Genomic DNA, 56958 nt, shown 5'->3' on the forward strand with positions numbered 1-56958 from the left:
CCCCTAGGGGACTCGAACCCCTGTTACCGCCGTGAAAGGGCGGTGTCCTAGGCCACTAGACGAAGGGGACACACTACAACATTCACTCCCTGCCGCGTTTCGCTGTGTGCTTTACGCTGCAAGTGGCGCGCATTCTATGGATGGATCGAAGGGTCGTCAACCCCCAACTATAAATTTATTTAAATCAATGACTTCGCCCCGCTTTACGGCCCTTTCGGGGCTTTCGCCGCGTCCGACGATTGGCGCCTATATTCTGGCACTCGACAAGACGCTATAGTCCACCTGCGCAAATAGTGGCAATGTGCGTCTATCTATAGAGAAGCGCTCTGGCACCGTGCTACACGTCGTTCAACGCTATCAGCGACAACGCCAAGCCACTACACTCGCTCGCATTCCACCTTGAAGAGGTCTTAACGGTGACACCACTCATGATCGCCCTGCTGGTTGCAGCCGGGATCTTTCTCTTGATCGCCATTGGCTTCCTCAACCACATGGCCGAGAACAAAAAGCTGGAAAGGGCTCGCCTCAAGGTTGAACTCAATGATCGCCTGCGCCGTTGCGGCGAAATCACCGAGACCTTTCCCGGCCAGTACATGAGCCCGGCGCTCAAGTTGCTGTTGACCCGCCTGGAACTCAACGTCCATCAACGCTTGCTGAACATGAGCAAGACCGACGCCGTGCTCAAGTCGCGCATCGCCGAACTCAACGGTCTGGTCAACCAGGGCGAATCGATTCCGGTCAACAATCCGCCCAGCCCGATCCAGACCGAAGCCAAGGCCAAGGACGTGCGTTTCCTGCTCGAAGCCCTGCACGGCCAGATCACCCGCGCGGCCCAGGATGGTTTCCTGCAACCCACCGAAGCCAAGCACTGGATCCGCGAAGTGCGACACATCCTGGTCCTGCTGCATATCGAGTTCTTCAACAACCTCGGCCAGCATGCCTTGCAACAGAACCAGCCGGGGCAGGCACGCCTGGCATTCGAGCGCGGCGTGCAATACCTGCGCAAGCAACCGGAGCCGGCGGTCTATACCGAACAGCTGCTGTTCCTGGAAAAACTCCTGGCGCGCGCCAACGCCATGGTCCTGGCCACCACCCAGCCGGCCGAAGATGACGTCAACGAACTGACCCAGGGCCTCAAGGATGTGGAAGCCGACGCCGACTGGAAGAAGAAGGCGATCTACGACTGATCGGCAGCGGGCATGCCCCTGGGCCTTGCAGCGCTCCTGCCGGCGCCTTCGCCGGCAAGCCGGCTCCCACACAATTGCAGGGCATAAAAAAACGGACACGCCATGGCGTGTCCGTTTTTCGTTGTGCCTCGGGAAAGTCGCCTGGACGGCGCCTTGCCCGAACGACATCAGGCTACCGGATTGATCGGCTTTTCCGGGTACCAGACGTCCAGCAGCGGGCTGACTTCGGCCGAGGTCAGTTCGCTGCGAGCCTTGAGCCAGGCTTCAACGGCAGCGCGCTGCTCTTCGGAAACCGAACCACGCTTGATCAGGCAGACCAGACCGTAGTCGTCACCGCCGACATAACCCAGGCCATTGGCTTCCATTGCTTCTTTCAGGAAAGCCTCGAGGAAAGCGTCGATAGCCTCTTCACTCAGGTCTTCTTTGAAATCCAGGTTCAGCTCGAAACCCAACTCCTGAAATTCATCAACGCACAGTTTTTTGCGCAGACGCTGGGAACGGTTAGTCGCCATGAAACAATCCTCAAAAGTAATAACGGGCGGCACTTTAGCAGTTTAAGGCTGCAATTGCCCGAGTCTCTGGGCGCAGCCGGTCGATCGACCGGAAAAAATTGGCGCACCACTCCACCTGCAAGGCCCCAGTGACGCCTGCTTGGGGCATAATGCCGACACTTTCATGACCATTGAGGGATTTTTGTCGATATGCCCTCGTATTTTCCCCCTCGGCTGTAGGGTCCTATTTTATATGATCAAATCTTTGCGCCCTTTCGTACTCGCCAGTCTTCTTTTCCCCCTGGCACTGCCCGTCTCCGCCGCTCCGGTCAACACCACCCTCTCTCCCAAGGTCCAACAGGCGATCAAGGCCAGCAAGCTGCAGAACGATGCCCTGTCGCTGGTCATGCTGCCGCTCAACGGTCCGGGCACCCCGACGATGTTCAATGCCGATGTGTCGGTGAATCCGGCCTCGACCATGAAGCTCATCACCACCTTCGCCGCCCTGGAAATGCTCGGGCCGAATCACCAGTGGAAGACCGAGTTCTACACCGACGGCACCCTGAGCAACGGTATCCTGCAGGGTAACCTGTACCTCAAGGGCGGCGGCGACCCCAAGCTGAACATGGAAAAACTCTGGCTGCTGATGCGCGACCTGCGGGCCAATGGCGTGACCCAGGTGACCGGTGACCTTGTGCTCGATCGCAGCTTCTTCGTGCAACCGCAGTTGCCGGAGTTCAACGACGACGGCAACGACGAGAACAAGCCATTCCTGGTCAAGCCCGATGCGCTGCTGGTCAACCTCAAGGCCCTGCGTTTTGTCGCCCGCAACGACTCAGGCAAAGTGATGGTCTCGGTCGAGCCGCCCATCGCCAATATCCGCATCGACAACCAGATCAAGGTGGTCAACGCCAAGCAATGCGCCGGCGACGTGCGCTACAACCCGGTGACCCAGGCCGACGGTACGACCCTGGTCACGGTCAGTGGCCAACTGGCCGAGGGCTGCAGCTCCCAGACCTATCTTTCGCTGCTCGACCATCCGACCTACACCGCCGGTGCCGTACGCGCCATCTGGCAGGAACTGGGCGGCAGCATCCATGGCAAGGACCGCCAGGACGTGGTGCCCAAGGGCGCCAAGCTCCTGGCCCGGGCGTTCTCGCCGGACCTGACGGAAATCATCCGCGACATCAACAAGTACAGTAACAACACCATGGCCCAGCAGCTGTTCCTCAGCTTGGGGGCGAAGTTCCGCAATGACGCCGACGGCGACGATGCCAAGGCCGCGCAACGGGTCGTGCGCCAGTGGCTGGCACAGAAAGGCATCACCGCACCGCACCTGGTGATGGAGAACGGCTCCGGCCTGTCCCGCGCCGAACGGGTCAGCGCCCGGGAAATGGCGACCATGCTGCAGGCGGCCTGGAAGAGCCCCTACGCCGCCGAGTACATCAGTTCAATGCCGATCACCGGCATGGACGGCACCATGCGCAAGCGCCTGAAACATACGGCGATGTCGGGTGAGGCGCATATCAAGACCGGTACGTTGAACACCGTGCGGGCGATCGCCGGTTTCAGTCGCGACAGCAACGGTACGACCTGGGCGGTGGTGGCGATCCTCAACGATCCGAAGCCATGGGGCGCCTCGTCGGTGCTCGACCAGGTGTTGCTGGACCTGTACCGCCAGCCGCGGCCGGCCGATTCGGACGAGTAGGCCCGGAAGGATTCGATGAGCGTTCCCACGCTCTGCGTGGGAATGCATGTGGGAGCGGGCTTGCCCGCGAAGCTTTTGAGCGGCGCAGCGTAGGAACGATCAGCTCGACCCGCCTCAGTCGAGCTCCGCCATCACCCGGTCCCGGCCCTTCTGCTTGGCCGAGTAGACGCCCGAATCCGCCCGCAGCAATAACGCATCCGCGCCTTCATCGGCGCGCCAGCTGGCAATGCCGAAGCTGGCCGTGACCCGCCCGACCCCGTCGAACGGCATATTGCGCAGCCCATGCCACAGCTCCAGCGCCAGGTTGCAGGCCTGTTCGGCGTCGGTATCGGGGCACAGGACCATGAATTCCTCGCCGCCCAGCCGACAGAAGACGTCGGTGCGACGCAGGCGATGACTGACCCGCACACACAACTCCTTGAGCACCCGGTCCCCTTCGGCATGACCGTAGCGGTCGTTGATGCACTTGAAGTGATCGATATCGAGCATGATCACCGCCAGGCTGCCCGGCCCGCGCTGGGCCCGCGCCAGTTCGGTCTTGAGCCGCTCCTGGAAGTAACGCCGGTTGTAGATGCCGGTCAGCGAGTCGGTGACCGACAGGGCCCGCAGTTCCTCCTCGACCCGCTTGAGATCGGAGATATCCGAAAGATAACCATGCCAGAGGATCTCGCCGCCGGGCAGGCGCTCCGGCGTGGCCTCGCCGCGCAACCAGCGCAGGCCGCGCAGCGGCAGTATCACGCGGAACTCTTCACGCCAGGGACTGAGCCGCTCGGCCGAGACCTGGATCGAGGCCCGCAGCGGTCCCAGGTCGTCCGGATGAACCCGGTCGAATGCCGGCTCGGCGCTCTCCTGCAAGCGTTGGGTATCGACTTCGAAAATACCTCCCGTACCGGCACTGGCGTAGACGAAGTGCGCACCGCCATCGAGGTTGAGCTTGTACTGATAGATGCCGCCGGGAACGTTCGCCCCCAGTTTTTCCAGCAGGCGATCGCGCACCTGCAACTGCGAGGTGCGCTGTTCCACCAGCTTGAGGGCTCGCTGGCGCTGGCTGACGAGGTTGTACAGCAAGGCACTGAGCAGCACGCTGAGCAGAGCGCCGAGCACGGCCAGGCTGGCCTCCGAGGAATGGTTGGCCTGGATGAAGGCATCGCTGGGGCGGATATCCACCTGATAGTCATGATCGGCCAGGCGCAACAGGCGAATCGCGGCCAGTGAGTTTTCAACCGGCAGATTGAGGGACTGATACAACACCTCATGCTCGCCTTCCGTCGACAGATCGAGGATGCGCACCGAGAGGTTGTCGTGGTTCTGTTCCGGCAGGCCGTCGGCCACCAGCTGGCGCATGCTGATCACCGCCATCACATAGCCATAGGGTGGCGGCCGGGGTTGCCCGGCACTCGCCAGTGGGGCGACCGGCGCCACCAGCAGCACGCCCCGGGCGTAGGCCGGCTCGACCCCCACCAGGTTCAACGGTTGCGAGATCGCCAGGGCGCCCGAAGCACGGGCCCGCTCAAGGGTCGAGCGGCGCAAGGGTTGCGCCAGCAGGTCGTAGCCCAGGGGCGACCCCAGGGCACTCTGCGTCGCGCTGTACAACACCGGTACATATTCGTCACGCACCGCTGCCCGTTGCAGGTGACCTTCGGCGTCGAGCTCACGAATGGAAAAGCCGCTGGCGCCCTGGGTCCGGGCCTGCTGCTCGAATCGCTCGCGCTCGCTGCCCTTGACCCGTGGCGCCCAGGCATAGGCCTGGGTGCGCAGCAGCAACGGCCTGGCGTAACCCGCGAATTCCTGGGGAGTCACCGAATCGGAGTTGACGAAAAACCGCCGCAGACTGTCGAGCCGCTGCGCCTGGTCTTCGAAGCGCTCCTCGATACGGCTGAAGCGTTCACTGGCCAACAGTTCGAAACGCTGCTGCAACTGACGCTGGTTGAGGTCACGTGTCGCCACGGACAGCAGCAGCGTGAGCAACCCGCCTGCCACCAGGACCAGTACCGCAACCAGCCACGCAGAAACATCCTCACTGATAAAGCCAAGAATCTTGGGGCGTACGGCATGCGACGACATAGGCGACAACTCATCACGCCGGCGTGTTTTGCATCACATTGGCTTTGACTGAGTTATAGCCATTCGCTAGTAGATTAGCCAGTCCCAAAAGCCCCGGAGCCTATAAAAATCAAGACTCTGGGGCTTTGTCACGGCTTAGCGCGCGGTGATCTTCCAAGCACGATGGATCTTGCTGTTGCGGGCGAAGTCCGGGTCCAGGGTCTGGGTGGTGATTTCCTCGACGGCATAACGCGCCACCAGGTTGTCCTCCAGCTGGAACTTGCGGAAGTTGTTGGAGAAGTACAGCACGCCGCCGGGCGCCAGGCGCGCCATGGCCAGGTCGAGCAGTTGCACATGGTCACGCTGGACGTCGAACACGCCCTCCATGCGCTTGGAGTTGGAGAAGGTCGGCGGGTCGATGAAGATCAGGTCGAACTCATCGCGATTGCCTTCCAGCCAGGTCATCACATCGCCCTGCTCCAGGCGGTTCTTGTCGGAGAAACCGTTCAGCGACAGGTTGCGCCGGGCCCAGTCGAGGTAGGTCTTGGACAGGTCGACACTGGTGGTCGTGCGCGCCCCGCCCTTGGCCGCATGCACACTGGCGGTCGCGGTGTAGCAATACAGGTTGAGGAAACGCTTGCCGGCGGCCTCCTTCTGGATCCGCATGCGCATCGGCCGGTGGTCGAGGAACAGCCCGGTATCGAGGTAGTCGGTCAGGTTGACCAGCAGTTGCACCCCGCCTTCGCTGACTTCGGTGAACTTGCCCTGGGCACTCTGGCGTTCGTACTGCTTGGTCCCGCTCTGGCGCTCGCGGCGCTTGATGATCACCCGGCTCTTGTCGACGTTCAGCGCCTGGGGAATCGCGGCCAGCGCATCGAACAGGCGGGCCTGGGCCTTTTCCGGGTCGATGGACTTGGGCGCGGCATATTCCTGGACGTGTACCCAGTCGTGGTAGAGGTCGATGGCCAGGGAGTACTCCGGCATGTCGGCGTCATAGACCCGGTAGCAATCCACACCTTCGCGCTTGGCCCACTTGCCCAGTTGCTTGAGGTTTTTCTGCAGGCGGTTGGCGAACATCTGCCCACCTTCGCTCAGGCGTGCCTGCTCGACCACCGGTGCCGGTACTGGCGCGGGCTTGATCGGGTTGCCGTTCTTGTTGAACTTCGGCGCTTCGGCGGCGATCTGCGCCTGCTCTTCGGCCTGGGCCCGCTCGACCTGACGTTGCTCCGGAGTACGTCGCTCGCCGGTGACGAACTGATCCGGGACCACCTTGATCAGCAGCAGCTTGCACGGCAGCGCGCCGTTCCAGAACGAGTACTGCTTGTGGCTGCGAATGCCCATGCGCTTGCCCAGGTCCGGGGCACCGGTGAACACCGCCGCCTCCCAGTTCAGGCAGGCCTGGCGCAGGCGCTCGCCGAGGTTCTGGTAGAGGTAGAGCAGGCTCGCCTCGTCGCCCAGGCGCTCGCCGTAGGGCGGGTTGCAGATCACCAGGCCTTTCTGGTTCTGGTCCGGGCGCGGTTCGAAAGTGCCGACCTCACCCTGGTAGATCTTGATCCAGTCGCTCAGGCCGGCACGCTCGACGTTGTTGCGGCCCGGCTGGATCAGACGCGGATCGGCTTCATAACCGCGAATCCACAGCGGCGGCCTGGCCAGGCCGGCTTCGGCGCGGGCCGTGGCTTCTTCATGGAGTTTTTTCCACAGGGCCGGCACGTGGCCGAGCCAGGCATCGAAGCCCCAGTGGATGCGATTGAGGTTGGGGGCGATATCGGCGGCAATCATCGCCGCTTCCACCAAGAAGGTGCCCACGCCGCACATCGGGTCGGCCAGGGCACCGCCTTCGGCGGCGATGCGCGGCCAGCCGGAACGGATCAGGATCGCTGCCGCGAGGTTTTCCTTCAGCGGTGCCGCGCCCTGCTGCAGGCGATAGCCACGCTGGTGCAGGCTGTGGCCGGACAGGTCGAGGGAAAGAATCGCCTCGCCACGGTCCAGGCGCAGGTGAATGCGCAGGTCAGGGCTGATCTTGTCGATGGACGGACGTTCGCCCGACGGGGTGCGCAGCTTGTCGACGATGGCGTCCTTGACCTTCAGGGCGCCGAAGTGGGTGTTGTCGATGCCCGAGCCATGACCGCTGAATTCGACGGCCAGGGTGCCGTCGGCGACCATATGGTCCTGCCAGTCGATATCCAGCACACCGTGGTAGAGGTCCTCGGCGTCCTTCATCGGGAAACGCTTGAGCACCAGCAGTACCCGGTTGGCCAGGCGCGACCAGAGACACAGCCGATAGGCGGTCTCCATGTCGGCCACGCCGCGAATGGCCGAGGTGTGCTCGCGCGCCTCCTCAAGGCCAAGCCCGACGGCTTCCTCCAGAAGCAGGCCTTCGAGGCCTTTGGGACAAGTGAGGAAGAGTTCGTAACGATCCGACATGGGAATTCCAGGGCCTTGAGCAGTCAATGAACGGGCGACGCATCGCCCGCTCGGTTTCGATCGAGCACTTTTCTTGAAGAGTGCCCGTGTGGCGCACCATTGCGCCGTTCCATCCCGGCAGATGCTTTTGCCCCCTGAAATCGGGGGACAAAAGAACTTGGACGCCGGGACAGTTCATTCTTTCCGTAACAAAAAGTCACATCGTGACCCTTCGTCGAATAATACCTGAGTACGAAGGGTCAGTATTTTCAACAGAGAATTAAACGCATCATTCATGCAAGGGCTGATGATAGCTGGATTTTCTCCGGATAACCGAGCAAACGGCCGAGCTATCTTATGGCCTTAACACCTATATCGTTACGTCCTTATGACAAAACGATCATTCACACGCCCCTGCGCATTGGTTAGAACTCAACACAGGTTGACGTCGCAATGGCGTCAACATCCCCGCTCGCGAAGCTATTCGCGGTGCGGAGCTCGCCACGCCGGCAGCGAGCGCTTGCAGATGCATTCTGCCCGGCCTCGACAAGAGGTCGACGGGACATATAACAGTCAACCAGTGAGGGCAACACCCTATGAGAAGACTTAAGCGTGATCCGTTGGAAAGAGCATTTTTACGCGGATATCAATACGGCGTTCATGGCAAATCCCGTGAGCTTTGCCCCTTTACTCTACCGTCGGTACGCCAAGCCTGGATCAACGGCTGGCGAGAAGGACGTGGCGACAACTGGGACGGTATGACCGGCACTGCGGGAATCCACAGACTCAACGAACTTCACGCTGTCGGCTGATCAGGGCACATTCCGACACCACAATCTGAGCATCACCGAGACAGCAACGACTTAACCACGCACGCCCCATCCGGGCGGCGGGCTTCGGCCCAGGGGCTCCCCAGAGGAGCCCTTTTTAATGCGCCGCCTTTAATGGGTTCAGCGGCGCAAAGCGGCGATGGCATCCACCGACTGGCGAATCAGTGCCGGCCCCTTGTAGATAAAGCCCGAATACAACTGCACCAGGCTCGCGCCGGCCGCGATCTTCTCGGCCGCATGTTCGCCCTCGGTGATCCCGCCCGCGGCGATGATCGGCAAACGTCCGGCCAGTTCGGCCGCCAGGACCTTGACCGTGTGGGTGCTCTTCTCGCGTACCGGCGCGCCGGACAGGCCGCCGGCTTCATCGCCATGGGCAAGACCTTCGACGCCGACACGGCTGAGGGTGGTATTGGTGGCGATCACCGCATCCATGCCCGACTCCACCAGCGCCTGGGCCACCAGCACGGTTTCTTCATCGGTCATGTCCGGGGCGATCTTGATCGCCAGTGGCACGCGCTTGCCATGCTGCCCGGCCAGTTCCGCCTGACGCTGGCTCAGGGCTTCGAGCAACTGCTTGAGCGAGTCGCCGAACTGCAGGCTGCGCAGGCCCGGGGTGTTCGGCGAGCTGACGTTGACCGTGACATAGCTGGCGTGGGCGTAGACCTTGTCCAGGCAGATCAGGTAGTCGTCAACGGCACGCTCCACCGGGGTATCGAAGTTCTTGCCGATATTGATCCCGAGGATGCCGTCGTAGCGAGCGGCGCGAACCCGGGAAATCAGGTTATCCACACCCAGGTTGTTGAAGCCCATGCGATTGATGATCGCCTCGGCCTCGGGCAGGCGGAAGATCCGCGGCTTCGGGTTGCCCGGCTGTGGCCGTGGCGTCACCGTGCCGATCTCGACAAAGCCGAAGCCCAGCTGGGAAAAACCGTCGATGGCCGCGCCATTCTTGTCCAGGCCCGCGGCCAGCCCCACCGGGTTGGGAAACTCCAGCCCCATGACGGTCACCGGGTTCGACGCCGGCGTCTTGCACAACAGGCCGTTGAGCCCCAGGCGGCCGCCCGCACCGATCAGGTCCAGGGACAAATCGTGGGAGGTTTCCGGGGAAAGTTTGAACAACAGCTGGCGGGCCAGGTTATACATGGGCGGGCTTGACTCGGATGGCGGCGAATTGAAGGGGCGATTATAGCCGGGCAGTCACCAGACAAGCGAGTTTACCAATCGGCCTTTTCCCGACTGTCCTCGTCCAGCACCGGGTTGAAGATTTCCTGCAGGTACTGGCTGATGAACATACTGGTGCCGAACAGCCGCGCCATGACCCCGCGCAGTTCCCTGTCCTGCTCGGAGCCTTCCAGCCCCTCATCCTTGAGCCGCGACAAGGCCTGGCCGACGACCTTCACCTGCGCGCCGACGGTACGGTAGTCCCGTGGCCCCTCGTCACTGCTGCGATAGGTGCCGATAAACCGCAGGAGTTCTTTTTCGCCCGCCCCGAACAGCGCCGCCAGGCGCTGATAAAAAGCTTCGAACCCGGGATCGGCCGACTGGACAGCGTCATCCGGCCGGGTCAGGTGCCGCTCCAGGGCACGCGCCGGGAGATCTTCCGGCGCCGAAGTGGCAGCGACTGCCGTTGGCCTTTCAATGTACATCATCGACTCCTTGCGCCGGACCGTCGCCGGCCTCGACAAACCTGGACACCAGTTGCACCAGGGCCTGCCGCGCCTGCTGGTCGAGCTGGCGTACGCCATCGGGCAAGCCCGCCAATTGATTCAGCACCCGTGGCGCCAGTTGTTCCCGGGCCGACTCCAGGTCGAACTCGAAGAGCTGGTCGGCCAGCCGGACGACATAACGCTCCTGTGCCGCGAATTCGAACTTGACCGAGGACACGCCCAGGCGCCCGAGATGCTCGCGCAGAGCGCCGGCCCGGCCGCGGCAGCGCGCCGGCAGGAGGATCTGCAAGGTCAGCTGCGCGGTATCGGCCTGGCCCGCCAACCAATGTTCGAGCATCTCCTCGAACCAGCGCGCATCATCCAGCAGATGCCCGAGCAGTTGCCGCACCGCCGCGGCCATCTGTCCGTGCAACTGACCGGCCAGGCGCTGGGACTCGCACAACCCCCGGGCCAGGTCGACCGCCGCCTGGATCATGCCCTCGGAATACCCCTCGGCAAACGCCGTGGCCTGGATCGCCTCGACCTGCGCCTGGGCCTGGTCGATCAACTGCCGGGCCCGGCGTTGCGCCTGTCGCTCCAATGCCCGGCAGCGACGGGCGCTCGCCAATTCCTGGCGAGTGATATGCACCGCGTCGCTGCCCGGCAGCGGCAGCTCATCAATCCTGCGGATGGCGTCGAGCATGCTGTACCGCCAGGAAAAACAGCGCCGGGTCCGGCGAGAAGACAGGCAAGCGGGCCAGGCCATCGACCACCGCCTCGGGGAACTGCAACAACAGCCGTTCGCGCAAGGCCGTGGGCAGCGCGCCCTCGAACGTCAGCAACTGCGCCAGGCCGACACTGTCCACTTGTTGCAGCACGGGACTGTCGGGCAGCCATTCCACGACCAGTCGGGGCCCGATGGCACACCGCGCGAAGTCCCGTACGCTGGCGGACAACAAGCCCATGCGCGCACCTCGCGCCAGCTCCGGCCACAAGCGCTGGGCCCCGATCAGCCGGGCGATATACGGTAAACGCCGCCACTCCCGTACCCACAGTGCCGCGAGCGGGGACGACAGCGAACAGGAGGCTGGCCGCTTCAGGTCCTCCAGCAGCATGCGATTGAGCACCTCTCGCACCGTCGTGCCTGCAAGCGCCTCCGGCAGGGTCAGGCGCCGGGCATGCAGGTAGTCCAGCGGCTGCCAGAGAATCTGTCGCAGAGACTCTTCCGGGACACTCATGCCCGCTTGCCTGTCGCACGCATCTGATAGAACCAGCCAGCGGCGGCCAACAGTCCCACGAGCAGCACCAGGCCACCGACCGGAAGCCACCAGGCAGTGGTGTCCGGCTCGATCGGCAACGGCGCCGCATGCTGGGTGGGAGAACGCCGGGTGAGAATCACCGAGATGTTTTCGTACTCGACCGCCGTGAAACTGTTCTTCAGGAAGCGCTTGATATCGTTGACCAGCAGTCCCGGCTCGACATCGCGCTCATGCACGGCCAGCGCGGCCAGATGCACGGCCGGCGCCTTGCGCCCGCCCTCCCCGGCATCCACGTCATAGCTGACATGCACCCGTGCCGGGACGACGCCTTCCAGCACCCCCAGGGTCTGCTCCAGGCGCTGCTCCAACGCCGAATAGAGCCGGGCCTTTTCCGCCCGGGGCGAGGCGACCAGGGAGTCGGCGGGAAACATCTGGGCCACTTCCAGGCGCGGTTTCGACGGCAGCGCATAGAGATTCAGCAGGTCCACCGCCGCCGGGAAATCCACCCGCGCCACCTTGACGCTGTAGCCGGCCTTGCCGTTGTCCTGTTTTGCCGCACCGATATTGTTGCGCTGCAGCACCGACACCACTTCGTTGGCCTGCTGCTGGTCAAGCCCGTCGAGCAGCGTCGGTTGCCGACATCCCGCCAGGGCGAAACACAGGAAGATAAGCCAGAGGCCCGGCTTCATGATGAACGCAGCAGGGTTTCTGCCGTGCCCACGGCCTTGCGCACCAGGGTATTGAGCAGGTTGATATCGACGTTGTACTGCCCGAGCTGTTCCTGCAGCACCGCCAGCTTCTCGGGGTGGGTGATGTCCGGGCTGTCCAGCAAGCGCCGCACGCCATCGACCTGCCGGGCCGAGTCCACGGCGGAACCGGCAAAGGCCTCGATCAGGCGGGCTTCCAGCGACACCGCCGCGTTTTCGCCGGGGCTGCGCAACTCGACCATCGCCACCTGGTCGAGCAGGCTGACAGGATTGCTTTGATAGGGCATGGGCACAGCTCTCAGCGCGCGGACTGGATGATCGACATGTCGATATCCTTGAAGCCCTTGATGGTGTTGGTCTGGGCATTGCGGAACACGGTGTAGGAGGAAAAGGCCGACTGATAGCTGGCCAGCAGTCCCGGGTCGGAGACATCTTTCTTGAGGGCCTCCAGGGCAACGTCCAGTGCCGACTTCAGGCTCTTCGCCCCCTCTTCGAAAGCCGCCGCCTGCTTACCCAGGAAGTCATCGGAAAACTCAACGGATCTTGAGACATCTACCATGCGTCACCTCGTTTATTGCATCGTCGAAAAATGCCAGGAAGAACTGCTCATCTTGATGTAACCCTGCGGCCCTGCCTGGAACGAGCGGCCCTTGAACAGGTCATCGCGCAGATCGATGGTGAATCGCACATGGCGATTGCCCCAGCGCCGGTAAAACTCATCGACAAAACGCCGGGCGCCCTCGCGGTCCGCATCCTGAAGATCGCCGGCGACGTTGAACGTGACGCCGTCCGCGCGCTCGATCCGCTCGAACGGCAGGGCCAGGCGCTGCAATCCCTCCTGGGCCAGGCTGCCCAGCAGCTCGTCGTCCTGTTCCTCGAAGTCCACGTACTGCACATAGGCGGCCTCATCGAGCAGCAGTTGCAACACCTGCTGCTTCAGCCCGGCATCGGGCGAACCGCCGCGAGAGCCATGGAAAACCCGCACGCTGGAAGGCCGTGACAGATCGATACGGCGGACCTTCAACGCCGTTGCCCGCTCGTTCAACAACGACTCCAGCCGCCGCCGCTCCTCCATCACATCCAGCACCTGGCTGGGGATGCGATGGCGCATCAGCACCTGGCGACTCCAGCCCGCATCCCGCTCGGAACTGACAAAGACATAGACATGATCATCCCGTCCCTGGAGCACCTGGACGGGCTCGCGGGTGCCGGCGATCAGGCTCGATACATCCGGCCGGGAGGTCACCATCGGTCCCGACCAGCCCGCCGCGCACACCGCCAGCAAGGCGAAAACCAGCGCCATGACGACCAGCTTCTTCAGCCGTGGCCCCGGACGACGGAGCACTGGCGGCTCGACAACAGCCGAGTCCGCGAACACCTGCGGTGCCCAGGGTTCGTGCTCGGGTCGCAGGGCAATCAGCAACCCGGCGATCCGCTCGCAGCGCTGGAAGGCAACCTCGCGTTCCTCGATTTCGTCACCCAGTATCCGCAGGGTCGCCTGCTTCTGGTCGAGCAGGACTTCGAAGTTGCAGTTGCCCCGTTCCAGCGGGACGAAGACCGCGTCCTCCGGTATGGCGGCGACCAGACCATCGTCTCCCAGCACCTCGGGCGCACCGACAATGAACAGGGTCCGGCTGCTGCGCAGGTTGAACTCGCAGCCCTGCAACAGGCCGCTGCCAATTCTCAGGACACAGGGTAAAAAGGGGTTATCCGGCATCGTCACCCTCTTCGATCGGTAAAGCGTGCGGCGATACTAGCGGGGCCTGCGGAGACGATCCTGATCGCTGCCGGCACCAGGCCGGAAGATTTCAATCAGAATCCGCGGACCCGCCACGCTCACGGCACCAGTACCCGATAAAGGCGCCAGACCTTGCGCGCATACCGCTCGCGGGCGGCCTGGCGATCCTCGCCGCTGCCGGCGTTGTAGGCCCCCACGGCGGTCCAGCCGTAGCCATGACGTTCAATGAACTCCGCCAGGATCGTCGCGCCGACCTGCACACTAAGGCAGGGGTCCTCCAGCAACTGCTGCTCGGTGATCCCCCGTGCGGCCAGACGGGGCAGGTGCAGGCTGTTGATCTGCATCAGGCCGATATCCCGGCTGCCATTGCTGTTGTGGCCCACGGCCTGCGCACGCAGGCCGCTTTCCACCTGGGCAATGGCATACAACAGTTCCGGTTCGATGCCATGGCGCCGTCCGGCGGAGTCCCAGCAAAACGCCGGCAGCGGCCCGGCCCACAACAGCATCAGCCAGGCGCCACAGAGGTATCGCCTGCTCATGCCCGGCTTCGCTGCTCCTCGGCGATCCGCACGCGCATCCGCTGGGCCGCCATGAAAGACGGATCACGCCGCAGCGACGACTCCAGGTACTCCAGCGCGCGGTCATCACGCCCGCCGGACCAGTGATGCCAGGCATACAGATAGTGGATATCGGCCCGGTCGGAAGCCAGCAGGCAGCGCTGGAACAACACCTGGGCCGCATCGCCGCAACCTTGCAGGCTGGTGATCAAGGCCAGCCGCGCCAGCGCATCGGTATTGCCCGGTTCCAGCAGCAAGGCCTGGGCAATGGCCTCGCGGGCCTGCTCGACGGCCTGTTCGCGATCGGCCAGCCCGAGCATCGACAGGGCCAGGTGGGCGTCGGCCAGGCCGCACCAGGGCGGAACGTAGCTGGCATCCATGTGCAGGCACTGGCGAAAATACAGCAAGGCCTCCTGCACGCTTTGCGCGGTGTGCCGTTGCAAGCCATAGACGCCCTTCAGGAAAGCCAGCGCCAGGGGATAGGAGGAGCAACCGCGCACGCAGGGGCGCACATCGGGGAGATGCTGCGCCACCATCGACACCATCGACCGCAGCACTTCTTCGAGCGGGCCCTTGATGGCCACAGGGCCGCGCACCAGATAGTGGTCGTTGCCGCGGATCAGTTCGACCGACAGTTCCATCCGTTCGCCACGGGCATAAAAGCGTCCGCTGATGTAGTAGTCCGGCGCCAGCCGCTCCAGCAATTGCCGGGTATCGCCCGGACCGGGGCCAGGCACCATGAGCCCCGCCGGGAGGATCCTGAGCGTGCCGTCGAACGCCGCCTTGAGTTGCCGGATCGTCGCATCCTGCAGATCCAGCGCCGCCATGTCGTCGGCGTGGCGAAACGGCAATACCGCCAGCGAGGAGGCCGTCGGGCATTCGGCCAGCGACGCTTGCAGGGGCGCTACCGCCCCGACAAAGCGATAACCCTTGCCATAGACGGTGGCGATGTAGCCCCGCCCTTCCCCCAGCAATTTGCGCAGGGCATAGATACAGCGCGTCAACGATTCCTCGGCCGCATCACAACCGCGCCACACGCAATCGAGCAACGAGTCCTTGGTGACCAGGCGGCCGGCCGACCCCAGCAGCAACCGCAGGACCTGTAGCTCCTTGGGCGGCAGATGAACTCCTTTTCCGTTTCGCAACAGCGTTCCATCGCTTTGCAGTATCCACTCGCCAAAGGCGAATGATTGTTTCAAGACGTTATCAGTGGCTCGGTCCATAAATCAGCTTGAGACCTCTACAGAAATGTACTGACATTCAAGACAGGCCCTGGACAACCCCGGCCTATCAACGAGGAACGGCAGCGACTATAGAAACTTGGTCTCCAGCAGTCCGTAGGACTTTTCCCTCATGAAACAAGAAAAAAACTACGCACTCAGAGGAATATCAAACACCCCGGCAATGAGCGCCACGCAGCAATGGAAAGGGCCCTATGTTATGTCGGCCATTTCCCTGGTCAGTCTTTGCTGCCGGGTTATCCCTACAAGCCGACACACATCCGCCACCGTCCGCCATCGCGCCACGCCCGACTCGGGCAGCTCGATGTCGAAGGCCTCGTTGAGCAACACCGCCATCTCGACGATATTCATCGAGTCGACATACAGGTCCTCGACAAGCCGTAATTCGAACAGGATCCTGCGACGCGCCACCTGGAAGTAATCGGCCAGCAACACCATCACTTGCTGTTCGATAAAGTCATCGCAATAGCCCGGTGTCAGATAGGTCATCTGTTGTTTCTCCAGAGCAGGACGAAGCCCGGGAGGTGCCCCCCTGGGATCCGTCTTCGAAGGGTAGTGATACAAGACCGGCAGGCCACGGATCAGAAGTTGAGCATCGCCTTCAACATGTCCGTGAACTGGCTCAGGTGGGAAGACAAGGTCTTGATGAAGTTGTCGTGCGTGGAGTTGGCACTGGAATACTTCTGCGTGAGCTTCTGCAGTTCATTCTTGAATTGCTCGCCTTGGGCGTTGAAACCGGTTTGCCAGGCCTGGAACTGGGCACTGTTCCAGGTCACCCGGCCGTCCGTGATTTCGCCCGCCGGGATGTCGTCGAGCCGCTTGATCATCGAATCCAGCGCGGAGAGGTCGATCATCACGCTATAGGTGCCATCGCCATTGTCAACGAGACGCCCGGAGCCCATGGCATCGATCCAGCCCTGCGCCTCCTCCTGGCTGGCGGTGTTGGGCGGGGCGCCCGGTGCGGCCGGAACGGGAAACAGGACACCCGCGGGGGCCTGGCCGAATTGCTGTTTCAGGTCATCGAGGGCCTTTCTCAACTCATCCACATTGAGCTCGACGTCCTTGCCCTCGTTGGCGCCCTTTATCCACTCGTGCAGTTTCGAAGTGATCTGCTCGTTGAACGCTTTGAAAAACTCCGAATACGTCGCCACGATGTGTTCATAGACACTCAGGTAGCCGCTTCCGATCAAGCCGATCAGTTCGATCAGCTTGTCAAAGAAATCCGGGATGCCTTGCGTTCTTTGTGTCCCCTGCCCGCGGATTTCCGGCACGGCATCGAGCTGCTCGGTCAACTCGGTGAGGGTCTGCTCCTGCCACTGCTGCAGTTCCTCGCTCAGGGTCAAACCGGCGATCTGCTCCGACAGCTCATGCCACGCCCTGATCTGCCCCTGCTCCTTGCGCCTGGCCAGCTCGCCCAGGTCCTTCAGGGTCAGGTCGTACTTGTAGCGCCTGAACTCACGTTCCTCTTCGTCCCTGGCATTGATCAGCTCTTCGACCGCTGCTTCAAGCCTTCTGCGGCCATCCTCGGACAAGTCGGCGACCGTCTGCCGAGCCTGGCCCGTCGCCACCGGCTCACGCCGCGCGGGCGCCTGCGGACTCTCGACTTCCTCAAGGCTCGAGAAGGTCGAAACCACCGGGCCCCTGATACCCAAATCGTTCATCTGCTCACCTCACGCCCTGCTGCCCGTGGTTTCGATCACGCGGATACGCGATTCACTGACCTGCAGCATGATCTCCAGTATTTTCTGCAACAGCGCGGCGGTACTGGCATCGATCTGCGCCTCTTCCTCGCCCAGGCTCTTCTGCACACCCTGGTTGCTCTGCTGCTGGACCTCCCGCTCTTTTTGAGTGATCTCGGCGACCCGCACGGAGCTGCTCACCATGTTGCTGATGACCGTCGCCAGCCCGCTCACGCTGCCGCCCATGTTCAGCAGGCGATCCCACTTCACAGCGGCCAGCTCACTCTCTTTCACGGCCGATTTCCGGAGTTGCCGGGCATCCCTCATAATGTCCTTCACCACCTTGATCTCGCCCGGGGCCACCTGCTTCAGGTAGTTGTCGCGCATGTCCCTTTCCAGCTCCAGAGCCTCCATGGTCGTTTGCTTCTGGGTGGTCAGGCCGGCTTGCTTGTGCTTGTAGCCATCGAGGGTCATGACGGTACCGCCCAGGACCATGGCACCAGCGATCACCGCGCCACCGATGGCGCTGTACAACGCCGCGTTGCCGCCTTCGCGAATCGCCTTGCCCTGCTCCAGCGCGGCATTGCCGGTCATCACGCTGAAATGCCCGCGCAACTCGGCGGTGGCTATCCGGGCAACGTTCAGGGCGATGATCGCGGCGATCAGCACGCCGGTGTGTTTTTCCCAGGCTGCCGGATTGAAAGCCAGTTCCCTGAGGTCGTTGTCGCTGAGCAGCTTTTTCGCCTCGCCCAGCACTGCCGTCCATTCGGCCTCGCTGAAGTCACTGGGATCGGTCAGCTTTTCAAACTCATCCAGCGTGGGCGGACGCAGGTCCCAGGTCACCACGACCTGGTCCTCGACGATCCGGCTCAGGCTTTCCCCACTCAGCGGTCCCAGGCTTTGCCGGACGGCCTGGACAGCCTCCTGCTCCGCCAGGGACACGGGAATCGACAGGGGTGCTGCATGAAGAGAAATCTCGCGCATCGGTATCACCTTCTCTCAACGGTCAGATATGACGGGCGATATGCAGGCTGGCACCGTGACGGTGCTGCATATCGGCCATGAGTTGCTTGAGCTGGTTATCCTTCTGCTCGATCGCCTTGGCGAAAGTCTCCAGCGACTCCTTGAGGTAGTCGCCCAGCGAATCGACCACCGCCATGCTCACGCGGACATCGGCCAGGTGCTCGGCCCCCTTTTTCTGGTGCAGGCCGCTCTGGACCTGGAACCCCGACTGCGTCGCGACCCCGGTCGTCGAGAGCACCGCCAGGAACATCTCCAGGCGGTTCTTCAACTGGCTCATGGCGATATCGTCGCTCTTGGAGGCCACCAGCTCGCTCAGTTGCTTCATCAGGCCGGCCAGGGTCTTGCCTATCGCGCCCGCCATCTGCTTGAGCAGCGACGGCAGTATCTTGGAGAAAACCTCACCGAGCTTTTCCATGACCTTGTTCAGCACCGGGCCGAGCATCGGTCCTGCTGCCTGGACACCGACGACCGCCGCGGCGATGACCATCGCCACGGCAGCGATGGCACCGCTGACCGAACCGATGATTTTCGCGACGTCCTCGGAAACCTTCAGTACGTCCGTCAGGAACTGCGTGACCAGGTCACCCAGCAGCTTGACCAGTTTCTGGAACTCCTCCATCAGCGGCTTCATCGCGCTTTCCATGTACGAGGTTCCGGTCGCCTCCTTGACGATCATGTCCGTCATCGACGCCAGCACCCCGACGATGCCGACCGCCGCGGACACCAGTGCACCGGCGGCGGGCGCGGCGGCCCCCAGGGTCGCGACCGTGCCGACCACCGCCACCACCGCGCTGACGGCCATCACCAGCCAGCCGAAGATCTTGCCGACGCAGCCCATGGCCTTCTGGGCCGCCTCGGCCTTGCGGACTTCCTCCTGGTACTCTTCGGACTTGACCTTCATGAACTCCTGGCGCGCGACCTGCATCGAGCGGAACAACTCCTGATCGGCCTCCATCTGCTTGTCGGCCGCCTCCCCCAGCAAGGCGATCAATTGCGCCATCGCCAGCGCCAGGGCACCCGCGGCGTTCAAATGTTCCTGGCCGAGCTGATCGGCCACCTTGCCATCGACTCCGGCGGCCTGGGCCTGCACCGCCAGGGCCTCGGCCCTGATCGCCACGGACCTGGCCGTGGCCAGCAAGCCGGCATGTGCGTTCAACGCCGTGTCGAAGCCCTGTTGCAAGCCACCCAGGGCCGCCCTGGCGGCATCGCGCCGGGACAAGGCAGCGGCGTATCCGGGCGAAGACGGTTGCAGCGACGCCAGGTGCGACTCGGCGGCTTCGAGTTCGACCTGGGCCTGGTCGAGCCGGGCCTTCAGGCTTTCCAGCTGTTCCTGGCTGGTGTCCACCGCCCCCTGGGCCGCGACCAGCTCACCGAGGGCCAGGGTGTAATCGGCGGACAACCGATCCAGGCCCTGCTGGGACGATTGCGCCATGCTGCGCAGCATCGACAGGCGGTTCTTCAGGCTCTCCAGGCTGGCATTGCCCAACAGCTCGATCAGCGAGGCGATCAGCCGTACGAACTCACCCTCGGTGTTGGCCTGATCGCCATTGACCCGCGCGGGTGGCGGTTGCAGCCGGGGCCGGCCATCGTTCCTGGCACCCTCGGCGGACTCGTAGCCCACTGACTCGATACCGGCCAGCACCTCATGGCTGAGCCGCTGGAAATCGGCGCTCCTGACGGCTGTCCGGGCGGCCTCGGCATAGGGGCTGTCAGCGGCGGGAGCCATCACCCCGGCGCCCGGGACACTGTTGATCGTTGTCATTGCTGATCCTCCGGACCTTGGCTATCGATATGGCGCAAGGCGTCCAGGTACACCTGGGCCTGCTTGCGCAAATCGTCATGGGTGGCACGTTCGAGCACATACTCGAAACACAGCCTGGCCTTGCCGCCCTGCCCCAGGGCGAGCTGGCATTGGCCGGTGTAGAACATCGGACGGTAATCGTCCTTGCCCTGGGCAAAAGCCACGGCATACAGCTCGATAGCCTTCTGGTAGTTTTTCCTGAGCTGGTGCACCGCGGCCAGGCCCATCCAGTACTGGCTGTTGTAAAAATCGTAGATGCACAGGAAGTGGAAAAATTTCTCGGCGTCATCCAGTCGCCCCTGTTCGTAGAACTGGTAGGCGTAGGCATACAGGCCGTCCATCTGCTCATCGCTGATCCCGCGCACGTCCTTGAGCGGCATGCCTTCGAGGACGGCTTGCACCGCCTCGAACGCTATCTGTTCGTCCTCTTGCGTGTCTCTGCGACTCATCGGCCACACTCCTGAAGATGGCGCCAGACGGGCTGACGCGTTGCATTGAGCCAAAATCCCCGACGGCCCACCGCAAAAATGCGCTCATGCAGGCCCCCGGCGAATCGGGCGGGTTCAGGCCTGCTCGACCTGTTCGAGCCAGATCAGCAGGCGCAGGACGTCCTCGATCTCCTGCAGCTTGATGAAGCTGTAGCGCTGGTGCGTCTTGAAGATCCGCCGGGCCAGGCGGATATCGCTGACCACCGGCACCCCGACCTCACGGGCATAGGCGCGTACCGCGAGGGCGCGCTGGTTGGTCTCGATCACGCTGACCAGGGGGATGAAGCTGATGTCCGGCCTGAAGTAGATGCCGATGGCGATATGGGTCGGGTTGGCGATGATCACCCGCGAGCCGCGGATATCGGAGCGGACCTGCTCGGACAGCAGTTCCATGTGCAGGTCGCGGCGCTTCTGCTTGATATGCGGGTCGCCGTCCTGCTCCTTGTGCTCGCGCTTGACCGAGTGCAGGTCCATCTTCAGGTCCTTGATGTACAGCCAGTACTCGCACAAGGCATCGAGCACGACGATCAACAGGGCACAGGCCATGAAGGTCAGCAGCAGGGTCAGCAGCATCCGTCCCCAGGCCGGGAACAGGTCCAGGGGCTGGGCGAACAACTGCGCGAACAGCAACTGGCGCTCGGACTGCCAGACCATCCACAAGGCCACGGCAAAGCTGCCCAGGTAGAGCAACGCCTTCACGCTGTCCTTGACCGTGCGCAGGCTGAACAGCTTCTTGAACCCGTTGATCGGGTTCAACGCCCCCAGGTTCAGCTTCAACGCCTCGGTGGCCAGCGCGAAACCGCTCTGCAACAAGGCCGGCAGCGCGCTGCTCAACACGCAGACGAGGAACAGCGGCAGCACGCAGAGCAACCCCAGCTTCAGCAGGAGCGCGGAATACTGCTGGGTATTGCCGTCGAAGCCGGCGGCGATGATCCGCCGATAGACCTCCATCACGTCCACCAGCGAGACGGAGAATACGAGGAAGACGATCGCGCACAGGCTCATGCAACTGATGACCAGGTCCTTGGCCTTGAACGTCTGTCCCTTGCGCGCGGAGTCGCGCAGGCGCTTGGGGGTCGGGTCTTCGGTTTTCGAGGCACTGGAGGACATCTCAGGGCGCCCCCGCGGGCTGCATATGGACGGCCAGATCCGCCAGCCCCATGCGCAGGACTTCATCCGGAAGATGGACGCCGAAGTACAGCATCAGCACCACCAGGGCCACCAGGCTCTTGACCGTCAGCGAGACGGAGAACGCATTCATCTGCGGTGCGTATCGCGACAGCAGCCCCAGCAGGGCTTCGCTGATCAACAGGGCGGCCACCACCGGCGCGCTGATCACCAGGATCTTGCCGACCAGGCCGTCCAGCAGCGGGAAGAAGGTCGCCAGGCCGATCTCGCAGGTGGGTGTCGGCGGGCACAGCTGGTAGCTGCGGGCCACGGTTTCGACCATCAGCAGCATACCCCCGCCTTCGAGATACACCGCCGCGGCAAACAACTGGAGGAAGTTCGCCAGCTCCGAGGTATCCACGCCGTTGGCCGGATCGACCGTGTTGCTGAGCATCGCCCCGCGCTGGTTGTCGATCAGGTTGCCCATGCCGTGCAGGACCCAGAACGGCCAGCACAACAGGCTGCCCAGCAGCACGCCGATCCCCGCCTCGCGCAACAACAGGCCGAAGAACGCCAGGCTGTCCAGCGCCGGCAACGGCAAGCCCACGCCGGGCCAGAAACCCAGCGCGACCAGGATGATCACCGCCTGGCGTGGCGCCCCCGTCAACACGCCACCGTTGAGAAATGGCAGCATGAAAAAAATCGGCGCCAGCCGGGCGAACGCCAGGATCGCCGCCGCCAGCCAGCTGTGCAGTTCGAAAAACAGCGCTATCGACATCCGCCGCTCAATCCAGTGCCAGGCGCATGACTTCCCGGCTGAAATCGAGCAGCGTCTCGCCGTACCAACCCGACAGCAGGAACAGGCAGACGGACACCGCCAGCAGTTTGAAACCGAACGGCAGGGTCTGCTCCTGCAACTGGGTGACCGTCTGGATCAGGCCGACCAGCAGGCCGACCACGGTCGCGACGATGATCGGCCAGGCCACCATCAGCAGGATCAGGTACAGGGTCTTGTTGCCGGCATACACCAGGTCATTCATGCCATGGGCCTCATTCCAGCAGCGTCAGGTATTGCCTGACCAGCCCGGTGGACAGCAGCGCCCAGCCGTCCAGGGCGACGAACAGCACCAGCTTGATCGGCACGGAAATGATCACCGGGCTCATCATCATCATGCCCAGGGCCAGCAGGATGCTGGAGATCACCAGGTCGACGATGACAAAGGGCAGGTAGAGGTAGAAACCGATCTTGAAGGCGCTCTTGATTTCGCTCAGCGCGTAGGCCGGCAACAGCGCGAACAAGGACGGCTCGACGTCCTCCCGGGACGACGGCGGCGCTTCGTCCGGCCCGACCTGCTGGGCCCGCTCGAAGAAGAACGCCAACTCGGGATCGGTATAGCGGCGCAGGTAATCCTTGTAGCTGCCCAGGCCGTTTTCGCCGAACTCGACGACCGCCTCGACGCTGTCGAAACGCACCTGGTTGTCCTTGTAGTAGCCGTAGCCCTGCTTCACCACCGGGGTCATGACAAACAGCGCCAGCAACAGGGCGATCGCATTGAGGCTCATGTTCGACGGCACCTGCTGCAGGCCCAGAGCATTGCGCACGATCACGAAGACGATGGAGAACTTGATGTAGCAGGTGCCCGCCGCGACCAGGAACGGCAGCAACGAGGCGAACGCCAGCAAGGCGATCAGCGAGACGTCATTGTTCATCCAGAGCCCCTCGACCGACCTGGCGCAATTCCACGCCCAGTTCCTCGCCCAGGTGCACCAGTTCGCCCCGCGCAACCGCCCGACCGTTGGCCCGCACTTCGATATCGCCCAGCACCGCCGGATCGAGCGCCAGGACCTGCCCCTCGAGCAACGCCGCCAGCTCGGCCAGGCTAACGGCTTGCTCGGCCAGGACGAACTCCAGGCGCACGGGCAGCCGGCCGAGCGACGATGCAGGTTCGGTTTTCTGTTCTTCCGGCGTATCGGGTTCAGCGGGTGACAAGCTCATATGCAGGCCTTCTTCGGTAAAGGTGAATTCGCCGACCGGCTGGCCCGCGAGATGCAACAGCCGCGCAGGCCGGCTGATACGCAGGACATCGCCCGCGGCGAGAGTGGACAAGGCCGCGCCGGCCAGCTCGCTGCTGCCGAGGGTCGCCCGCACAGGGTGCGGCACCCTCGCCAACCAGGAACCCGACACGCATGGGCCGGGCAGCCAGGGTTCCGCTGCTGGCGGTGCCACGGGCAGACGGATCACCCACAGCGAGCCCCGCGCCGTGGCGATCCGGGGCAACAGGCGATGCTCCAGAGTTGCCAGGGTGACGGGCTCGACCATCGACAGGCGCTCGTAGCGCAGCTCGTCCAACGTGATATCCAGCGGCCGTGGCACGGCCTGGAACAATTCGGCGAGCAGCTCGATGGAACACGGGGCCTTCAGCAGCGAACGCAGTTGCGGGAGGATGCCGTCGAGCCATTCGCGGGCATCGACCAGCCCCTGCCAGCCAGGGCCCTGGCCTTCGGCGCAAAATCCCAGGTAATCGCCGGGGACGACCAGCGGGCTGAGTTCGGCCTGGTGTCCGCCGCGCCGCCAACGTTCGATCGCACACTGCCGTGCGTGAAGCAGCGGCTCGATCCGGCGCAGCCCCAGGGAGTGTCCCGTCGCGCGGGCCGCTGCACGGTTCAAGATCCTCGGCCGCCATCATCCGGTGCCGGCGATAGCGGTCCGTCGTCCAGCCACCAGTGCGGCTGCCGGTTCCTGTCGAAATTGACCTGCAACTGTTCGAACACCTGCCGGTCGCTCGCACGGATCAGCAGGCCAGTCGAGCCAGCGCCTTCACGGGTGATCAGCACCTCGCCCCGGGCCCGCTCATTGCTGAAAGGCACCTGCAGGAAATGCTGTCCGGTGCCATCGTCCTCCTGCTCGGCTGGCTCCGGTGGCGCACCGTCATGCCGCTCCGGTGTCGCGTCCTGTTCGCCGCTCGCCCCTTCGGCCAGGACCTGTCCGGCCAAGGCCTGGGGCTCCGACCTGACCAGCAGGCTACCGGGCAGCAGTTCGGAAGGACTTCCAGGCTCGGTTTCCGGGACCGGCGCCCCTGTCTCCGGGGGCATGGACGCAGCATTCGCCCCGGAACCTGTCAGCGGCCCTTCACCGTGGGCAGGCATCGCCTGTGTCCTGGCGTCCAGGCCATCGCCAGGTTGTCCATCGACTCCAGCCGTTCCCCGCGCCCAGCCGACCCGCTCTTCTGCGGCCGCGACGGTGGATATCCGCGCCCCCTCGACATCGCCCTGGTTCAGCGGCCCCTCTGCCGGCGCCAGACCCGGCCCCGCCCTGTCCCCGAACGGTTCCTGCGGCCTGTCGACCGAGCCGGTGCCGACCTCTGCCCTGCGCGAACCACCCGGACTCACGGCAGCCCTGCCGGGACCACTCGCCGGCAATTGCACTTGCTGCAACACCGCGAACAATGTCGCGGCCCCTGCGAGAATCACTTCCTCCTCAAGCCCCTCAAGACCCTGCCCGATGCCGTCCGGTGCTTCATCCGGAAAATCCGGCACAGGCTCAACGGTCGGCGATACCCGGGAAATGCCGTTCATCCTTTCATTCCAATCAGATCCTCGATTTCACCCTCGTCGCGACGCAGGTGCCCAAGCCGATGCTCCCGCCGCAGACGCTGGCGCAAGCCGACGTACTTGGCATGCTTGCGGCGCAACAGCAGCAGTTGCTGCTGCTCTCTGTGCACCGCCTGGTCCAGTTGTGTCCGTTGCTCATGCAGGGGGCCGCGCTCGAGCGCCAACAGCAGGATCTGCCGGCGAATCACCGCCTGGCGCCGCAGCGTCTCGAGCAACTGCCAGTGATCGAGCACAAGGTTCTCGGCGCGATGGCTGGCGAGCAACGTCCGCAACGAATCCTCATGCTCATCCAGTGCGCCCAGCTCGCGCTGCAACAGCGCCAGGCGCTGCCGGACCGCCTGCAGTTCGCGCTCGCCCTGGTGCTGGCGCCAGGCACTCAAGTCCAGCAGGCGCTCGATATCAGCCAATGAGCTCATGCAGGCTCCGCAAGGTTTCATCCGGTCGGCTCGGCTCGGTGGCATCCTGGCGCAGCCAGTGGTTCAGGCCGTCCCGGCAGGCCATGGCGCGATCATTGGCCGGATCGACACCCGGCGTGTACTCGCCGAGATCGAGGAACACCTGCAACGCCTCCAGCCGCGCCAGCACCTCGCGGGTCCTGGTCGCCAACTGCCGGGCCCGCGCATCGGTCACCTGGTGCGCCACCCGACTGGCGCTGCGCAACACGTCGATGGCCGGGAAATGCCCCTTGGCGGCCAGGTTGCGGCTCAGGTAGATATGCCCGTCGAGAATCGAACGAATCTCCTCGGCGATGGGGTCCGGTTCGTCATCGCTCTCGAGCAATACGGTGTAGCAGGCGGTGATACTGCCCAGCGCCGTGATACCGGGGCGCTCCAGCAGGCGCGGCAGCGCATCGAACACCGAGGCCGGATAACCCCTGCGCGCCGGCACCTCGCCGGCGGCCAGGGCCAGGTCGCGACGGGCGCGGGCGTAACGGGTCAGCGAGTCGAGCAGCAGCACCACGCACTGGCCCTGGTCGCGAAAATATTCGGCGATGGCCGTCGCTTGCAGCGCCGCGTTGCAGCGATCCACCGACGACACATCGGAGGTGGCATAGACCACCACGCAACTCGCACGCTTATGCGACTGGCGCAAATGATCGATGAACTCGGTCACCTCGCGCCCGCGCTCGCCGATCAGGCCGATGACAAAGACGTCGGCATCGGTATGGTTGATCAGCATGTTGAGCAGCGAGGTCTTGCCTGACCCGGCGCTGGCGAAGATGCCCAGGCGCTGGCCGATGCCGACGGTCAGCAGGCCGTCTATGGCACGGATACCGGTCATCAGCGGCTCGGCCACCGGACGTCGTTGCTGATAGGACGGCGGGTCGGCATCCACCGGATAATCGCGGCCGTTGAACGCCGGTGCCGGCGCCAGGCGCTCGACGATCGTACCGCGCGGGTCGACCACACTGCCGAGCATCTCGGCACTGCAATACAGGCGCAGCGACGAGCCGGTCGGCACGATCATCGACTCGCGCGACAGGCCGCGGGCTTCCCCCAGGAGACTGAGCACCACCGCATCGGGCTTGAAGCCGATCACCTGGGCCCTGGCCAGCAGCTCGACCGATGTCCAGTGCCGGCGGATCTCGCAGACCTCGCCAATCGACACCCCCTCCAGCGCCGCCTCGATCAGCGGCCCGCTCAAGCGTCGGGGATGGGCACCGCGCCGTTCGAGGCGCAGCGCACTCATTGGCGAATGAGGCCGCAGAGTTCCTCGATGGCCTCCATGAAGCCATCGAGCGCCTCGGCAAAGGCCCGGTCACTGTCCAGCGCCTGCTCGGCGAGCATCAACCGCACTTCCAGTTGCCCTTCGTTCTCGAACAACTGCAATTGGCCGGTGCGGGCGTGGGCATTGCCCTTGAGCAGGAACTGCATCAGGTTCTCGGCGCAGTAGGCGAACGTGGCGGGCGTCACCTGCGCGACCACACTCCATAGCCAGACATCTTCACCGATGACGTTGAGGCTGATGTTCGGTTGCTCGATCATCTCCATTTCGATCGTACTATGGCTGTCGAACTGCCCCAGTTGCGCCTCGCTGCAGCCGCTATAACGCAGTGCACCGCGCAAGCGTTCGGCAATGTCCATATCCCGCATGGGTATTTCTCCTTATAGAGTCTTGATGACATTCACTGAAATGGTCTCGCTGAGCTCACCGAAGGACATGACATCCAGTTCGCGAAAGCGCCCCTCGACCAGTTTTTTGATATAGCGCCGCACGTCCACCGAACACAGCAGCACCAGGTCCTTCTGCGGCACGTGCAGGCTTTCGAGGCCCAGGCTCAGGCGATCGATCAGGTCCTCGGACTGCGCCGGCTCCAGGTTGAGAAAGCTGCCACCGGAGGTCTGGCGGATGCCACCGCGCACCACCTCCTCGAACTCCGGCGACAGCAGCAGCACGCGCAGGTCGTTGCCATGGGCGAACTTGTTGCTGATGTAACGCCCCAGGCCGCCACGCACGTGCTCGACCAGGGCAATCGTGTCCTTCTCGCGGGAAGCCCAGTGGGCCAGGGACTCGAGAATCAGCTTCATGTTGCGCACCGAGATGCGCTCGCCGACCAGGCGCTGCAGGACTTCGGTGATCTTCTGCACGGTGACGTGGCGATAGACTTCCTTGAGCAGGTCCGGGTAGCGCCCTTCCATTTCGTCCAGCAGCGCCTTGGTTTCCTGCACGCCGAAGAACTCGTTGATATTGCGCGCCAGCAGACTCACCAGGCAGCGGTAGCATTCGTCGTAGGCCGCGCGCAGCTGGTAACCCAGGTTCGTTGCCGTGCCCTTGCCCTCGGCACCGATCCAGACGCTTTCGAGCTTGTTGCTGTCGCGCCCGCGCACCAGCGGCAAGCCCATGGCGGCCAGCTCCGGCGAATAGTCGAGGACCCGCCAGTGATCGAAATGGATATCGAACTGGTCGGCCCGCACCTCGTTGATCAGCACCGCCACCTGATGCCCCGGCAAGGACTCGGAACCGCGCAATTGCGGCAGCGGGATCTTCAGGCCGTAGTCGACGAAGAACTGGCTGCGAAAACGCTCGGCGAGCCTCGCCCCGCGCAGTTCCTGCAGGCGCGCCGCGGGCACCAGGAACATCAGCGCGACCGTCTCGGTGGCGATATCGTCGACGCTGTCGAGCATCCCCAGCTCGCCCTCCGTCACGGTGTCGGACGCTGCCGGCGGCGTGGCCTCCCGCGACTCCGGCGCTGGCGCCCGGGTCTTGCGCCAGCGCAGCAACACCACCAGGGCCAGGACGCCGGCAATCAGCATGAAGGTCGCCAGCGGAAACCCCGGCAGCGTGCCGACCGCCACCGCCAGCAAGGCGCTGACGCCGATGACGAAAGGGTTGCCGAACATCTGGGTGAGCATGTTGCGCCCCAGGTTGGCTTCGTCGCCGTTGACCCGGGTGACGATGAAACCCGCGCCGATGGCGATCAGCAGCGCCGGAATCTGCGCGACCAGGCCATCGCCGATGGTCAACAGGGTGTAGGTCGACAGGGCCGTCGAGAAATCCATGCCCAACTGGCCGACACCGATGGCGATTCCGCCGAGGAAGTTGACGAAGATGATGATGATCCCGGCGATGGCATCGCCCTTGATGAATTTCATCGCCCCGTCGAAGGAGCCATAGAGCTGGCTTTCCCGCTCCAGCACACTGCGTTTCTCGCGGGCCTGTGCGGCGTCGATGGCACCGGCCTTGAGGTCGCCGTCGATGCTCATCTGCTTGCCCGGCATGCCGTCCAGGGAAAACCGCGCCGCCACCTCGGCCACCCGCTCCGAGCCCTTGGTGATCACGATGAACTGGACCACGGTGACAATGGCGAAGATCACGAAGCCCACCACCAGGTTCTCGCCGATCACGAACTCACCGAACGAAGCGATGATCTCGCCGGCATCCGCCTGGGTCAGGATCAGGCGGCTGGTGCTGATGGACAACGCCAGCCGGAACAGCGTGGTCAACAGCAGCAGGGCCGGGAACGTCGAGAAGGCGAGAATGCTTTCGATGTAGAACGAGCCCATGAAGATCAGCAGCGAGATGACGATGTTCAGGCCGATCAGAAAGTCGACCAGGGGCGTTGGCAAGGGAATGATCAACATCGCGATGATCATCACCATCAACGACAGGATCAGCAGTTCGGGGCGTGCCGAGGCACTGCGCAGGAGTCGATCGAGCATGGCTTTCCCTACTCCCCCGGCCAGTTCGCGCCGATCATGGCGCGCCGTTGCTCGATCTGCTCATGGCCATGGGCGATCTGCGCCAGGGCCGCGAACTGCTCGGCCAATCGCTCCCCGGCGGCGCTGTCGGCAAACAGCTCCTGGGGCAATTGCAGGCAGGCGCGCCGGACCGCCTGCAGCAAGCTCGAACGCTCGCGATGCAACGCCAGCAACATCTGCTCCCCGAGGACACCGGACAACAGTTGGTCGAGTTCGTCGGGGTGCTTCAGAACGCCGAAGAAGAACACCAGCCAGTCGAGTTCCTGCGGGTTGTATTGACGGACCAGGGCATTGTCCAGCAGGCCACCGACAAACATCGCGTCCGCCGAGCGCAGGCGTTTCAGATCGGCGAGACGGGCCAGCAATGAGCCGAATTCGCTGCGCGAGCAACTGGGGTCCTGGGCATCGATGTCCGTCAGCAAGGCGGCCTCGATAAAGGCCAGCACCGCGACCCGCCGGCCCGGCCCGAACAGTGCCACCCAGTCTTCGTAGCAACTGGCGGCGCCGGCATCGCTTTCGAGGAAATCCCGATAGGCCTCGCGCAGGAACGTCGCCCGCAAGGCCATCGCGTTGCCGAACAGCCGGGCTTTCAGGGCACTGTTGATACCGGCCTTGAGACGCCGCGGCGAAGCCTGGGCGATCACCTGTTCCAGCAGGCTCTCCAGCCGCTGGCGTACAGGGGCTTGCAGTTGCCGGCGCCGGAGCAGTTCGCGCAGCACCAGCGCCAGGTCGCTGTCATCGGGGAACAGGCTGCGGGCCATCTGCAACAACCATTCGACCGGTTTGTCCGCGACCTTGCCCAACGCCAGCACCTGGCGGGCCTTGGGTACCACGTCCTCGTCGAGCACCGACTCGAAACTCTCGGGCCGGCTCTCGGTCTTGAGCTCGAACAGGCGGCGATTGCGAAACTGCGTCAGGGCCGCCGACATCTCATCGCTGCTCTGGATAAACCGCTGGAGCAGCGCCGCCGGGCTGGCGTCCTGGTCGGCCGGGTCGGCATCGGGCTGGGCCTGCGCCTCCTGCCTGGCCAGGTCGAGACGGGCCAGGGAAGCACGGGTCAGGGCTGGATTGATCAACACCCCGTCAGCGCTCCGCCGCTCGCATGAAGGCGCGGCGCACCGCGTCCTGCTGCTCCGCGGTCATCAACCCCTTGCCCAGGTCGCGGGTGCTCTCCTGCAGGGCACCGAGGATTTCCTTGGGCTGGATCAGGAACACCCGCGCAGTGTTGGCCGAGCTGCTGACCCGGTAGCGGAACAGCCCGCCAATCAGCGGAATCGAGCCCAGCAACGGGATGCGCGCCACCTGCTCGCGATGATCGTCACGGGTAAAACCGCCGACCAGCAGGCTCTTGCCCTGGGGCACCCGGGCAACGGTGCTGATCCGCGTACGGCCGACCGTCGGCAGCGGCTGCACCGTGGTGTCATTCGTGGCACGTTCCACTTCGCTGCCGTCCTCGATATTCAGCGACATCTCGATTTCATCGGCGATGGCAAAGCGCGGCAGCACGCTGATCAGCGTGCCGTAGGTCACGCTCTGCAGATCGACACTGCGCTCACCCAGCAACTGCGTGTAGAAGGTGCGGTTGTTGTCGAACAGTGCCGGGACGTTTTCCTGGGTCAGGATCACCGGGCGCGCCACCACGTTGGCGCGGTTCTTCTGCGCCAGGGCCATGACCCGGGCCATGAAGGACACGCCATCGAGGGTCGTCGCCGAGCCGCTGTTGAGCGACACGCCCAACTGGCCGCCGACATCGATCCCGCCCTGCCAGCTCACCCCGAGCTGGTTCAGTTCGTCCTTGTTCAAGTCGATGATCCACAACGACAGCTCGACATGACGCTTGGGCACATCCAGGGCGGCCACCAGGTTCTCGATGAAACGCACCTGCTCGGGCAGGCCCTTGACCAGCAGGCTGTTGGTGTCCGGATACGCCACCACGCGAATGTTCCCCGCGGCGGTTTCCCGCGCCAGCACCCGCGGGGCGGTGGGATCGTCCGGGGAGATCGGCGTGGCCAGTCCTTCGAGGGGAAACTGCGGCATGCGCAACGGATTGCCGGCCACGGTCGAGACTTCCACCCGCGGCTCGACCCCGCCCTGCTCGCCCTTGAGCAGGCTCTCGATCACCGTGGCCATGCCCGGGATCGAGATCTTCTGCTCCCGTTGTTCGTAGCTGCGGTCGCCGACAAAGGTGTTGAGCAGGTGGATCACGCCGATCCGCTGCTGCCCGAGCAACAGTTCGGAGGGCTGGTTGTCCATCAACTGCGCCGCCTGCATGACCAGGTCGACATAGATCGGCGGGCCGGACACGTAAAAGGTCCGGCGCCCGTCATTGCGCAAGGGGTAACGCGAGTCCTCCAGGCCCGACTGGCGCAGGAACTGCTTCAGGGTGTCGACGCTGATCACCCGCAGCGCCACCACCGAGCTTTTCACCTCGGAAGCGTCATACAGGTAGATGGCCTGTCCGTCGCTGTACCAGATCAGCCCCATCTGGGCGACGATGCGGTCGAAGGTCTGCCGTGCCGAATGCAGCGGGAATTCGCCACTGATGCGTTTGCCGGCGGCGGCCTTGCTGACGATGATCGGCTTGCCCAGGGGCGCCGACAACGCGGAAAAGAAGCTGCGCAGGCCTTCCTCGCGGGCCACGTAACCGTCGGTTTTCGCCGGTGCGGCAACCGCCGGCGAGAGCGGCAGGCAGGCCAGCAGCCAAATGCCGAGCCAGTGACGCGAGGCGCGCAACGGCGCAGGTTTCAACCCCGCTGCTCCATGAGATCGAGCAGCCGGCTCGGCGCGACCCCGAGCAGTTCGCGAACTTCCTTGGAGAAATGCGACGAGGAGGCATAACCGTACTCCAGCGCCACGTCGGTGAGCGAGCCGCCGCCGCGGATCATCCGCAACAGCGCCTTGGCCGTGCGCCAGTCCCGCAGTTCCGGCTTGGCCGCCCCGCCCAGGGCCTGGTGACACAGGCGGCGAAAATGCGAGACCGACACGCCATAACGCCGTGCCAGGCCGATCAGCTTTTCGCTGGCGGTGCCCTGCTCCAGCAGAAACTGCACCAGCCAGTAGCTCGCGCTTTGCCGCAACATCCCGGCAAACCGTCGGTAGTCGGCGTCACCGCGCAACGCCCGCTCGATATACCAGCGCTCCAGGCCCTCCTTGCTGGCGGCGATCGCCGCTGTCACCGGCAAGGCGGCCCAGGGCTCCGCGCAGGGCCGCCGCTGGGCGAAACCGCCGCCCATGTCGATGAACACCTGCAACTTCATCAGGCAGGTCCCGGACAAGCTCTCGCAGAGCAACCCGCCGGAAACCACTCGCATCGCCGCCCGCCCCACCAGCAGGCCCTGCCAGCCGGCGGGCAGGCACCAGCCGACCTTGAGGTCATCGTGGCACAGGCACACGCCGGTCTCGCCGGCCCGTACGTACAAGATCCGCTCTGCGGATAGAACCCCCGGACACGTTATCGCGAAGCGTTCGTCAACCTGCACCCTGCATCCCACCTGTCTGTCGATGAATCGTCAGCGATCATCGCGTGATCGCCGCGGCAGATCATGATGAGAAGCTGATGAGCCGTCGGCGCGAACCGGGACACTGGCATATGCCTTGCTACATCGGTGAAAACCCTCACCAACGGCGGTTCGGGTGCAAGGACAAAGACGTCGCAACCCGTCAGTGCATAGGCCACGGACCGGGTGCGGCGTTTTTTTATGAAGAGTGAAAAGCCGATGAACGAATTTCCAGCCAATCCCCTGGCCTGGGTCAATGGCAGCGATGCCCCGGAAAAGAATGCCCTCGACCTGGGCTTCATGCCCCTGAGCGATTGCGCCTCGCTGGTGGTCGCCGCCACCCAGGGCTTTGCCCAGCCCTATGGCCTGACCCTCAATCTCAAGCGCCAGCCATCCTGGGCCAGCCTGCGCGACAAGCTGGTCAGCGGCGAACTGGACGCCGCCCACAGCCTCTACGGGCTGGTCTATGCGGTGCACCTGGGCATCGGCGGCAGCCCGGCCACCGACATGGCGGTGCTGATGGGCCTGAACCAGAATGGCCAGAGCATCAACCTCTCGTCGGCCTTGCAAGAGGCGGGCGTGACCAGCCCTGAGGCACTGGACCGACGCGCGCACCAAAACAAGGCAAAGCTCACCTTCGCCCAGACGTTCCCCACAGGCACCCACGCCATGTGGCTGTACTACTGGCTGGCCAGCCAGGGCATTCACCCGTTGCAGGACGTCAACAGCGTGGTCGTCCCGCCGCCGCAGATGGTCGCCCACCTGCAGGCCGGGCGCATCGACGGCTTCTGTGTCGGCGAGCCATGGTGCGACAGCGCGGTCAAGCAGGGCCTGGGCTTTACCCTCGCCACCAGCCAGGCGATCTGGCCCGATCACCCGGAAAAGGTCCTCGGCTGCACCCGCGCCTTTGTCGAGCAGTACCCCAATACCGCCCGCGCCCTGGTGATGGCCGTCCTCGAGGCCAGCCGCTTTATCGAGCAGAGCCCGGAAAACCGCCGGAGCACCGCCCAGTTGCTCAGCGGCAGCGACTACCTCGATGCACCGGTGGAACATATCCAGCCACGCCTGCTCGGCGACTATGAAGACGGCCTCGGCCATCGCTGGCAGGATCCCCATGCGTTGCGCTTCCACGGCAACGGCGAGGTGAACCTGCCCTACCTTTCTGACGGCATGTGGTTCATGACCCAGTTCCGCCGCTGGGGCCTGCTGCGCGAGGACCCCGACTACCTCGGCGTCGCCCGCCAGGTGCAACAACTGGCGCTCTATCGCCAGGCGGCGGCGGACCTGGGCATCGAGCATGGCCCCGAAGTGATGCGCAGCAGCCAGTTGATCGACGGCAAGGTCTGGGACGGCTCCGACCCCGCCGCCTACGCCCGCGGCTTCACGCTGCATGCCCTGCACGACGAGCCGGCCGCGCTCGCCCGCCGCTGACAGGAGATCCGAACATGTTGCGTATCCTGCTGATCAACGACACGGCAAAAAAGGTCGGACGGCTCAAGGCCGCCCTGATCGAGGCGGGTTTCGAGGTCATCGATGAATCGGGACTGACCATCGACCTGCCGGCCCGCGTCGAAACCGTGCGCCCCGACGTGATCCTGATCGACACCGAATCCCCCAGCCGCGACGTCATGGAGCAGGTCGTGCTGGTCAGCCGCGACCAGCCCCGGCCCATCGTGATGTTCACCGACGAACATGATCCCGACGTGATGCGCCAGGCCATCAAGTCCGGCGTCAGCGCCTATATCGTCGAAGGTATCCAGGCCCAGCGCCTGCAACCGATCCTCGATGTCGCCATGGCCCGGTTCGAGAGCGACCAGGCCTTGCGTGCCCAGTTGCAGGCACGGGACCAGCAACTGGCGGAGCGCAAGCGCATCGAACAGGCCAAGGGCCTGCTGATGAAGATGAAGAACTGCAAGGAAGAAGAGGCCTATACGCTGATGCGGCGCCAGGCCATGAGCCGCCAGCAGAAGCTGATCCAGGTCGCCGAGCAGATTATTGCCATGAGCGAACTGCTCGGCTGAGCCGACGGCAGCGATGGCGAATCTGGCCCGCCTCTTGCTAAGTCAATCCTGCAGGTAACCAACGGCGGTTGCCCCACTGTACGACAAAGACGTCGCCCACCCCTTTCGCGCAAGCAGAGCGGGTAGCGGCGTTTTTTGCGTTTTGGCTCCGCAAACGCGGGCCGGTGGTGCAGCCGTGCAGGCGCACCACCCGATGCCCCTTGCTATAGCCCCTCCCCTGAGACTCTTACCGCTGAGGTGCGTCATGAATGCAAGTTTCTGGAAGTCCGGCCATACGCCGACCCTGTTTTCGGCCTTTCTGTATTTCGACCTGAGCTTCATGGTCTGGTACCTGCTCGGCCCCCTGGCGGTGCAGATCGCCGCCGACCTGCACCTGACCACCCAGCAACGCGGGCTGGTGGTGGCCACGCCGATCCTGGCCGGGGCGTTCCTGCGCTTCCTGATGGGCCTGCTGGCCGACCGGCTGTCGCCCAAGACCGCCGGGATCATCGGCCAGGTCATCGTTATCGGTGCACTGTTCGGTGCCTGGCAACTGGGCATCCACAGTTATGAGCAGGCCCTGCTGCTGGGACTGTTCCTCGGCATGGCCGGCGCTTCGTTCGCCGTCGCCCTGCCCCTTGCCTCGCAATGGTATCCGCCGCAACACCAGGGCAAGGCCATGGGCATCGCCGGGGCCGGTAACTCGGGGACCGTGTTCGCCGCGCTGATCGCCCCACTGCTCGCGGCCTCCTTCGGCTGGAGCAATGTCTTCGGTTTCGCCCTGATCCCGCTGGTGCTCACCCTGGTCCTGTTTGCCTGGCTGGCCCGCAATGCACCACAACGGCCCAAGGCCAAGTCCATGACCGACTACATGAAGGCCCTGGGCGATCGCGACAGCTGGTGGTTCATGTTTTTCTACAGCGTGACCTTCGGCGGCTTCATCGGCCTGGCCAGCGCCCTGCCCGGCTACTTCAACGACCAGTACGCCCTGAGCCCGGTGACCGCCGGCTACTACACCGCCGCCTGCGTGTTCGGCGGCAGCCTGATGCGTCCCCTGGGTGGCGCCCTGGCCGACCGTTTCGGTGGCATCCGCACCTTGCTCGGCATGTACACCGTGGCGGCGATCTGCATTGCCGCGGTCGGCTTCAACCTGCCCAGTTCCTATGCCGCCCTGGCCCTGTTTGTCCTGGCGATGCTCGGTCTGGGTGCCGGTAATGGCGCGGTGTTCCAATTGGTGCCGCAGCGTTTCCGCCTGGAAATCGGCGTGATGACAGGGCTGATCGGCATGGCCGGTGGCATCGGCGGCTTTGCCCTGGCGGCCGGCATGGGCGCGATCAAGCAGAGCACCGGCAGCTATCAGCTGGCCTTGTGGTTGTTCGCCAGCCTTGGCGTTCTCGCCTGGTTCGGCCTGCACGGGGTCAAGCGGCGCTGGAGAACCACCTGGGGCTCGGCCGCCGTCACCGCCGCACGGGTCTGAGCGCCCCATGGGCCTGCAACTGAGTTTCGCCCAGGCCACGGCCACCGGCCCGCGCGCGGAAAACCAGGACGCCCTGCGCCTGGTCACCCCGGCGCCGGAGCTGGCGGCCAGCAAGGGTTATCTGTTCGCCATTGCCGACGGCGTCAGCCAGTGCGCCGATGGCGCCCTGGCGGCGCAGTCGACCCTGCAGGCGCTGGCCCTCGACTATTACGCCACGCCGCAGACCTGGGGCGTGGCCCAGGCCCTGGACCGGCTGTTGCTGGCGCAGAACCGCTGGCTGCAAGCCAATGGCGGCGGCCAGCCGCTGCTGACCACCTTGAGCGCCGTGGTCCTGCGTGGCCGCCGCTTTACCCTGGCCCATGTCGGCGATTGCCGGGTCTATCGCTGGCACGCCGGCCAGTTGCAACGCATCAGCCAGGAGCATGTCTGGGAACAACCGGACATGCGGCACGTGCTCAAGCGGGCCATGGGCCTGGATCAGCACCTGGTGGTCGACTACCTCGATGGCGAACTGCGCCAGGGCGAGAGCTTCCTGCTGCTCAGCGACGGGGTCTGGGCCACCCTCGGCGACCCGGCGATCGCGGCCATCCTGCGCGAACAGCCGGAACTCGAAAGCGCCGTGGCGACCCTGGTCAGCGCCGCCCACCTGGCCGGCAGCCAGGACAACGCCAGTGCCCTGTTGGTGCGGGTCGACCAGCCGGGGGAAAACAGCCTCGGCGATACCCTGATCCAATTGCAGCAATGGCCCCTGCCGCCCTTGCTGAAACCCGGCCAGGCGTTCGAAAACTGGCAGGTCGAGAGCCTCCTCGGACAGAGCCGGCAATCGCTTCTCTATCGTGTCCGCGACGCCCAGCAACAGCCCTGGCTGCTCAAGACCCTGCCACCAGGCCGCCACGCGGAGCCCGGTGCCGGGCAGGAGCTGCTCCAGGAGGAATGGTTTCTGCGCCGGGTCGCCGGCCGCTGCTTCCCCGAAGTGCATCCCGCGCCACAACGCCAGCACCTGTATTACCTGATGCGCGAATACCCGGGACTGACCCTCGCCGAGCTGTTCCAGCAGATCGGCCCGCTGCCCCTGGCGCAATGGCAGGAACTGGCCCGGCGCACCTTGCAGGCGGTCGGCATGCTGCACCGGCGCAATATCCTCCATCGCGATATCAAGCCGGAAAACCTCCACCTGGGCTCCGACGGCGAGCTGCGCCTGCTGGATTTCGGCCTGGCCTATTGTCCGGGCCTAAGCGAGGAACCGCGCCAGGAACTGCCGGGAACACCCGGCTATATCGCACCGGAGGCGTTCGACGGACAGGCCCCGGATATTCGCCAGGACCTCTACAGCGTCGGCGTCAGTCTGTTCTACCTGCTGACGGGGCACTATCCCCATGGGGAAATCGAAGCCTTCCAGCGTCCGCGTTTTGGCGCACCGGTCAGTGCCGGGCGTTATCGTCCCGATCTTCCCGACTGGCTCGCGCAGAGCCTGACTCGCGCCGTCGCGGTCGATCCCGGACAACGCTACGAGACGGCCGAGGAATGGCTGCTGGCCCTGGAAAAAGGTGAGCGCAATGTGTTGGGCATTCGCCCGCGCCCCTTGCTGGAACGCGAGCCCTTGAAAGTCTGGCGCACCGTGGCGCTGGTATCGCTGCTGATCAACCTGGCCCTGCTGCTCTGGGCACTGAAGCCCTGAACGCAGCAGGTGCCGGGCAAATCGCAGGCAAAGAAAAGCCCGGCCTGAGCCGGGCTTTTCCGTACAACCAAGCTAATTACTGAGCTTGGGCTTCAACAGACGCTTCTACGCGACGGTTGACAGCGCGACCAGCTTCAGTGGCGTTGTCGGCCACTGGGCGGGATTCGCCGTAACCAACTGCAGTCACACGGCTAGGAGCAACGCCATCCTTGACCAGGACTTGCTTGACAGCGTCAGCACGACGCTGCGACAGCTTCTGGTTGTAGGCATCAGGACCGATGCTGTCAGTGTGACCAGCAACTTCAACGTTGGTAGCTGGGTACTGTTTCATGAAGTCAGCGAGGTTTTTCACGTCGCCGTAGCTGTTAGGCTTGACTACCGACTTGTCGAAGTCGAATTTCACGTCCAGCTCAACCTTGACCACTTGAGCGATTGGAGCTTCTGGAGCCGGTGCTGGCTCTTCGGCAACTGGAGCTGGAGCAGGTGCTGGAGCAACCTTGCCACCGCTACCGCCGAAGTTCACGCCCAGACCAACCAGAGCCTGGTAGTCCCACTTGCCGTTGTCCAGCTTGTAGTCAGCTTCAACGCCGGCACGAGCGTACAGGTTGTCGGTGATGTACCACTTGGCGCCAGCGCCGGTGGTCAGGAAAGTCGACTGGTCACGACCGGTGTGGCCGTCAGCAGCAACGTTGGTCTGGCTGCCGTGAGCAACGCCACCTTCAACGTATGGACGGATTGCATCGCCAACGGTACCGAAGTGGTACTGGCTTTTCAGACCGAACTGATCGCCGCGGATCTTCTGGTTGCCAGTGCCGTCGTTCGAACGGGTGTAGTCCAGTTTGCCGTAAGTGGCATTGACCGACACGTCGTCGGTGATGAAGTAGCCGATCGAAGCGCCTGGGCTACGGCCGTCTTCTACGTGGTTGACGCTGTCGTTGAACTTCTTGCTGTAGAACAGCTCACCCTCGACAGCGCCTTGGCCTTGTGCCAGAGCGCCGAACGAAGTTGCGGCAACAAGTGTACCAACGGCAACGCCCAAGGTGTTTTTCAGTTTCATCCGTTAAATCCCCATCTGGTGATTGTGAATCAGTCCCCAAACCGGGGGACAACTCGGCGACAAGTCTAGCAGAACTTGCCTGAACGTAAGAGATATTTGCGTTGAACTAAGTTTCAGCAATACCCGCAAATTTCTCACGCAATTTATCTAAAGCCCTTTTGTAGCGCATTTTCGTCGCACTCAACCCCATGTGCATGATGTCCGCGATCTCCTGGAACTCCAGCTCTGCGACAAAACGTAGCACCAGAATCTCCCGATCGATCGGGTTCACATGCACCAGCCAGCGATCAAGTCCGGCCTTTTCCTCAGGTACCGGCGCCTTCTCTTCAGACGCCTCCTCGAGCGGGTCGAGACTCAAAGCGTCCATCAGGCGACGCTTTCGCCGTTCTTTTCGGTACTGCGTAATGCACTCGTTGTACGTGATGCTATAAAGCCATGTCTTGAACTTCGATTTGCCCTCGAAGTTCTTGAGGCCATACAAGACCTTCAACATCACTTCCTGACAGACATCGTCAGCATCACGATCGTTCCCTAAATACCTTGAACAAACGCTGAACAAAGTTCGTTGATAGCGGCGCATCAACTCTTCGTAGGCCCGCGTCACATGAAAAAGCTCCACATGCGAACGCGCGACCAGCTCCTCATCAGAGAGCTCGCGGGGGTCGTAGCGCATGGATAGCGATTGGGTTTTATTCAAAACGAGTCGTGCCGACAGTCAGGTCAATGTCCGCCGCAGCCCAGGGTTGCGGGCTTTTCGCGGCGGCATACATTAGCAGGGTTTGCCGGATTAGCGGCTACTCACATGCTGTTCCAGCAGGATCCGATTGGAGAGAGAGACTAGCTCACCCTCATCGGTCAGCAATGTGGTTTTAACCGTGCCGATCTCTTCGATCTGGCCTTCGACCTCGCCAACTCGCACTTGTTGCCCAACCTGATACAACTCACGCACATAGATTCCCGCAAGAATCTGCCCCGCGATCTCCCGGCTGCCCAGGCCCATGGCCAGGGCAACGGCCAGACCGACGGTAATCAACACGATCACGATCACATGGTTCAGCAGGTCGGTCTTGACCTCCAACTGACTGATCGCCACCGAAATACTGATGATCACCACCAGCCCCTGGGCCACCCGCCCCAAGCCGCTGGCATAGTCCAGGCCCACGCCTTCGGCGGCACCGCGCACCAGGCCATTGACCAGTTGCGCCAGTAACACCCCCACCAGCAGCACCAGGGCCGCGCCGAATACTTTCGGCAAATACAGCGCCAGCATGTCGAGCGTAGCCGAAACTCGCTCAAGTCCAAGGGATTCGGCGGCGGAAACCAGGAAAATCAGCAATATGAACCAGTAGACGATCTTGCCGATCAGGGTCGAGATCGGTACCTGGATGCCCGCGCGACTCAACAACTTGGTCAGCCCGGTGCCCCCCATGAGGCGATCCAGCCCCAGTTTGGCGAGCAATTTGGACAGCAGGGTATCGAGCAGCTTGGCCACGACAAACCCCAGCAGCACCACGACCAGGGCGCCAAACAGGTTCGGAATGAAGTTCGCGACCTTCGTCCACAATGCTGTCATCGCCGCCACCAGACTCCGGGTCCAGAGATCAAGTTCCATATTCAATCAGCCTTATCCGCAGAGCGAGCAGTAGGGGTACGACGAGAAACCGGCATGACATGGGCCGATCCATTGTTCAGGGCGATCATCAGGGCTTGCAGCCAACGCCCCAGCAGACTGAAGAGATCACCCGCGCCGACCTGGCGGTTGGCGGTTTTCAGCACACGCCCCAGGCACGCATCGTCGTCACGGGTGGACGGCGAGGCCTTGAGCATGTCGCGCAGAGACTGTTCAAACGGATCGTGCATACGCACCTCTCGGAATGTCTTGGAAAGACGCGATCAGAATTTTCCGGGTCACATCAAACATGTTTCACAGCCAGCGCAAACGGCGGAACAGCCACCATTGCCCGAGCGCCACGGCGACGATCAGCAGGCAGGCGATGGCAAATCCATAGGGGTCCTGGGACCACGGAATACCGCCGACGTTGATCCCCAGCAAACCGGTGAGAAAGCTCATCGGCAGGAAGATCCCGGTGATGATCCCGAAGCGGTACATGGTCTTGTTCATGCGCACGCTCAGACGCCGGTCTTCGGCCTCCAGCACAAGCCCCACGCGCTCCCGGGTCAATTCGAGCTCCTCGAGATAGCGGGTCAGGCTGTTGTTCAATTCGTTCCAGTAGTCGGCATCATCGCTGGCAAACCAGGGCAGCCTGATACGCGTCAGCTGGCCAAAGATATCCCGCTGCGGGGCCAGGAAACGTTTCAGCCCGGCAGCTCGACGACGTATCTGCACAATGGCCCCATGTTCGGGACTATACCGTTCGTCGGCATCTATCTTTTCTTCCTCTTCATCGACCACTTCCGAGAGGTCGCTGACCAGATCCTGGACTTTCAGCGTCAGGTACTGCGCCATGTAGAGGATCAGTTCCGAGGCGGTTTTCGGCCCCTTGCCCTCATCCAGTTGCACCAGCAACTCATCGGTCGCGCGCAACGGCCGCAGGCGCAGGGAAATCACCCGCTGGGACGAGGCGAAGATCCGCACCGAGACCATGTCCTCGGGCTCGGCACCCGGGTTGAGGTTGACCCCGCGCAGAAACAGCAGCAGTTCGCTCTCCGGCAACGGCAGCAGGCGTGGACGGGTGTTTTCCTCCAGCAGCAGGTCGCAGCTGAATTCGCTCAGGCCACTGGAGGCGCGCAACCAGGTACGGGTTTGCGGATGACTGCGATCCCAGTGCAGCCAGAGACTTTCCTCGGGCCGCAACTGCAGATCGTCCAGCTCCGTCCGAGCAATCGAGCGCGCACCACCCTTTCCATCGAGAATCAGGGCATGGACCAGCCCCCATTGCGCGTTGTCTTCCTCGAACATCCTTACCCCTGTGAATTGATTGCGAAAAATTACTCGGGCATCTGCAACGGGCTGGGCGAGACGATCACCCCGTTGTTGTCCGCATAGACATATTCGCCCGGACGGAACGTGACGCCGGCAAAGGTCACCGGCACGTTCAGGTCGCCGATGCCGCGCTTGTCGGTCTTCATCGGATGACTGGCGAGCGCCTGCACGCCCAGGTCGGTTTGCGCGATCACATCGACATCGCGGATGCAGCCGTAGATCACCAGCCCTTCCCAGCCGTTCTTCGCGGCCTTCTCGGCGAGCAGGTCACCGAGCAATGCCCGCCGCAGCGAACCACCACCGTCCACCACCAGCACCTTGCCGGCGCCCTTGAGTTCGACCTGGTCCTTGACCAGCGAGTTGTCCTCGAAGCACTTGATGGTCACGATCTCGCCACCAAAGGAGTCTCGCCCACCGAAGTTGCTGAACATCGGTTCAAGCACCTGCACCAGCTCCGGATAGGCATCGCACAGGTCGGGAGTGACGTAATGGTTCATGGGTAAACTCCTGTAGGTGAGAGAACACGATCGGTGTGCCGACAATCCAGGGCGGCCTGCTTGAAGAAACGCTCCGCCCCGGTGAATGTTTAGACAATGACCAGAAACGCTCAATGCGTCATATCTTAGCCGCTACCACTTCGAAGCGAAATGCCCTTCTTAGAGCGCTTGCTGAACCTCGGCTGACTCAGCCCGCAGAAAAGACGGCTGATCGCGCAGCCAGTCGGCCACCAACGGCCACACTTCGGCTTGCGCGGGTTTGCTCACCAGCATCTCCACATGCCCGAAATCCGAGCCGAATCCCGCCTTGCGGCCCAGGCAGATAAAGCGCTTGAGCGGCGAGCCGATCTGGTCGAACAGCTTGCGGCAGGCCCAGTCCGGATCCTGATGATCACCGGCGGCACTCACCGCCAGCAGCGGAACCTCGACTTGCGCCAGGCCCTCCCACCAATTGCGTTCCTTGTCGCCGAAGCGCCCGAACAGGCCATGCCAGCGCAGGCTTTCCAGGGCCAGGCCGATCGGCTCGTCCTCCGGGCCGCGCTTGAGACGTGAGCCGGACAGGTGGGCGAAGCGCTTGAGCAGCAGGCGCCCGCTCCATTCCACCGGTGGAATCTTCAAAGGCCAATAGGTACGACTGACCTGGCAGCCGAACAGGGCCGCCGAGGCCACGGCCGGCGCCCCCAGATACTGGCCGCCGAGGGCCGCCGCCAGGGTCGTGCCGCCCAGGGAATGCCCGATCCAGTGGGGAACCTGCCCACTCTGCTCGCGGACAAAGGCGGCGATAGCCGGCAGGTCGTAGCGCGCATAGTCGGCGACACGGTTCTTGCGATAGTCCTGGTTGCGTGCGGACAACCCGTGACCGCGCATTTCCGCGATCCACACATCGAATCCGGCCCGCGCCAGATAGGCGCCCAGGCCGATGCCCTTGGGGGAATACCAGAAACGCCGGTTGGAAAAGCTGCCATGCAGGAGAATGACCGGCACGCCACGCACTTCGGGTTCATCGGCCAGGCCCAGGCGGGTGACCGCCAGTTCGACCGTGCCATCGGGACTGTTGCCCGGTTTCAAACGATAGACGTCTTCGCTCAGATCGCCACGACGCTCGGCGCTGAGCAAAGCCACCGGAAAAAGACTGCTGCTGCTTTGCATAATGCTCTTGCACAAAAAAGGGCGACTCCTGTGTGGCTTCGCCCTTGTAGGAGCTGGCTTGCCAGCGATGGCGGTGTCAGATTCACCGATGCTGTCGCTGTGAGGCTTCGCCCTGAAAAGTAGTTGATAAACACGCCCCATGCAGGAACCGGCTTGCCGGCGATGGGCCAGAGGGTCTTGTATCGACCTTCCGGACGCCATCGCTGGCAAGCCAGCGCCTGCAAAGGGGGGGTCAGGCCTGGGCCTGGCCTTCAGCCAGGAAGAACCAGGTTTCCAGCACGGTATCGGGATTCAGGGAAACGCTTTCGATGCCCTGCTCCATCAGCCACAGCGCCAGATCCGGGTGATCGGAAGGTCCCTGGCCACAGATGCCGATGTACTTGCCGGCCTTGTTGCACGCCTGGATGGCGTTGGACAGCAGCTTCTTGACCGCCGGGTTACGCTCGTCGAACAGGTGCGCGATGATCCCGGAGTCGCGGTCCAGCCCCAGGGTCAGCTGGGTCAGGTCGTTGGAGCCGATGGAGAAGCCGTCGAAGTACTCGAGGAACTCATCGGCCAGGATCGCGTTGGAAGGCAGTTCGCACATCATGATCACGCGCAGGCCGTCCTGGCCGCGGGCCAGGCCATTGGCGGCCAGCAGGTCGACCACCTGGCTGGCTTCGCCGAGGGTACGGACGAACGGCACCATGATCTCGACGTTGGTCAGGCCCATTTCGTTGCGCACGCGCTTGAGCGCACGGCACTCGAGTTCGAAGCAGTCGCGGAACGATTCGCTGATGTAGCGCGAGGCACCACGGAAACCCAGCATCGGGTTTTCTTCTTCCGGCTCGTAGAGCTTGCCGCCGATCAGGTTGGCGTATTCGTTGGACTTGAAGTCCGACAGGCGCACGATGACCTTTTTCGGCCAGAACGCGGCAGCCAGGGTGCTGATGCCCTCGACCAGCTTCTCGACATAGAAACCGACCGGATCGTCGTAGCCGGCGATGCGCTTGTCGACGCTTTCCTTGATTTCCAGCGGCAGCCCGGCGTAGTTCAGCAGCGCCTTGGGGTGCACGCCGATCATGCGGTTGATGATGAATTCCAGGCGGGCCAGGCCCACACCGGCGTTCGGCAACTGCGCGAAGTCGAAGGCGCGGTCCGGATTGCCGACGTTCATCATGATCTTGAACGGCAGCTCCGGCATGGCATCGACGGAGTTCTTCTTGATATCGAAGCCCAGTTCGCCTTCGAAGATATAGCCGGTATCGCCTTCGGCACAGGAAACGGTCACGCCCTGGCCGTCTTTCAGCAGCTCGGTGGCATTGCCACACCCCACGACCGCGGGGATCCCCAGTTCACGGGCGATGATCGCCGCGTGGCAGGTACGCCCGCCACGGTTGGTGACGATGGCGCTGGCGCGCTTCATCACCGGTTCCCAGTCCGGGTCGGTCATGTCGGAGACCAGTACGTCACCGGCCTGGACCTTGTCCATCTCGGACACGTCCTTGATGATCCGTACCTTGCCGGCGCCGATGCGCTGGCCGATGGCGCGACCTTCCACCAGCACGGTGCCGGTTTCCTTGAGCAGGTAGCGCTCCATGACGTTCGCCTGGGTGCGGCTCTTCACGGTTTCCGGACGGGCCTGGACGATGTACAGCTTGCCGTCGTCACCGTCCTTGGCCCACTCGATGTCCATCGGGCACTGGTAGTGCTTCTCGATGATCATCGCCTGCTTGGCCAGCTCGCTGACTTCGGCATCGCTCAGGCAGAAACGCGCGCGATCGGCCTTGTCGACGTCGACGGTCTTGACCGAACGACCGGCCTTGGCCTCGTCGCCGTAGATCATCTTGATCGCCTTGCTGCCCAGGTTGCGGCGCAGGATGGCTGGCCGGCCGGCTTCGAGGGTGCCCTTGTGGACGTAGAACTCATCCGGGTTCACCGCGCCCTGGACGACGGTTTCACCCAGGCCGTAGGCGCCGGTGATGAACACCACGTCACGGAAGCCCGACTCGGTATCGAGGGTGAACATCACGCCGGCAGTGCCGGTTTCCGAACGCACCATGCGCTGCACACCGGCGGACAGGGCCACCAGCTTGTGGTCGAAGCCCTGGTGCACGCGGTAGGAAATGGCGCGGTCGTTGAACAGCGAGGCAAACACTTCCTTGGCCGCGCGAATGACGTTTTCCACGCCGCGGATGTTCAGGAAGGTTTCCTGCTGGCCGGCGAAGGAGGCGTCCGGCAGGTCTTCGGCGGTGGCCGAGGAACGCACGGCCACAGCCATGTCCGGATTGCCCGCCGACAGCGTGGCGAAGGCGGTACGGATCTCGGCATTGAGCTTCTCGGGGAACTCGGCCTCCATGATCCACTGGCGGATCTGTGCACCGGTTTTCGCCAGGGCGTTGACGTCGTCCACATCCAGCGCATCCAGCGCGGCATGGATCTGGTCGTTCAGGCCACTGAGTTCGAGAAAATCACGATACGCCTGAGCCGTAGTGGCAAAGCCGCCGGGGACCGACACACCGGCACCCGCGAGGTTACTGATCATCTCGCCCAGGGATGCGTTCTTGCCCCCTACGTGCTCCACATCATGGACGCCGAGCTTATCGAGGGAAACTACGTACTCTACCAAGGTGATCTCTCCACTAACTGTGTTGGAAAAGCTCAGGAGCGGGCTGCTCTGTGGCAGGTTGATCCGCTATGTGGCCTGGACCTGGAAAATAAGTGAGAATGCCCGTCATTCCAGATGGGCAAATCGCGCCTATCATATCCAAGAATCGTCATCAGCTTAAGGCCCAAGGTGCAAATGAAACGATCTGCGTTCTTTATCTCCGATGGCACCGGCATCACCGCCGAAACCCTGGGTCAAAGCCTGCTGGCGCAGTTCGAAAACATTACCTTCGCCAAATCCACGCAACCTTATATCGACAGCGTGGAAAAAGCCCGGGCCATGGTCCAGAAGATCAACAATGCCGCCGAAAAGGACGGATTTCGCCCGATCATCTTCGATACCATCGTCAACCAGGACATTCGTGAGATCCTCGCAACGTCCAATGGTTTCATGATCGACATCTTTTCCACCTTCCTCGCCCCGCTGGAACAGGAGCTGAGCGAACACTCCTCCTACTCCGTGGGCAAGTCCCACTCCATCGGCGGCAACTCCAACTACATGGAGCGGATCGAGGCGGTGAACTTCGCCCTCGACAACGACGACGGCGCCCGCACCCACTACTACGACAAGGCCGACCTGATCCTGGTGGGCGTGTCGCGCTGCGGCAAGACCCCGACCTGCCTGTACATGGCGATGCAGTTCGGCATCCGTGCGGCCAACTATCCGCTGACCGAAGACGACATGGAGCGCCTGCAACTGCCGGCCGCCCTGCGCGCCCACCAGCACAAGCTGTTCGGCCTGACCATCGACCCGGACCGCCTCACCGCCATCCGCAACGAACGCAAGCCCAACAGCCGCTATTCGAGCTACGCCCAGTGCGAATTCGAAGTGCGCGAAGTGGAAAACCTGTTCCGCCGGGAAAATATCCCGCACATCAACTCCACGCATTTTTCCGTGGAAGAGATCTCGGCGAAAATCCTCGTGGAAAAAGGCGTGGAGCGGCGCTTCAAATAACCTGGCCGGGCAGGCGATCCTGCTCGAGTACCTGGGCCAGCGCCGCGAACCCGGCCTGCAATTGCCGGTCGTCCCCCGTGGTATTGCACACACTGGCCCGCACGCACTGGGCCGCCGCGCCGTGACCGACGGCAAAGAGTTCCGCCGTGGCGATCAGATAACCGCGCTCCTTGAGCGCCGACTCCACTTCCGAGGCGCGCAGCGATTGCGGCACGCTGATCCAGAAATGCGGACTGTTGGCGTGAGTGCGGTACTCCAGCCCCGCCAGCAAACCCTCGACCAGTGCCTTGCGCCGGCTGATCTCCACCACTTGGTGCGCCAGCAACGCCTGCGCATCGCCGTCTTCGATCCACTGCGCCGCCAGTTCATGCATCAACGGCGTGGCCATCCAGCAACTGGCCCGCAGGCCACCGGCCAGCCGTGCGATCAGCGCCTGCGGCCCATGCACGTAGCCGACCCGCAGCCCGGCGGCCACCGCCTTGCTCAGGCTGCCGATCAGGATGGTGCGCTCCGGGGCGAAAAAGCTCAGCGGCTCCGGCCGGTCCTGCACCAGCACACCATGGGTTTCATCCTCGATAATCAGCAGGTTGTGCCGGCGACAGACCTCGACCAGTGCCTGGCGCCGCTCGAACGATTGCACGCTGGCGATCGGATTCTGCAAGGTCGGCGTGCAATACAACGCGGAAATCCGATGGCCGCGGCAGGCCTCTTCGACGGCTTGCGGCAACAGGCCCTCGGCATCCATTTCGACGCCGATCAGGCGGATGCCCAGCAAGCGCGCCGCACTGATCAGGCCCGGATAACTCAGGTTTTCCGTGACCAGCGTATCCCCCGATTTCAATAACCCGAGCATCGCACTGAGCAGGCCGTGCTGGCCGCCGTTGACGCACACCACCTGCTGCGCACTGGCGACAAAGCCGCCATGGCTCAACCACCGGGCACCGGCCTGGCGATGCCGCTCGAATCCGACCTCCGGGGCATAGTTGGCCAACGCGGCAAGCACCTGCGGATCACTCGCCAGGGCCTGCAGGCTGCGGGCAAAACACTCGGCCTCGGCGCCGGGAATATGCGTGTTGCGGCTCATGTCGAAATACGCGTGGACGCCCTCGCCGGGATGGCGAAAACCCCGGTCGCGCTGCTGCTCACGGGCACGATCACGAACAAAGGTGCCGTCGCCGATCCGCGCCACCACCCTGCCCAGGCGTTCCAGTTCGCCATAGGCACGACTGACGGTAGCCACGGTGACCCCCAGTTGATCGGACAGCCGTCGATGGGGCGGCAGCTTGGTGCCGGGGGCAATGACACCTTCCTCGATGCCCCGCTCGATCACATCGCTGATGCGCTTGTACTTGAGGCCCTGGCCGTCCAGCAATCCGGCGCGCAACATTGGCACCATGTCATTATAGTTTTTGACAGTCATTGGCGACCTCAATACTGTGAATTTACCCATTCAATGACTCATTCTAGCCGATTGAACGGTTTATTCACGCTGTTTTTGGGAGAAATGACACCATGTCAATTTCAGCCAGCTTTGCCACCCCTCGCCCCGAACGGCACCGCTACCTCACCGCCCTGCTGACCAGCGTGCTGTTCCTGGTTGTCTGCCTGTGCTGGGGCACCACCTGGCTGGGAATCAAGATCGCCGTGGAAAGCGTCCCGCCCCTGACCGCCGCCGGACTGCGTTTCCTGATCGCCTTTCCGCTGTTCCTCGGCTTTGCCGCCTGGCGCCGGGAACCGCTGTGGTTTCCCCGGGAACGCCGTGGCTTCTTCGTGTTCGTCACCCTCGGCTATTTCAGCCTACCGTACTACCTGCTGAACTACGGCGAACTGCATGTTTCTTCGGGCCTGACCGCACTGCTGTTCAGTTGCATGCCGGTGTTCATCCTGATTTTCTCGGCGTTGTTCCTGCGGGAAAAGATCTACCTGTCCCAGGTCTGCGGAATTGTCGTGGGGTTTGCCAGCCTGTTCATGATCCTGCGCAGCCAGGGCCTGCGCCTGGATCACGCCGAACTGTTCGGGGTACTGGCGATCCTGGCGACGGCGGTGATGCACGCCTTGTGCTACGTGATCACCAAGCAGAAGGGCCAGGCCATCAGCGTGATCACCTACAACACCCTGCCCATCGGCATTGCCGGCCTGATGCTGTTTGTCGCGGGGCTGGGGCTCGAATCGCCGGAGTTCGGCGCCATCACCCCACGTTCCTGGGGCGCGCTGCTCTACCTGGGGCTGGTCGCCTCGGTCGGGGGATTTCTCGTCTACTTCCTGCTGCTCAAGCGGCTGAGCCCGGTGATCCTGTCGTTCGTCTTCATCATCTTCCCGGTGTTCGCCGTGCTGATCGGCGCCTGGTACGAAAACCTGCCGGTGTCTCGGGACCTGATGCTGTATTCGGCGACCCTGCTGATCGGCTTTGCGATCACCAAGTTGCCACTGGAGAAATACCTGGCAGCCCGGTGAGGTCCTTGGGCCTTGCGGCGCTTTCCAGGGCCTCATCGCCAGCAAGCCGGCTCCTACAAAGTAGCGTCACGCTCGAATCCTGCAGGCGCTGGCTTGCCGGCGACGGGGCTCGTGAGGCTTGCGGTGCCTGCACGAACGCCATCGCCGGCAAGCCGGCTCCTACAAATCAGCGTCATGTCCGAATCCTGTAGGCGCTGGCTTGCCAGCGATGAGGCCCTTGAGGTTTGCGGTGCCTGCACGAACGCCATCGCCGGCAAGCCGGCTCCTACAAAGTAGCGTCGTGCTCGAATCCTGTAGGAGCTGGCTTGCCGGCGATGAGGCCCTTGAGGCTTGCGGTGCCGGTACGAACGCCGTCGCCGGCAAGCCGACGCCTAGATCACGAACAGATCGACAAAACGCTGTACCGGCGTGGCCTCCAGCCGCGCCTGGTCCTTGCACAGGGCGAGGATTTCAGCACTGCGCCGGGCGGTGAAGCGCGTCGCCAGGTTGGCCTTGAACTTGTCTTCCAGCAACGGTATGCCCTCGGCCCGGCGCCGACGATGGCCGATCGGGTACTCCACCGCCACCTGCCCGGTGGCGCTGCCATCCTTGAAGAACACCTGCACGGCATTGGCGATCGAACGCTTGTCTGGCTCCAGGTATTCGCGGGTATAACGCGGATCCTCGACTATCACCATCTTCTCGCGCAACACATCGATGATCGGATGGGCCGCGTGGAAATCATCCTCGTAGTGCTCGGCCACCAGGTTGCCGAAAGCCAACGGCACCGCCGTCATGTACTGGAGACAGTGGTCACGGTCGGCGGCATTGGCCAGCTGGCCGACCTTGGAAATGATGCGGATCGCCGACTCATGGGTGGTGATGACGATCCGGTCGATCTCATGCAGCCGGTTCCTGACCAGCGGATGCAGGATCACCGCCGCCTCGCAGGCGGTCTGGGCATGGAACTCGGCCGGGAAGCTGATCTTGAACAGCACGTTTTCCATGACGTAGCTGCCGTACCCCTGGGACAGGCTGAAACCGCGCTTGTCCGCGGGCTTGAGCGCCAGGTCCTTGTTGGTGTGGCTGAACAGCACGTCGTAGAACCCCCATTGCGGCGCGCTCAATACCCCGGGAATGCCCATCTCCCCACGCAGGGCGATATCCGCCAGGCGTACGCCACGACTGGTGGCATCGCCCGCCGCCCAGGATTTGCGCGAGCCGGCATTCGGCGCATGACGATAGGTACGCAGTGCCTGGCCATCGACAAAGGCATGGGACAGCGCCGCCAGCAACTGTTCACGGCTGGCGCCCATCAACCTGGCGGTGACGGCGGTAGAGGCGACTTTTACCAGCAGCACATGGTCGAGGCCGACCCGGTTGAACGAGTTTTCCAGAGCGATCACGCCCTGGATCTCATGGGCCATGATCATCGCTTCCAGCACCGTGCGCACGGTCAGCGGCGCCTCGCCACTGGCCAGGCGCTTCTGCGACAGATGATCGGCCACCGCGAGAATCCCACCGAGATTATCCGAAGGATGGCCCCACTCGGCCGCCAGCCAGGTGTCGTTGTAGTCGAGCCAACGGACGATGCAACCGATATCCCAGGCGGCCTTGACCGGGTCCAGGCAAAAGCGGGTGCCGGGCACCCTGGCCCCGAACGGCACCGCGGTGCCCTCCACCAACGGCCCCAGGTGCTTGGTGCACTCGGGAAAGCGCAGGGCCAGGAGGCCGCAACCCAAGGTATCCATCAGGCAGTTGCGGGCGGTATCCAGCGCCTCCGGCGACTCGATGCGGTAATCGAGCACATAGTCGGCGATGTCCTGCAGGACCTGGTCGTAGTCGGGACGGTTGTTCAGATCAACGTTGGCGCTCATCTTCGATTCACTCCGCTAGCGGTGTATGGGGTCGGTTCGGGCCTCGGGTTCAAGACTGATAACGGTTTATCAAACGACTTATTATTCCGGACGGTGCGCTTTCATGTAGGAGCCGGCTTGCTGGCGATGGGGCCCGCGAGCCTTGCATTGCCTGATCGGCCATCATCGCCGACAAGCCGGCTCCCACAAGTTTTGTGCTTCACCACAAAATCCCGAGCCCTCAGAAGGCATCACCGGGCACACGTACCCAGCCTTCCATCAGCACCCGCGCACTGCGACTCATGATGGCCTTGACCACGCTCCATTCACCGTCGACCAGGGTCGCCTCGGCACCGACACGCAAGGCGCCCGACGGATGCCCGAAGCGCACCGAACTGCGCGCGCCACCGCCCGCCGCCAGGTTGACCAGGGTGCCGGGGATCGCCGCGGCCGTACCGATGGCCACGGCCGCCGTGCCCATCATGGCGTGATGCAGCTTGCCCATGGACAACGCCCGCACCAGCAGGTCGAGGTCGCCCGCCGCCACCGGCTTGCCACTCGACGCGGTATAGCTGGCCGGCGGGGCGACAAAGGCCACCTTCGGTGTGTGCTGACGCTTGGCCGCCTCGTCGATATGCTCGATCAACCCCATGCGTACCGCACCGTAGGCGCGGATCGTCTCGAACATCGCCAGGGCCTTGGGATCGCCATTGATATCGCCCTGCAACTCGCTGCCGGTGTAGCCGATATCCGCCGCATTGACGAAGATGGTCGGGATGCCGGCGTTGATCAGGGTCGCCTTGAAGGTGCCGACACCCGGCACTTCGAGGTCGTCCACCAGATTGCCGGTGGGAAACATCGAACCGCCCGCGCCCTCTTCCTCGGCCGCCGGGTCCATGAATTCGAGTTGCACCTCAGCGGCGGGAAAGGTCACGCCGTCGAGTTCGAAATCGCCGGTTTCCTGGACCTGCCCCTCGGTGATCGGTACATGGGCAATGATGGTCTTGCCGATATTCACCTGCCAGATCCGCACCACCGCCACGCCGTTGCGCGGAATACGCGCGGCATCCACCAGGCCGGCGCTGATGGCGAACGAACCGACCGCCGCAGACAGGTTGCCGCAGTTGCCGCTCCAGTCGATAAACGGTTTGTCGATCGATACCTGGCCGAACAGGTAGTCGACATCGTGGCCGGTCTTGATGCTCCTGGACAGGATCACCGTCTTGCTGGTGCTGGAGGTGGCTCCGCCCATGCCGTCGATCTGCTTTTCATACGGGTCGGGGCTGCCGATCACCCGCAACAGCAAAGCATCCCGTGCCGCACCGGGCAGTTGTGCCGCTTCCGGCAGGTCGTCGAGGTTGAAGAACACCCCTTTGCTGGTACCGCCACGCATATAGGTGGCGGGAATCCTGATTTGCGCTGCATGGGCCATGAAATCTCCTGTTGGGGTCTGGACATGACGCGATTTCGCGACGCCCCCCCCCTCTGTAGGAGCCGGCTTGCTGGCGATGGCGGCGCGGAATCCTGCATCGCCATCACTGACAGACCGACCCGTCATGAACAAGGCCGGGGCTTCGTTCGCCGCCCCGGCAACACCTTCAACCCGCAGTGGCCGATTGGAGGAAGTCCTGGGCAAAACGCTGCAGGACACCGCCGGCCTCGTAGATCGAGACTTCTTCGGCGGTATCCAGGCGGCAGGTCACCGGCACGTCGACCCGCTCGCCGTTGCGGCGCTGGATCACCAGGGTCAGGATCGCCCGCGGCGTCCGTTCGCCGATCACATCGAAGGTCTCGGTACCGTCGATACCGAGGGTCTTGCGATCGGTTCCCGGCATGAACTCCAGAGGCAACACGCCCATGCCCACCAGGTTGGTGCGATGGATCCGTTCGAAGCCTTCGGCGGCAATCGCCTCGACCCCGGCCAGCCGCACGCCCTTGGCCGCCCAGTCACGGGACGAACCCTGGCCGTAGTCGGCGCCGGCGATGATGATCAGCGGCTGCTTGCGTTCCATGTAGGTTTCGATGGCTTCCCACATGCGCATGACCTGGCCTTCCGGCTCGACCCGCGCCAGGGAACCCTGCTTGACCTTGCCGTTTTCCACGACCATTTCGTTGAACAGCTTCGGGTTGGCGAACGTCGCCCGTTGCGCGGTGAGGTGATCGCCGCGGTGGGTCGCGTAGGAGTTGAAGTCCTCTTCCGGCAGGCCCATTTTCGCCAGGTACTCGCCAGCCGCGCTGTCGAGCATGATGGCGTTGGACGGCGACAGGTGATCGGTGGTGATGTTGTCCGGCAGCACCGCCAGCGGGCGCATGCCCTTGAGCGGTCGCGCACCGGCCAGGGCGCCTTCCCAGTACGGCGGACGACGGATATAGGTGCTCATCGGCCGCCAGTCGTACAGCGGCGTGACCTTGGGTCCGGTGTCTTCGTGGATGGCGAACATCGGGATGTACACCTGGCGGAACTGCTCCGGCTTCACCGACGCCTTGACCACCGCGTCGATCTCCTCGTCGCTCGGCCAGATGTCCTTGAGGCGGATCTCCTTGCCCTCGGCGTCCAGGCCCAGCACATCCTTCTCGATGTCGAAGCGGATGGTGCCGGCAATCGCATAGGCCACCACCAGCGGCGGCGACGCGAGGAAGGCCTGCTTGGCGTACGGATGGATACGTCCGTCGAAGTTGCGGTTACCGGACAGCACGGCGGTTGCGTAAAGATCGCGGTCGATGATTTCCTGCTGGATCACCGGATCCAGCGCACCGGACATGCCGTTGCAGGTGGTGCAGGCAAAGGCCACCACGCCAAAGCCCAGTCGCTCCAGTTCGCCGCTCAGCCCGGCTTCGTCCAGGTACAGCGCCACGGTCTTGGAGCCCGGCGCCAGCGATGACTTGACCCACGGCTTGCGACTCAGGCCCAGCCTGTTGGCATTGCGCGCCAGCAGGCCGGCGGCGATCACGTTGCGTGGGTTGCTGGTGTTGGTGCAACTGGTGATGGCGGCGATGATCACCGCGCCATCGGGCATTTGCCCCGGTACGTCGCTCCACTGGCCGGCAATGCCCTTGGCCGCCAGGTCGCTGGTGGCGACACGGGCGTGAGGGTTGCTCGGGCCGGCCATGTTGCGCACCACCGAGGACAGGTCGAACCGCAGGCCGCGCTCGTACTGCGCATCCTTGAGGCTGTCGGCCCACAGGCCGGTATGCCTGGCGTAGTTTTCGACCAGTTGCACCTGCGCGTCTTCACGGCCGGTGAGTTTCAGGTAGTCGATGGTCTGCCGGTCGATATAGAACATCGCCGCCGTGGCGCCGTACTCCGGGGCCATGTTGGAGATGGTCGCGCGGTCGCCCAGGGTCAGTGCCGAGGCACCTTCACCAAAGAATTCCAGCCAGGCCCCGACGACCTTCTGCTTGCGCAGGAACTCGGTCAGCGCCAGCACCATGTCGGTGGCGGTGATGCCCGGTTGCAACTTGCCCGTCAGTTCGACGCCGACGCTTTCCGGCAGGCGCATCCACGACGCCCGGCCGAGCATCACGCTCTCGGCTTCAAGGCCGCCGACGCCGATGGCGATCACCCCCAGCGCATCGACGTGGGGCGTATGGCTGTCGGTGCCGACACAGGTATCGGGAAAGGCCACGCCGTCACGCGCCTGGATCACCGGCGACATCTTCTCCAGGTTGATCTGGTGCATGATGCCGTTGCCCGGCGGGATCACATCGACGTTCTTGAACGCCTTCTTGGTCCAGTCGATGAAATGGAAGCGGTCTTCGTTGCGACGGTCTTCGATGGCGCGGTTCCTGGTAAAGGCGTCCGGATCGAAACCGCCGCACTCCACGGCCAGGGAGTGGTCGACGATCAGCTGCGTCGGCACCACCGGGTTGACCTGGGCCGGATCGCCACCCTGGGAGGCGATGGCGTCGCGCAGGCCGGCCAGATCGACCAGGGCGGTCTGGCCGAGAATGTCATGGCAGACCACGCGGGCCGGGAACCAGGGAAAGTCGAGGTCGCGCTTGCGCTCGATCAGTTGCTTCAGGGAATCGGTGAGCGTCGCCGGGTCGCAGCGCCGTACCAGGTTTTCGGCCAGCACCCGGGACGTGTACGGCAGGCTGTCGTAGGCCCCGGGCTGGATGGCATCGACCGCCGCGCGGGCGTCGAAGAAATCCAGCGGGCTGCCAGGCAGCGATTTACGGTATTGAGTGTTCATCGTCAGGACTCGATCACGGTAGTTACAAAGGGTGGGGCCTGGCACCAGACCTGAAGTGAACACAACCCACTGTGGGAGCGGGCTCGCCCGCGATAGCGCCAGGTCAGTCGACATCACTGTCGGATGTGACTCGGTCATCGCGGGCAAGCCCGCTCCCACAGGAATCCTGGTGAACTTCAGACCCCTGTGTAAGCCCTCGCCATTCAGCGTTGTTCGATTGGCACGAACTTGCGCTGCTCGACGCCGGTGTACTCGGCGCTCGGACGGATGATGCGGTTGTTGGCACGCTGCTCGAATACATGCGCCGCCCAGCCGGTCAGGCGCGAGCAGACGAAGATCGGGGTGAACAGTTTGGTCGGGATGCCCATGAAGTGATACGCCGAGGCATGGTAGAAGTCAGCGTTGGGGAACAGCTTCTTCTGTTCCCACATGGTCTTGTCGATGGCTTCGGAAACCGGGAACAGCACGGTGTCGCCGACCTCGTCAGCGAGTTTTTTCGACCAGCCCTTGATCACTTCATTGCGCGGATCGCTGTCTTTGTAGATCGCGTGACCGAAGCCCATGATCTTGTCCTTGCGCGCCAGCATGCCGAGGGTGCCTTCGACGGCTTCCTGCGGCGAGCTGAACCGCTCGATCATTTCCATCGCCGCCTCGTTCGCGCCGCCGTGCAGCGGTCCGCGCAGGGAACCGATGGCCGCGGTGACACAGGAGAACAGGTCGGACAGGGTCGAAGCACAGACCCGCGCGGTAAAGGTCGAGGCGTTGAATTCGTGCTCGGCGTAGAGGATCAGCGACACGTTCATCACCTTGACGTGCAGTTCGCTCGGCTTCCTGCCGTGCAACAAGTGCAGGAAATG

General features: G+C 63.5%; 53 protein-coding genes (1 of these 53 only partly in view). 9 read left to right on the plus strand and 44 right to left on the minus strand.

Features of this window, described 5'->3' with window-relative positions:
* Window positions 1-428 precede the first annotated feature (428 nt).
* Window positions 429-1187 carry a hypothetical protein gene (locus tag ACL9RJ_RS29895; RefSeq protein ID WP_017128091.1) on the plus strand — a complete coding sequence of 253 codons (759 nt, stop codon included), beginning with the start codon at window positions 429-431 and terminating at the stop codon, window positions 1185-1187.
* Window positions 1188-1354: 167 nt separating this feature from the next.
* Here ACL9RJ_RS29895 and ACL9RJ_RS29900 read toward each other — a convergent pair whose 3' ends face one another.
* Complete coding sequence (locus ACL9RJ_RS29900) at window positions 1355-1699, minus strand: YggL family protein (protein WP_017128090.1); 345 nt, start codon at window positions 1697-1699, stop codon at window positions 1355-1357.
* Between the two features lie 232 nt (window positions 1700-1931).
* Here ACL9RJ_RS29900 and dacB point away from each other — a divergent pair, with 232 nt between their 5' ends.
* Complete coding sequence (dacB, locus tag ACL9RJ_RS29905) at window positions 1932-3386, plus strand: D-alanyl-D-alanine carboxypeptidase/D-alanyl-D-alanine endopeptidase (RefSeq protein ID WP_042936178.1); 1455 nt, start codon at window positions 1932-1934, stop codon at window positions 3384-3386.
* A gap of 114 nt (window positions 3387-3500) precedes the next feature.
* On the opposite strand, the gene ACL9RJ_RS29910 is transcribed toward dacB, so the two are convergent.
* A complete protein-coding gene (locus ACL9RJ_RS29910) occupies window positions 3501-5450 on the minus strand; it encodes a sensor domain-containing diguanylate cyclase (RefSeq protein ID WP_017128088.1) in 1950 nt (649 codons plus the stop codon).
* Between the two features lie 135 nt (window positions 5451-5585).
* A complete protein-coding gene (gene rlmKL / locus ACL9RJ_RS29915) occupies window positions 5586-7853 on the minus strand; it encodes a bifunctional 23S rRNA (guanine(2069)-N(7))-methyltransferase RlmK/23S rRNA (guanine(2445)-N(2))-methyltransferase RlmL (RefSeq protein ID WP_103032955.1) in 2268 nt (755 codons plus the stop codon).
* 575 nt (window positions 7854-8428) lie between these two features.
* Between rlmKL and rmf the strand changes: the two genes are divergently transcribed.
* Entirely contained in the window at window positions 8429-8644 is a 216-nt protein-coding gene (gene rmf, locus ACL9RJ_RS29920) for a ribosome modulation factor (RefSeq protein ID WP_002553055.1), read from the plus strand.
* Window positions 8645-8782: 138 nt separating this feature from the next.
* Here rmf and ACL9RJ_RS29925 read toward each other — a convergent pair whose 3' ends face one another.
* The 28 genes from ACL9RJ_RS29925 to ACL9RJ_RS30060 all read right to left on the minus strand — a co-directional run bounded on the left by ACL9RJ_RS29925 (window position 8783) and on the right by ACL9RJ_RS30060 (window position 33138).
* Window positions 8783-9805, minus strand: a complete 1023-nt coding sequence (locus tag ACL9RJ_RS29925) for a quinone-dependent dihydroorotate dehydrogenase (protein WP_017128087.1) — start codon at window positions 9803-9805, stop codon at window positions 8783-8785.
* A 71-nt stretch (window positions 9806-9876) separates the two neighbouring features.
* Window positions 9877-10308: a hypothetical protein gene (locus tag ACL9RJ_RS29930; protein WP_178992157.1), complete on the minus strand. Its 432-nt coding sequence runs from the start codon at window positions 10306-10308 to the stop codon at window positions 9877-9879.
* The gene (locus tag ACL9RJ_RS29935) at window positions 10298-11011 is read right to left on the minus strand and encodes an invasion protein OrgB (RefSeq protein WP_422765932.1); all 714 of its coding nucleotides are present in this window, start codon (window positions 11009-11011) and stop codon (window positions 10298-10300) included. The genes ACL9RJ_RS29930 and ACL9RJ_RS29935 overlap by 11 nt, the downstream gene beginning before the upstream one ends.
* Window positions 10986-11546, minus strand: coding sequence for a protein OrgA (locus ACL9RJ_RS29940; RefSeq protein WP_178992232.1), 561 nt, complete (start codon window positions 11544-11546; stop codon window positions 10986-10988). Before ACL9RJ_RS29940 ends, ACL9RJ_RS29935 begins: the two co-directional genes overlap by 26 nt.
* On the minus strand, window positions 11543-12256 hold the full coding sequence (locus ACL9RJ_RS29945; protein ID WP_422765933.1) for an EscJ/YscJ/HrcJ family type III secretion inner membrane ring protein: 714 nt from the start codon (window positions 12254-12256) through the stop codon (window positions 11543-11545). The genes ACL9RJ_RS29940 and ACL9RJ_RS29945 overlap by 4 nt, the downstream gene beginning before the upstream one ends.
* Entirely contained in the window at window positions 12253-12561 is a 309-nt protein-coding gene (gene sctI / locus ACL9RJ_RS29950; protein ID WP_178992230.1) for a type III secretion system inner rod subunit SctI, read from the minus strand. The genes ACL9RJ_RS29945 and sctI overlap by 4 nt, the downstream gene beginning before the upstream one ends.
* Before the next feature lie 11 nt (window positions 12562-12572).
* Window positions 12573-12833, minus strand: a complete 261-nt coding sequence (gene sctF / locus ACL9RJ_RS29955) for a type III secretion system needle filament subunit SctF (protein WP_177085178.1) — start codon at window positions 12831-12833, stop codon at window positions 12573-12575.
* A 12-nt stretch (window positions 12834-12845) separates the two neighbouring features.
* Complete coding sequence (locus tag ACL9RJ_RS29960; protein ID WP_017128080.1) at window positions 12846-13991, minus strand: PrgH/EprH family type III secretion apparatus protein; 1146 nt, start codon at window positions 13989-13991, stop codon at window positions 12846-12848.
* A 119-nt stretch (window positions 13992-14110) separates the two neighbouring features.
* Window positions 14111-14551 (minus strand): transglycosylase SLT domain-containing protein, encoded by a 441-nt coding sequence (locus ACL9RJ_RS29965; RefSeq protein ID WP_042936168.1) that lies wholly within the window; start codon window positions 14549-14551, stop codon window positions 14111-14113.
* Window positions 14548-15714, minus strand: a complete 1167-nt coding sequence (locus ACL9RJ_RS29970; RefSeq protein ID WP_245223057.1) for a winged helix-turn-helix domain-containing protein — start codon at window positions 15712-15714, stop codon at window positions 14548-14550. Before ACL9RJ_RS29970 ends, ACL9RJ_RS29965 begins: the two co-directional genes overlap by 4 nt.
* A gap of 288 nt (window positions 15715-16002) precedes the next feature.
* Window positions 16003-16299 (minus strand): phosphopantetheine-binding protein, encoded by a 297-nt coding sequence (locus tag ACL9RJ_RS29975; protein WP_017128077.1) that lies wholly within the window; start codon window positions 16297-16299, stop codon window positions 16003-16005.
* Between the two features lie 92 nt (window positions 16300-16391).
* Window positions 16392-17471, minus strand: coding sequence for an IpaD/SipD/SspD family type III secretion system needle tip protein (locus ACL9RJ_RS29980; protein ID WP_017128076.1), 1080 nt, complete (start codon window positions 17469-17471; stop codon window positions 16392-16394).
* Window positions 17472-17480: 9 nt separating this feature from the next.
* A complete protein-coding gene (locus ACL9RJ_RS29985) occupies window positions 17481-18473 on the minus strand; it encodes a hypothetical protein (protein ID WP_017128075.1) in 993 nt (330 codons plus the stop codon).
* A 22-nt stretch (window positions 18474-18495) separates the two neighbouring features.
* Entirely contained in the window at window positions 18496-20274 is a 1779-nt protein-coding gene (gene sctE, locus ACL9RJ_RS29990) for a type III secretion system translocon subunit SctE (protein ID WP_017128074.1), read from the minus strand.
* The gene (gene sicA, locus ACL9RJ_RS29995; protein ID WP_017128073.1) at window positions 20271-20762 is read right to left on the minus strand and encodes a type III secretion system translocator chaperone SicA; all 492 of its coding nucleotides are present in this window, start codon (window positions 20760-20762) and stop codon (window positions 20271-20273) included. Before sicA ends, sctE begins: the two co-directional genes overlap by 4 nt.
* A 114-nt stretch (window positions 20763-20876) precedes the next feature.
* Window positions 20877-21911 carry an EscU/YscU/HrcU family type III secretion system export apparatus switch protein gene (locus tag ACL9RJ_RS30000; RefSeq protein WP_017128072.1) on the minus strand — a complete coding sequence of 345 codons (1035 nt, stop codon included), beginning with the start codon at window positions 21909-21911 and terminating at the stop codon, window positions 20877-20879.
* A 1-nt stretch (window position 21912) separates the two neighbouring features.
* Window positions 21913-22686 carry a type III secretion system export apparatus subunit SctT gene (sctT, locus tag ACL9RJ_RS30005; RefSeq protein WP_422765934.1) on the minus strand — a complete coding sequence of 258 codons (774 nt, stop codon included), beginning with the start codon at window positions 22684-22686 and terminating at the stop codon, window positions 21913-21915.
* Window positions 22687-22693: 7 nt separating this feature from the next.
* Window positions 22694-22948: an EscS/YscS/HrcS family type III secretion system export apparatus protein gene (locus ACL9RJ_RS30010; RefSeq protein ID WP_017128070.1), complete on the minus strand. Its 255-nt coding sequence runs from the start codon at window positions 22946-22948 to the stop codon at window positions 22694-22696.
* A gap of 10 nt (window positions 22949-22958) precedes the next feature.
* Complete coding sequence (locus ACL9RJ_RS30015; protein ID WP_017128069.1) at window positions 22959-23618, minus strand: EscR/YscR/HrcR family type III secretion system export apparatus protein; 660 nt, start codon at window positions 23616-23618, stop codon at window positions 22959-22961.
* Window positions 23608-24576 (minus strand): type III secretion system cytoplasmic ring protein SctQ, encoded by a 969-nt coding sequence (sctQ, locus tag ACL9RJ_RS30020; RefSeq protein ID WP_422765935.1) that lies wholly within the window; start codon window positions 24574-24576, stop codon window positions 23608-23610. The genes ACL9RJ_RS30015 and sctQ overlap by 11 nt, the downstream gene beginning before the upstream one ends.
* Window positions 24573-25484: a hypothetical protein gene (locus ACL9RJ_RS30025; protein WP_017128067.1), complete on the minus strand. Its 912-nt coding sequence runs from the start codon at window positions 25482-25484 to the stop codon at window positions 24573-24575. Before ACL9RJ_RS30025 ends, sctQ begins: the two co-directional genes overlap by 4 nt.
* A complete protein-coding gene (locus tag ACL9RJ_RS30030; protein ID WP_103032956.1) occupies window positions 25481-25936 on the minus strand; it encodes a protein SpaM in 456 nt (151 codons plus the stop codon). Before ACL9RJ_RS30030 ends, ACL9RJ_RS30025 begins: the two co-directional genes overlap by 4 nt.
* Window positions 25920-27209: a type III secretion system ATPase SctN gene (sctN, locus tag ACL9RJ_RS30035; RefSeq protein WP_212810683.1), complete on the minus strand. Its 1290-nt coding sequence runs from the start codon at window positions 27207-27209 to the stop codon at window positions 25920-25922. The genes ACL9RJ_RS30030 and sctN overlap by 17 nt, the downstream gene beginning before the upstream one ends.
* Window positions 27206-27613 (minus strand): hypothetical protein, encoded by a 408-nt coding sequence (locus tag ACL9RJ_RS30040; protein WP_017128064.1) that lies wholly within the window; start codon window positions 27611-27613, stop codon window positions 27206-27208. The genes sctN and ACL9RJ_RS30040 overlap by 4 nt, the downstream gene beginning before the upstream one ends.
* Before the next feature lie 12 nt (window positions 27614-27625).
* A complete protein-coding gene (locus ACL9RJ_RS30045) occupies window positions 27626-29680 on the minus strand; it encodes an EscV/YscV/HrcV family type III secretion system export apparatus protein (RefSeq protein ID WP_422765936.1) in 2055 nt (684 codons plus the stop codon).
* 8 nt (window positions 29681-29688) lie between these two features.
* Entirely contained in the window at window positions 29689-30795 is a 1107-nt protein-coding gene (gene sctW / locus ACL9RJ_RS30050; RefSeq protein ID WP_422765946.1) for a type III secretion system gatekeeper subunit SctW, read from the minus strand.
* A 7-nt stretch (window positions 30796-30802) separates the two neighbouring features.
* Window positions 30803-32467 carry a type III secretion system outer membrane ring subunit SctC gene (gene sctC, locus ACL9RJ_RS30055; protein WP_422765937.1) on the minus strand — a complete coding sequence of 555 codons (1665 nt, stop codon included), beginning with the start codon at window positions 32465-32467 and terminating at the stop codon, window positions 30803-30805.
* Window positions 32464-33138 (minus strand): helix-turn-helix domain-containing protein, encoded by a 675-nt coding sequence (locus ACL9RJ_RS30060; RefSeq protein ID WP_178989911.1) that lies wholly within the window; start codon window positions 33136-33138, stop codon window positions 32464-32466. The genes sctC and ACL9RJ_RS30060 overlap by 4 nt, the downstream gene beginning before the upstream one ends.
* Window positions 33139-33435: 297 nt before the next feature.
* On the opposite strand from ACL9RJ_RS30060, the gene ACL9RJ_RS30065 reads away from it, so the two are divergent.
* The 4 genes from ACL9RJ_RS30065 to ACL9RJ_RS30080 all read left to right on the plus strand — a co-directional run bounded on the left by ACL9RJ_RS30065 (window position 33436) and on the right by ACL9RJ_RS30080 (window position 38371).
* On the plus strand, window positions 33436-34647 hold the full coding sequence (locus ACL9RJ_RS30065; protein ID WP_177085198.1) for a CmpA/NrtA family ABC transporter substrate-binding protein: 1212 nt from the start codon (window positions 33436-33438) through the stop codon (window positions 34645-34647).
* 14 nt (window positions 34648-34661) lie between these two features.
* Complete coding sequence (locus tag ACL9RJ_RS30070; RefSeq protein ID WP_017128058.1) at window positions 34662-35237, plus strand: ANTAR domain-containing response regulator; 576 nt, start codon at window positions 34662-34664, stop codon at window positions 35235-35237.
* 244 nt (window positions 35238-35481) lie between these two features.
* Window positions 35482-36693, plus strand: a complete 1212-nt coding sequence (locus ACL9RJ_RS30075) for a nitrate/nitrite transporter (RefSeq protein WP_103032959.1) — start codon at window positions 35482-35484, stop codon at window positions 36691-36693.
* 7 nt (window positions 36694-36700) lie between these two features.
* Window positions 36701-38371: a bifunctional protein-serine/threonine kinase/phosphatase gene (locus ACL9RJ_RS30080; RefSeq protein WP_212810681.1), complete on the plus strand. Its 1671-nt coding sequence runs from the start codon at window positions 36701-36703 to the stop codon at window positions 38369-38371.
* 76 nt (window positions 38372-38447) lie between these two features.
* On the opposite strand, the gene ACL9RJ_RS30085 is transcribed toward ACL9RJ_RS30080, so the two are convergent.
* From ACL9RJ_RS30085 to ppsA, 8 genes are all read right to left on the minus strand, one after another.
* Window positions 38448-39428: an OmpA family protein gene (locus ACL9RJ_RS30085; protein WP_017128056.1), complete on the minus strand. Its 981-nt coding sequence runs from the start codon at window positions 39426-39428 to the stop codon at window positions 38448-38450.
* Window positions 39429-39534: 106 nt separating this feature from the next.
* Window positions 39535-40125: an RNA polymerase sigma factor SigX gene (gene sigX / locus ACL9RJ_RS30090; protein ID WP_085983797.1), complete on the minus strand. Its 591-nt coding sequence runs from the start codon at window positions 40123-40125 to the stop codon at window positions 39535-39537.
* Between the two features lie 90 nt (window positions 40126-40215).
* Complete coding sequence (locus ACL9RJ_RS30095) at window positions 40216-41040, minus strand: mechanosensitive ion channel family protein (RefSeq protein ID WP_042936161.1); 825 nt, start codon at window positions 41038-41040, stop codon at window positions 40216-40218.
* Window positions 41041-41042: 2 nt separating this feature from the next.
* Entirely contained in the window at window positions 41043-41294 is a 252-nt protein-coding gene (locus tag ACL9RJ_RS30100) for a CrfX protein (RefSeq protein ID WP_370590479.1), read from the minus strand.
* A gap of 58 nt (window positions 41295-41352) precedes the next feature.
* Window positions 41353-42348 (minus strand): zinc transporter ZntB, encoded by a 996-nt coding sequence (locus ACL9RJ_RS30105; protein WP_212810680.1) that lies wholly within the window; start codon window positions 42346-42348, stop codon window positions 41353-41355.
* Window positions 42349-42377: 29 nt separating this feature from the next.
* On the minus strand, window positions 42378-42869 hold the full coding sequence (gene rraA, locus ACL9RJ_RS30110) for a ribonuclease E activity regulator RraA (RefSeq protein WP_017128051.1): 492 nt from the start codon (window positions 42867-42869) through the stop codon (window positions 42378-42380).
* 159 nt (window positions 42870-43028) lie between these two features.
* Window positions 43029-44018 (minus strand): alpha/beta fold hydrolase, encoded by a 990-nt coding sequence (locus ACL9RJ_RS30115; RefSeq protein WP_017128050.1) that lies wholly within the window; start codon window positions 44016-44018, stop codon window positions 43029-43031.
* Between the two features lie 232 nt (window positions 44019-44250).
* Entirely contained in the window at window positions 44251-46626 is a 2376-nt protein-coding gene (ppsA, locus tag ACL9RJ_RS30120) for a phosphoenolpyruvate synthase (RefSeq protein WP_042936160.1), read from the minus strand.
* A gap of 174 nt (window positions 46627-46800) precedes the next feature.
* On the opposite strand from ppsA, the gene ppsR reads away from it, so the two are divergent.
* Window positions 46801-47619 (plus strand): posphoenolpyruvate synthetase regulatory kinase/phosphorylase PpsR, encoded by an 819-nt coding sequence (gene ppsR / locus ACL9RJ_RS30125; RefSeq protein ID WP_017128048.1) that lies wholly within the window; start codon window positions 46801-46803, stop codon window positions 47617-47619.
* On the opposite strand, the gene ACL9RJ_RS30130 is transcribed toward ppsR, so the two are convergent.
* Complete coding sequence (locus tag ACL9RJ_RS30130) at window positions 47612-49039, minus strand: PLP-dependent aminotransferase family protein (RefSeq protein ID WP_177119218.1); 1428 nt, start codon at window positions 49037-49039, stop codon at window positions 47612-47614. The genes ppsR and ACL9RJ_RS30130 overlap by 8 nt on opposite strands.
* A gap of 92 nt (window positions 49040-49131) precedes the next feature.
* Here ACL9RJ_RS30130 and ACL9RJ_RS30135 point away from each other — a divergent pair, with 92 nt between their 5' ends.
* A complete protein-coding gene (locus ACL9RJ_RS30135) occupies window positions 49132-50073 on the plus strand; it encodes a DMT family transporter (RefSeq protein WP_212810679.1) in 942 nt (313 codons plus the stop codon).
* Between the two features lie 371 nt (window positions 50074-50444).
* Here ACL9RJ_RS30135 and prpD read toward each other — a convergent pair whose 3' ends face one another.
* The 4 genes from prpD to prpC all read right to left on the minus strand — a co-directional run.
* Complete coding sequence (gene prpD, locus ACL9RJ_RS30140; protein ID WP_422765938.1) at window positions 50445-51929, minus strand: 2-methylcitrate dehydratase; 1485 nt, start codon at window positions 51927-51929, stop codon at window positions 50445-50447.
* A 220-nt stretch (window positions 51930-52149) separates the two neighbouring features.
* Window positions 52150-53340, minus strand: coding sequence for a 2-methylaconitate cis-trans isomerase PrpF (gene prpF / locus ACL9RJ_RS30145; RefSeq protein ID WP_212810678.1), 1191 nt, complete (start codon window positions 53338-53340; stop codon window positions 52150-52152).
* A 166-nt stretch (window positions 53341-53506) separates the two neighbouring features.
* Window positions 53507-56101, minus strand: coding sequence for a Fe/S-dependent 2-methylisocitrate dehydratase AcnD (gene acnD, locus ACL9RJ_RS30150; RefSeq protein ID WP_017128043.1), 2595 nt, complete (start codon window positions 56099-56101; stop codon window positions 53507-53509).
* A gap of 203 nt (window positions 56102-56304) precedes the next feature.
* Window positions 56305-56958, minus strand: partial view of a bifunctional 2-methylcitrate synthase/citrate synthase gene (gene prpC, locus ACL9RJ_RS30155; RefSeq protein WP_017128042.1) — the 3' portion only. The gene runs 474 nt beyond the window's last position; 654 of the gene's 1128 nt are visible here — the last part of the coding sequence; the start codon falls outside the window, past its right edge; it ends in the stop codon at window positions 56305-56307.

This window comes from Pseudomonas sp. Mn2068 (genome assembly GCF_049319725.1).
Classification (GTDB): Bacteria; Pseudomonadota; Gammaproteobacteria; order Pseudomonadales; family Pseudomonadaceae; genus Aquipseudomonas; species Aquipseudomonas gingeri.

Coding starts and splice junctions, on each gene's coding strand:
- ACL9RJ_RS29930 (WP_178992157.1), bottom strand. CDS start 10,308: ATGTACATTGAAAGGCCAACGGCAGTCGCTGCCACTTCGGCGCCGGAA.
- ACL9RJ_RS29965 (WP_042936168.1), bottom strand. CDS start 14,551: ATGAGCAGGCGATACCTCTGTGGCGCCTGGCTGATGCTGTTGTGGGCC.
- sctT (WP_422765934.1), bottom strand. CDS start 22,686: ATGTCGATAGCGCTGTTTTTCGAACTGCACAGCTGGCTGGCGGCGGCG.
- sctF (WP_177085178.1), bottom strand. CDS start 12,833: ATGGTAGATGTCTCAAGATCCGTTGAGTTTTCCGATGACTTCCTGGGT.
- ACL9RJ_RS30065 (WP_177085198.1), top strand. CDS start 33,436: ATGAACGAATTTCCAGCCAATCCCCTGGCCTGGGTCAATGGCAGCGAT.
- ACL9RJ_RS30070 (WP_017128058.1), top strand. CDS start 34,662: ATGTTGCGTATCCTGCTGATCAACGACACGGCAAAAAAGGTCGGACGG.
- prpD (WP_422765938.1), bottom strand. CDS start 51,929: ATGAGCGCCAACGTTGATCTGAACAACCGTCCCGACTACGACCAGGTC.
- rmf (WP_002553055.1), top strand. CDS start 8,429: ATGAGAAGACTTAAGCGTGATCCGTTGGAAAGAGCATTTTTACGCGGA.
- ACL9RJ_RS30095 (WP_042936161.1), bottom strand. CDS start 41,040: ATGGAACTTGATCTCTGGACCCGGAGTCTGGTGGCGGCGATGACAGCA.
- ACL9RJ_RS29940 (WP_178992232.1), bottom strand. CDS start 11,546: ATGAGTGTCCCGGAAGAGTCTCTGCGACAGATTCTCTGGCAGCCGCTG.
- rraA (WP_017128051.1), bottom strand. CDS start 42,869: ATGAACCATTACGTCACTCCCGACCTGTGCGATGCCTATCCGGAGCTG.
- ACL9RJ_RS29925 (WP_017128087.1), bottom strand. CDS start 9,805: ATGTATAACCTGGCCCGCCAGCTGTTGTTCAAACTTTCCCCGGAAACC.
- ACL9RJ_RS29935 (WP_422765932.1), bottom strand. CDS start 11,011: ATGCTCGACGCCATCCGCAGGATTGATGAGCTGCCGCTGCCGGGCAGC.
- ACL9RJ_RS30085 (WP_017128056.1), bottom strand. CDS start 39,428: ATGAAACTGAAAAACACCTTGGGCGTTGCCGTTGGTACACTTGTTGCC.
- ACL9RJ_RS30000 (WP_017128072.1), bottom strand. CDS start 21,911: ATGTCCTCCAGTGCCTCGAAAACCGAAGACCCGACCCCCAAGCGCCTG.
- acnD (WP_017128043.1), bottom strand. CDS start 56,101: ATGAACACTCAATACCGTAAATCGCTGCCTGGCAGCCCGCTGGATTTC.
- ACL9RJ_RS30040 (WP_017128064.1), bottom strand. CDS start 27,613: ATGCGGGATATGGACATTGCCGAACGCTTGCGCGGTGCACTGCGTTAT.
- sicA (WP_017128073.1), bottom strand. CDS start 20,762: ATGAGTCGCAGAGACACGCAAGAGGACGAACAGATAGCGTTCGAGGCG.
- ACL9RJ_RS30030 (WP_103032956.1), bottom strand. CDS start 25,936: ATGAGCTCATTGGCTGATATCGAGCGCCTGCTGGACTTGAGTGCCTGG.
- sctI (WP_178992230.1), bottom strand. CDS start 12,561: ATGCCCTATCAAAGCAATCCTGTCAGCCTGCTCGACCAGGTGGCGATG.
- ACL9RJ_RS29900 (WP_017128090.1), bottom strand. CDS start 1,699: ATGGCGACTAACCGTTCCCAGCGTCTGCGCAAAAAACTGTGCGTTGAT.
- ACL9RJ_RS29980 (WP_017128076.1), bottom strand. CDS start 17,471: ATGAACGATTTGGGTATCAGGGGCCCGGTGGTTTCGACCTTCTCGAGC.
- ACL9RJ_RS29910 (WP_017128088.1), bottom strand. CDS start 5,450: ATGTCGTCGCATGCCGTACGCCCCAAGATTCTTGGCTTTATCAGTGAG.
- ACL9RJ_RS29975 (WP_017128077.1), bottom strand. CDS start 16,299: ATGACCTATCTGACACCGGGCTATTGCGATGACTTTATCGAACAGCAA.
- ACL9RJ_RS29945 (WP_422765933.1), bottom strand. CDS start 12,256: ATGAAGCCGGGCCTCTGGCTTATCTTCCTGTGTTTCGCCCTGGCGGGA.
- ppsR (WP_017128048.1), top strand. CDS start 46,801: ATGAAACGATCTGCGTTCTTTATCTCCGATGGCACCGGCATCACCGCC.
- ACL9RJ_RS30115 (WP_017128050.1), bottom strand. CDS start 44,018: ATGCAAAGCAGCAGCAGTCTTTTTCCGGTGGCTTTGCTCAGCGCCGAG.
- ACL9RJ_RS30080 (WP_212810681.1), top strand. CDS start 36,701: ATGGGCCTGCAACTGAGTTTCGCCCAGGCCACGGCCACCGGCCCGCGC.
- ACL9RJ_RS30010 (WP_017128070.1), bottom strand. CDS start 22,948: ATGAATGACCTGGTGTATGCCGGCAACAAGACCCTGTACCTGATCCTG.
- ACL9RJ_RS30105 (WP_212810680.1), bottom strand. CDS start 42,348: ATGTTCGAGGAAGACAACGCGCAATGGGGGCTGGTCCATGCCCTGATT.
- ACL9RJ_RS30130 (WP_177119218.1), bottom strand. CDS start 49,039: ATGACTGTCAAAAACTATAATGACATGGTGCCAATGTTGCGCGCCGGA.
- ACL9RJ_RS29960 (WP_017128080.1), bottom strand. CDS start 13,991: ATGCCGGATAACCCCTTTTTACCCTGTGTCCTGAGAATTGGCAGCGGC.
- ACL9RJ_RS30075 (WP_103032959.1), top strand. CDS start 35,482: ATGAATGCAAGTTTCTGGAAGTCCGGCCATACGCCGACCCTGTTTTCG.
- ACL9RJ_RS29985 (WP_017128075.1), bottom strand. CDS start 18,473: ATGCGCGAGATTTCTCTTCATGCAGCACCCCTGTCGATTCCCGTGTCC.
- sctE (WP_017128074.1), bottom strand. CDS start 20,274: ATGACAACGATCAACAGTGTCCCGGGCGCCGGGGTGATGGCTCCCGCC.
- ACL9RJ_RS30015 (WP_017128069.1), bottom strand. CDS start 23,618: ATGAACAATGACGTCTCGCTGATCGCCTTGCTGGCGTTCGCCTCGTTG.
- ACL9RJ_RS29895 (WP_017128091.1), top strand. CDS start 429: ATGATCGCCCTGCTGGTTGCAGCCGGGATCTTTCTCTTGATCGCCATT.
- prpF (WP_212810678.1), bottom strand. CDS start 53,340: ATGGCCCATGCAGCGCAAATCAGGATTCCCGCCACCTATATGCGTGGC.
- ACL9RJ_RS30045 (WP_422765936.1), bottom strand. CDS start 29,680: ATGCTCGATCGACTCCTGCGCAGTGCCTCGGCACGCCCCGAACTGCTG.
- ACL9RJ_RS30025 (WP_017128067.1), bottom strand. CDS start 25,484: ATGAACGGCATTTCCCGGGTATCGCCGACCGTTGAGCCTGTGCCGGAT.
- ACL9RJ_RS30135 (WP_212810679.1), top strand. CDS start 49,132: ATGTCAATTTCAGCCAGCTTTGCCACCCCTCGCCCCGAACGGCACCGC.
- dacB (WP_042936178.1), top strand. CDS start 1,932: ATGATCAAATCTTTGCGCCCTTTCGTACTCGCCAGTCTTCTTTTCCCC.
- sctN (WP_212810683.1), bottom strand. CDS start 27,209: ATGAGTGCGCTGCGCCTCGAACGGCGCGGTGCCCATCCCCGACGCTTG.
- rlmKL (WP_103032955.1), bottom strand. CDS start 7,853: ATGTCGGATCGTTACGAACTCTTCCTCACTTGTCCCAAAGGCCTCGAA.